The organism is Paenirhodobacter sp., assembly GCF_050177655.1.
Lineage (GTDB): Bacteria > Pseudomonadota > Alphaproteobacteria > Rhodobacterales > Rhodobacteraceae > Rhodobacter.
In genome coordinates, this window is the sequence record NZ_JBFXGV010000024.1 from 1 (window position 1) to 47122 (window position 47122).

The 47122-nt window shown below is 67.5% G+C and carries 46 protein-coding genes; 26 read left to right on the forward strand and 20 right to left on the reverse strand.

Annotated features, from left to right (window positions below; genetic code table 11):
* Window positions 1-221: 221 nt before the first annotated feature.
* From yajC to AB7U46_RS10125, 9 genes are all read left to right on the forward strand, one after another.
* Window positions 222-560 (forward strand): preprotein translocase subunit YajC, encoded by a 339-nt coding sequence (yajC, locus tag AB7U46_RS10085; RefSeq protein WP_428336840.1) that lies wholly within the window; start codon window positions 222-224, stop codon window positions 558-560.
* Between the two features lie 28 nt (window positions 561-588).
* Window positions 589-2253, forward strand: a complete 1665-nt coding sequence (gene secD / locus AB7U46_RS10090; protein WP_428336841.1) for a protein translocase subunit SecD — start codon at window positions 589-591, stop codon at window positions 2251-2253.
* Between the two features lie 12 nt (window positions 2254-2265).
* Window positions 2266-3246 carry a protein translocase subunit SecF gene (secF, locus tag AB7U46_RS10095; RefSeq protein WP_428336842.1) on the forward strand — a complete coding sequence of 327 codons (981 nt, stop codon included), beginning with the start codon at window positions 2266-2268 and terminating at the stop codon, window positions 3244-3246.
* Window positions 3236-3604, forward strand: coding sequence for an Mth938-like domain-containing protein (locus AB7U46_RS10100; RefSeq protein ID WP_428336843.1), 369 nt, complete (start codon window positions 3236-3238; stop codon window positions 3602-3604). The genes secF and AB7U46_RS10100 overlap by 11 nt, the downstream gene beginning before the upstream one ends.
* On the forward strand, window positions 3601-4233 hold the full coding sequence (gene ccmA, locus AB7U46_RS10105) for a heme ABC exporter ATP-binding protein CcmA (RefSeq protein ID WP_428336844.1): 633 nt from the start codon (window positions 3601-3603) through the stop codon (window positions 4231-4233). The genes AB7U46_RS10100 and ccmA overlap by 4 nt, the downstream gene beginning before the upstream one ends.
* A gap of 136 nt (window positions 4234-4369) precedes the next feature.
* Complete coding sequence (gene ccmB, locus AB7U46_RS10110) at window positions 4370-5026, forward strand: heme exporter protein CcmB (protein WP_428336845.1); 657 nt, start codon at window positions 4370-4372, stop codon at window positions 5024-5026.
* Between the two features lie 87 nt (window positions 5027-5113).
* Complete coding sequence (locus AB7U46_RS10115; RefSeq protein WP_428336846.1) at window positions 5114-5842, forward strand: heme ABC transporter permease; 729 nt, start codon at window positions 5114-5116, stop codon at window positions 5840-5842.
* Window positions 5839-5997: a heme exporter protein CcmD gene (gene ccmD, locus AB7U46_RS10120; RefSeq protein ID WP_428336847.1), complete on the forward strand. Its 159-nt coding sequence runs from the start codon at window positions 5839-5841 to the stop codon at window positions 5995-5997. Before AB7U46_RS10115 ends, ccmD begins: the two co-directional genes overlap by 4 nt.
* Window positions 5990-6520 (forward strand): DsbE family thiol:disulfide interchange protein, encoded by a 531-nt coding sequence (locus AB7U46_RS10125; RefSeq protein WP_428336848.1) that lies wholly within the window; start codon window positions 5990-5992, stop codon window positions 6518-6520. The genes ccmD and AB7U46_RS10125 overlap by 8 nt, the downstream gene beginning before the upstream one ends.
* Before the next feature lie 17 nt (window positions 6521-6537).
* On the opposite strand, the gene AB7U46_RS10130 is transcribed toward AB7U46_RS10125, so the two are convergent.
* Entirely contained in the window at window positions 6538-6720 is a 183-nt protein-coding gene (locus AB7U46_RS10130; protein ID WP_428336849.1) for a hypothetical protein, read from the reverse strand.
* Window positions 6717-7265: a hypoxanthine phosphoribosyltransferase gene (gene hpt / locus AB7U46_RS10135; RefSeq protein WP_428336850.1), complete on the reverse strand. Its 549-nt coding sequence runs from the start codon at window positions 7263-7265 to the stop codon at window positions 6717-6719. The genes AB7U46_RS10130 and hpt overlap by 4 nt, the downstream gene beginning before the upstream one ends.
* Window positions 7266-7363: 98 nt before the next feature.
* Between hpt and AB7U46_RS10140 the strand changes: the two genes are divergently transcribed.
* Entirely contained in the window at window positions 7364-7825 is a 462-nt protein-coding gene (locus AB7U46_RS10140) for a type II toxin-antitoxin system RatA family toxin (protein WP_428336851.1), read from the forward strand.
* Here the strand turns inward: AB7U46_RS10140 and AB7U46_RS10145 are convergent.
* The 3 genes from AB7U46_RS10145 to AB7U46_RS10155 are packed head-to-tail and all read right to left on the reverse strand — an operon-like array spanning window position 7822 to window position 9936.
* Window positions 7822-8304: a CinA family protein gene (locus tag AB7U46_RS10145; RefSeq protein ID WP_428336852.1), complete on the reverse strand. Its 483-nt coding sequence runs from the start codon at window positions 8302-8304 to the stop codon at window positions 7822-7824. The two genes, AB7U46_RS10140 and AB7U46_RS10145, sit on opposite strands and share 4 nt — an antisense overlap.
* Entirely contained in the window at window positions 8301-8795 is a 495-nt protein-coding gene (locus AB7U46_RS10150; RefSeq protein ID WP_428336853.1) for a phosphatidylglycerophosphatase A family protein, read from the reverse strand. Before AB7U46_RS10150 ends, AB7U46_RS10145 begins: the two co-directional genes overlap by 4 nt.
* A gap of 1 nt (window position 8796) precedes the next feature.
* The gene (locus tag AB7U46_RS10155; RefSeq protein WP_428336854.1) at window positions 8797-9936 is read right to left on the reverse strand and encodes a bifunctional 2-C-methyl-D-erythritol 4-phosphate cytidylyltransferase/2-C-methyl-D-erythritol 2,4-cyclodiphosphate synthase; all 1140 of its coding nucleotides are present in this window, start codon (window positions 9934-9936) and stop codon (window positions 8797-8799) included.
* Between the two features lie 259 nt (window positions 9937-10195).
* Between AB7U46_RS10155 and dusB the strand changes: the two genes are divergently transcribed.
* The 9 genes from dusB to hflX all read left to right on the forward strand — a co-directional run bounded on the left by dusB (window position 10196) and on the right by hflX (window position 22093).
* On the forward strand, window positions 10196-11143 hold the full coding sequence (gene dusB / locus AB7U46_RS10160; RefSeq protein WP_428336881.1) for a tRNA dihydrouridine synthase DusB: 948 nt from the start codon (window positions 10196-10198) through the stop codon (window positions 11141-11143).
* Window positions 11140-12207 carry a two-component system sensor histidine kinase NtrB gene (locus tag AB7U46_RS10165; protein ID WP_428336855.1) on the forward strand — a complete coding sequence of 356 codons (1068 nt, stop codon included), beginning with the start codon at window positions 11140-11142 and terminating at the stop codon, window positions 12205-12207. Before dusB ends, AB7U46_RS10165 begins: the two co-directional genes overlap by 4 nt.
* Before the next feature lie 3 nt (window positions 12208-12210).
* Window positions 12211-13584, forward strand: a complete 1374-nt coding sequence (locus AB7U46_RS10170; RefSeq protein ID WP_428336856.1) for a response regulator — start codon at window positions 12211-12213, stop codon at window positions 13582-13584.
* A gap of 82 nt (window positions 13585-13666) precedes the next feature.
* Window positions 13667-15913, forward strand: a complete 2247-nt coding sequence (locus AB7U46_RS10175; protein WP_428336857.1) for an ATP-binding protein — start codon at window positions 13667-13669, stop codon at window positions 15911-15913.
* Window positions 15910-17322 carry a sigma-54-dependent transcriptional regulator gene (locus AB7U46_RS10180; RefSeq protein WP_428336858.1) on the forward strand — a complete coding sequence of 471 codons (1413 nt, stop codon included), beginning with the start codon at window positions 15910-15912 and terminating at the stop codon, window positions 17320-17322. Before AB7U46_RS10175 ends, AB7U46_RS10180 begins: the two co-directional genes overlap by 4 nt.
* 200 nt (window positions 17323-17522) lie before the next feature.
* The gene (trkA, locus tag AB7U46_RS10185) at window positions 17523-18899 is read left to right on the forward strand and encodes a Trk system potassium transporter TrkA (RefSeq protein ID WP_428336859.1); all 1377 of its coding nucleotides are present in this window, start codon (window positions 17523-17525) and stop codon (window positions 18897-18899) included.
* A gap of 7 nt (window positions 18900-18906) precedes the next feature.
* Window positions 18907-20433 (forward strand): potassium transporter TrkG, encoded by a 1527-nt coding sequence (locus AB7U46_RS10190; RefSeq protein WP_428336860.1) that lies wholly within the window; start codon window positions 18907-18909, stop codon window positions 20431-20433.
* A gap of 146 nt (window positions 20434-20579) precedes the next feature.
* Window positions 20580-20813, forward strand: a complete 234-nt coding sequence (gene hfq / locus AB7U46_RS10195) for an RNA chaperone Hfq (RefSeq protein ID WP_107323454.1) — start codon at window positions 20580-20582, stop codon at window positions 20811-20813.
* Window positions 20810-22093, forward strand: a complete 1284-nt coding sequence (gene hflX, locus AB7U46_RS10200) for a GTPase HflX (protein WP_428336882.1) — start codon at window positions 20810-20812, stop codon at window positions 22091-22093. Before hfq ends, hflX begins: the two co-directional genes overlap by 4 nt.
* Window positions 22094-22244: 151 nt before the next feature.
* Here the strand turns inward: hflX and AB7U46_RS10205 are convergent, their stop codons facing one another.
* Window positions 22245-24713 carry a penicillin acylase family protein gene (locus AB7U46_RS10205; RefSeq protein ID WP_428336861.1) on the reverse strand — a complete coding sequence of 823 codons (2469 nt, stop codon included), beginning with the start codon at window positions 24711-24713 and terminating at the stop codon, window positions 22245-22247.
* Window positions 24714-24782: 69 nt separating this feature from the next.
* Here AB7U46_RS10205 and AB7U46_RS10210 point away from each other — a divergent pair, with 69 nt between their 5' ends.
* Window positions 24783-25700, forward strand: coding sequence for an NAD(P)-dependent oxidoreductase (locus AB7U46_RS10210; RefSeq protein ID WP_428336883.1), 918 nt, complete (start codon window positions 24783-24785; stop codon window positions 25698-25700).
* Window positions 25701-25754: 54 nt separating this feature from the next.
* Here AB7U46_RS10210 and AB7U46_RS10215 read toward each other — a convergent pair whose 3' ends face one another.
* From AB7U46_RS10215 to ssb, 3 genes are all read right to left on the reverse strand, one after another.
* Window positions 25755-26420, reverse strand: a complete 666-nt coding sequence (locus tag AB7U46_RS10215) for a 3-oxoacid CoA-transferase subunit B (RefSeq protein WP_428336862.1) — start codon at window positions 26418-26420, stop codon at window positions 25755-25757.
* A gap of 10 nt (window positions 26421-26430) precedes the next feature.
* Window positions 26431-27084 (reverse strand): CoA transferase subunit A, encoded by a 654-nt coding sequence (locus tag AB7U46_RS10220; RefSeq protein WP_428336863.1) that lies wholly within the window; start codon window positions 27082-27084, stop codon window positions 26431-26433.
* 101 nt (window positions 27085-27185) lie between these two features.
* Window positions 27186-27698: a single-stranded DNA-binding protein gene (gene ssb / locus AB7U46_RS10225; RefSeq protein WP_428336864.1), complete on the reverse strand. Its 513-nt coding sequence runs from the start codon at window positions 27696-27698 to the stop codon at window positions 27186-27188.
* A 293-nt stretch (window positions 27699-27991) separates the two neighbouring features.
* Here ssb and AB7U46_RS10230 point away from each other — a divergent pair, with 293 nt between their 5' ends.
* Window positions 27992-28609 (forward strand): lytic transglycosylase domain-containing protein, encoded by a 618-nt coding sequence (locus AB7U46_RS10230; RefSeq protein WP_428336865.1) that lies wholly within the window; start codon window positions 27992-27994, stop codon window positions 28607-28609.
* Window positions 28610-28692: 83 nt separating this feature from the next.
* Here the strand turns inward: AB7U46_RS10230 and AB7U46_RS10235 are convergent, their stop codons facing one another.
* Both AB7U46_RS10235 and hemB read right to left on the reverse strand, forming a co-directional pair.
* Complete coding sequence (locus tag AB7U46_RS10235) at window positions 28693-29250, reverse strand: YSC84-related protein (RefSeq protein ID WP_428336866.1); 558 nt, start codon at window positions 29248-29250, stop codon at window positions 28693-28695.
* A 130-nt stretch (window positions 29251-29380) separates the two neighbouring features.
* On the reverse strand, window positions 29381-30379 hold the full coding sequence (gene hemB, locus AB7U46_RS10240; protein ID WP_428336867.1) for a porphobilinogen synthase: 999 nt from the start codon (window positions 30377-30379) through the stop codon (window positions 29381-29383).
* A gap of 162 nt (window positions 30380-30541) precedes the next feature.
* Between hemB and AB7U46_RS10245 the strand changes: the two genes are divergently transcribed.
* Both AB7U46_RS10245 and mfd read left to right on the forward strand, forming a co-directional pair.
* A complete protein-coding gene (locus AB7U46_RS10245; protein WP_428336868.1) occupies window positions 30542-31075 on the forward strand; it encodes a component of SufBCD complex in 534 nt (177 codons plus the stop codon).
* A gap of 43 nt (window positions 31076-31118) precedes the next feature.
* On the forward strand, window positions 31119-34631 hold the full coding sequence (gene mfd / locus AB7U46_RS10250) for a transcription-repair coupling factor (RefSeq protein WP_428336869.1): 3513 nt from the start codon (window positions 31119-31121) through the stop codon (window positions 34629-34631).
* Here the strand turns inward: mfd and AB7U46_RS10255 are convergent, their stop codons facing one another.
* From AB7U46_RS10255 to AB7U46_RS10265, 3 genes are all read right to left on the reverse strand, one after another.
* Window positions 34632-35846 (reverse strand): multidrug effflux MFS transporter, encoded by a 1215-nt coding sequence (locus tag AB7U46_RS10255; RefSeq protein ID WP_428336870.1) that lies wholly within the window; start codon window positions 35844-35846, stop codon window positions 34632-34634.
* 90 nt (window positions 35847-35936) lie between these two features.
* Window positions 35937-36572, reverse strand: coding sequence for a DsbA family oxidoreductase (locus AB7U46_RS10260; RefSeq protein ID WP_428336871.1), 636 nt, complete (start codon window positions 36570-36572; stop codon window positions 35937-35939).
* A complete protein-coding gene (locus tag AB7U46_RS10265; RefSeq protein WP_428336872.1) occupies window positions 36569-38092 on the reverse strand; it encodes a class I adenylate-forming enzyme family protein in 1524 nt (507 codons plus the stop codon). The genes AB7U46_RS10260 and AB7U46_RS10265 overlap by 4 nt, the downstream gene beginning before the upstream one ends.
* 48 nt (window positions 38093-38140) lie before the next feature.
* On the opposite strand from AB7U46_RS10265, the gene AB7U46_RS10270 reads away from it, so the two are divergent.
* Window positions 38141-38764 (forward strand): helix-turn-helix domain-containing protein, encoded by a 624-nt coding sequence (locus AB7U46_RS10270; protein ID WP_428336873.1) that lies wholly within the window; start codon window positions 38141-38143, stop codon window positions 38762-38764.
* Between the two features lie 126 nt (window positions 38765-38890).
* Here the strand turns inward: AB7U46_RS10270 and AB7U46_RS10275 are convergent, their stop codons facing one another.
* The 5 genes from AB7U46_RS10275 to speB all read right to left on the reverse strand — a co-directional run bounded on the left by AB7U46_RS10275 (window position 38891) and on the right by speB (window position 44071).
* Complete coding sequence (locus AB7U46_RS10275) at window positions 38891-39811, reverse strand: homoserine O-succinyltransferase (RefSeq protein WP_428336874.1); 921 nt, start codon at window positions 39809-39811, stop codon at window positions 38891-38893.
* Between the two features lie 55 nt (window positions 39812-39866).
* Window positions 39867-40727 (reverse strand): ATPase, encoded by an 861-nt coding sequence (locus AB7U46_RS10280; RefSeq protein ID WP_428336875.1) that lies wholly within the window; start codon window positions 40725-40727, stop codon window positions 39867-39869.
* Between the two features lie 30 nt (window positions 40728-40757).
* Window positions 40758-41678, reverse strand: a complete 921-nt coding sequence (locus AB7U46_RS10285; RefSeq protein ID WP_428336876.1) for a DMT family transporter — start codon at window positions 41676-41678, stop codon at window positions 40758-40760.
* 150 nt (window positions 41679-41828) lie between these two features.
* A complete protein-coding gene (locus AB7U46_RS10290) occupies window positions 41829-42944 on the reverse strand; it encodes an outer membrane protein transport protein (RefSeq protein ID WP_428336877.1) in 1116 nt (371 codons plus the stop codon).
* A gap of 104 nt (window positions 42945-43048) precedes the next feature.
* Window positions 43049-44071 carry an agmatinase gene (gene speB / locus AB7U46_RS10295; RefSeq protein WP_428336878.1) on the reverse strand — a complete coding sequence of 341 codons (1023 nt, stop codon included), beginning with the start codon at window positions 44069-44071 and terminating at the stop codon, window positions 43049-43051.
* Window positions 44072-44167: 96 nt separating this feature from the next.
* On the opposite strand from speB, the gene AB7U46_RS10300 reads away from it, so the two are divergent.
* Both AB7U46_RS10300 and guaB read left to right on the forward strand, forming a co-directional pair.
* Window positions 44168-45145 (forward strand): tellurium resistance protein, encoded by a 978-nt coding sequence (locus AB7U46_RS10300; RefSeq protein ID WP_428336879.1) that lies wholly within the window; start codon window positions 44168-44170, stop codon window positions 45143-45145.
* Window positions 45146-45211: 66 nt separating this feature from the next.
* Window positions 45212-46660 carry an IMP dehydrogenase gene (gene guaB, locus AB7U46_RS10305; protein ID WP_428336880.1) on the forward strand — a complete coding sequence of 483 codons (1449 nt, stop codon included), beginning with the start codon at window positions 45212-45214 and terminating at the stop codon, window positions 46658-46660.
* Between the two features lie 289 nt (window positions 46661-46949).
* On the opposite strand, the gene AB7U46_RS10310 is transcribed toward guaB, so the two are convergent.
* On the reverse strand, window positions 46950-47117 hold the full coding sequence (locus AB7U46_RS10310) for a LuxR C-terminal-related transcriptional regulator (protein ID WP_428336884.1): 168 nt from the start codon (window positions 47115-47117) through the stop codon (window positions 46950-46952).
* Window positions 47118-47122 lie beyond the last annotated feature (5 nt).

A 47122-nucleotide genomic window follows, 5' to 3' on the forward strand; every position in this document is an offset into this window, starting at 1 on the left:
AACGCCATCCTTTCCAAAGTGCCGAAATATCCCGGGGGAATTGGCCGCAGGCCAAGGGGGCGGAGCCCCGCCTGCGCAGGGGGGCAAAAGCCGCAATTCTGACGGGAGCGTGAGCGGGGCATTTCCCGCCCCGTCGCGCCTTGCCATTGCGGGGGGGCGCGGCTAGGGTGCGCGCCGAAAACCGGGACCAGATCCCCAAGGCCCTAACGAAAGGACCAGCCATGTTCGTTACCCCCGCATTCGCGCAAGCCGCAGGTGGTGCCCCCGGCGGCATCGCCGCCTTCGGGCAGTTCCTGCCGATCGTCCTGATCTTCGCGATCATGTATTTCCTGATGATCCGCCCGCAGCAGAAGAAGGCCAAGGAGCACAAGCTCATGGTCGAGCAGCTGCGCCGCGGCGACCAGGTGATCACCCAGGGCGGCATCATCGGCAAGGTGAGCCACGTCAAGGAAGACGGCGAGCTCGAGATCGAGATCGCGCCGAACGTCAAGGTGCGGGTGGTGAAATCGACGATCGTCCAGGTTCTGTCGAAGACCGAACCCGCCGCGCAATCGAACTGAAACCTTCGCACTGACAGGGGGCGCCGCGATGCTCCAGATCCCGCTTTGGAAGCGCGTCATCATCCTCGGCCTGTGTCTGATCGGGCTGGCGATGGCGGCGCCGAACCTGTTCTACTCGCGCGTCGAGGGGCATAACGACGCCGTCGCCGCCGAGGAAAAGACCGGCGCGCTGACCGATGCGCAGGCGGTGGCGAAGGCGGGCTGGCCCGACTGGCTGCCCTCCGGCCTCGTCAACCTCGGCCTCGATCTGCGCGGCGGCGCGCATCTGCTCGCCGAGGTGCATCTGAGCGAGGTCTACAAGGCGCGGATGAACGCGCTCTGGCCCGAGGCGCGCAAGGCGCTTGCGGCCGAGCGCGCCACCATCGGCTCGATCCGCCGCGTGCCCTCGCCCGAGGACGAGCTGCGGATCCAGATCGGCGAACCCTCCCAGATCGCGAAGGCGGTCGAGATCGCGAAATCGCTCGCGAGCCCGGTCGTCACGCTCACCGGCGTCGGCCAGACCGACCTCGACGTCACCGGGCAGGGCGACACGATCACCATCAAGCTCAGCCCCGCCGAGCAGACCGCGACCGACGACCGCACGATGCAGCAATCGCTCGAGATCGTGCGCCGCCGCGTCGATGCCGCCGGCACCCGCGAGCCGACGATCGTGCGTCAGGGCGCCGACCGGATCCTGATCGAGGTGCCCGGCATCGGTTCGGCCGCCGAGCTGAAGGCGCTGATCGGCACAACCGCGAAGCTGACCTTCCATCAGGTCGTCGGCCGCGGTTCGAACCCGAACGCGCCGGCGGGCGCGGGCAACATGATCCTGCCCGACGCAAATACGCAGGGGATTTACTACACGCTCGACGACGTGCCGGTCGTGACCGGCGACGAGCTGACCGACGCGCGCCCCGACACCGATCAGAACGGCTATCCCGCGGTCGCCTTCCGCTTCAACCCGACGGGGGCGCGGCAATTCGGCGATTTCACCGCGAACCACGTCGGCGAGCCCTTCGCCATCGTGCTCGACGGCAAGGTGATCTCGGCGCCGGTGATCCAGACCCATATCGGCGGCGGCTCGGGCATCATCACCGGCCATTTCACCGTGCAGGAGGCGACCGATCTTGCGCTCCTGCTGCGCGCGGGCGCGCTGCCCGCCGGCATGACCTTCCTCGAGGAGCGCACGATCGGCCCGGAGCTCGGCCAGGACAGCATCGACGCCGGCCGCGTCGCCGCGGGCGTGGGCTTCGGCCTCGTCGTGCTTTACATGATCGCCTCCTACGGGCTTTTCGGCACTTTCGCCGCGATCGCGCTGACCGTGAACATCGGGCTCATCTTCGGCATCATGTCGATGATCGGCTCGACGCTGACGCTGCCCGGCATCGCCGGCATCGTGCTCACCATCGGCACCGCGGTCGATGCGAACGTGCTCATCTACGAGCGCATCCGCGAGGAGCTGCGCACCGCCAGGGGGCCGGCGCGGGCGATCGAGCTTGGCTATGAAAAGGCGATGTCGGCGATCATCGACGCCAATATCACCACGCTGATCACCGGTGTGATCCTCTTCGTGCTGGGCGCGGGCCCGGTGCGCGGTTTCGCTGTGACGCTGATCATCGGCATCGTCACCTCGGTCTTCACCGCGATCTACGTCACCCGTCTGATGGTCACCGCCTGGTTCGCCTGGCGCCGGCCGAAGACGATCGTGCTTTAAGGGGGACGCGACATGGCATTCCGTCTGCATCTGGTTCCGGCCCACACCACTTTCGACTTCTTCAAGCACCAGTATCTGACCTTCGGCGCCTCGGTGGTGGCGGTGATCCTCTCGATCATCCTGCCGATCGTGATGGGGCTGAACTTCGGCATCGACTTCCGCGGCGGCACCACGATCCGCACCGAATCGACGCAGGCCGTCGACATCGCCGCTTATCGCAAGGCGATCGCGCCGCTCGATCTGGGCGATGTCGCGATCACCGAGGTCTTCGATCCGAACTTCCGCGAGGATCAGCATGTCGCGATGATCCGCATCCAGGCGCAATCGGGCGCCGAGGCGATCACGCCGGAGACGATCGACAAGGTGCAGGCCGCGCTGCAGACGGTCGACCCGGCGGTGAAGTTCATCTCCACCGAAAGCGTCGGCCCGAAGGTCTCGGGCGAGCTGATCTGGACCGCGATCTGGTCGGTGCTGGCCGCGACCGCCGCGATCGTCGTCTATGTCTGGGTGCGCTTCGAATGGCAATATTCGATCGGCGCGCTCGCCGCGCTCGTGCATGACGTGGTGCTGACGGTGGGGCTCTTCGCGCTCTTCCAGATCAAGTTCGACCTGACGATCATCGCCGCGCTGCTCACGATCCTCGGCTATTCGATCAACGACACCGTCGTGGTGTTCGACCGGCTGCGCGAGAACCTGATCAAATACAAGACGATGCCGCTCAAGGACGTGATGAACCTCTCGGTGAACGAGACGTTGAGCCGCACCGTGATGACCTCGGGCACCACGCTGATCGCGCTTTTGTCGCTCGTCATCCTCGGCGGCGACGTGATCCGCGGCTTCACCATGGCGATGACCTGGGGCGTGATCACCGGCACCTATTCCTCGGTCTTCGTGGCGAAGAATATCGTGCTTTTCATCGGTCTCGACCGGAACAAGAAAAAGCAGGATCCGGCCGAGATGATCTTCGGCGAGAAGGCCGGCGATGCTGAATGAGACGAATTTCGGCGCGTCGCTGCCGGTGGACGGCTACGGCCCGGGGTTCTTCCGGGTCGGCGGCGCGGTGCATCGCGGCGCGCTGCTGATCCGCGCAGAGGAGGCCCGCGGCTGGGGCGGCTATGACGATCTCGAGCCGCTGCTGGCGCTCGAAGGCGTCGTCGACGTGCTCTTCGTCGGCACCGGTGCCGAGATCGCCTATCTGCCGAAACCTTTCGTGCGCGCGCTCGAGGCGAAGGGCGTGATGTGCGAGCCGATGGCGACGCCCTCGGCCGCGCGCACCTATAACGTGCTTCTGAGCGAGGGGCGCCGCGTCGCCGCCGCGCTTTTGCCGATGCCGGGCGAGGTGCAAGCGTGAGCCTGCTCGCCGTCGCTGACCTTACCGTCACCCGCGGCGGCCTGCCGGTGCTCGAACATCTGACATTTTCCCTCGATGCGGGGCGGGCGCTCGTGCTGCGCGGCCCGAACGGCATCGGCAAGACGACGCTGCTGCGCACGCTCGCCGGGCTGCAGCCGGCGCTCGCCGGTCGGGTCTCGATGCCGCCCGAGGCGATGGCCTATGCCGCCCATGCCGACGGGCTGAAGGGCACGCTTTCGGTCGCCGAGAACCTGCGCTTCTGGGCTGCGGTCTATGCGACGGGCGACATCGAGCCCGCGCTCGAGCGGATGAACCTGCGCGCCCTGCGCGACCGCGCCGCGATGAGCCTTTCGGCCGGGCAGAAGCGCCGCCTTGGCCTCGCGCGCCTTCTCGTCACCGGCCGCCCGATCTGGGTGCTCGACGAGCCGACCGTCTCACTCGACGTGGCCTCCGTCGCGCTTTTCGCCGAGGCGGTGCGCGCCCATCTCGCGCAGGGCGGTGCCGCGCTGATGGCCACCCATATCGAGCTTGGCCTCGCCGAGGCCGAGGTGCTCGACCTCGCCCCCTTCAAGGCGCGCCCCCCCGAGGAGGGCGGGTTCAAGGGCCAGTTCGACGAGGCTTTCCTGTGATGCGCGGCGCCTGTGATATCGGTCGGATGCCTCCGGCGGGGATATTTGACCACTTTGGAAAACGGAGTCTCGTTTCCAAAGTGCATAAATATCCCCCGCGGAGCGTCCGCACCCTCCAATCGTGGGAGGGCCGGGCATGATCGCGCTTCTGCTGCGGGATCTGCGGCTCGCGGTGCGAGCCGGGGGCGGCTTCGGCCTTGGCCTGGCCTTCTTCCTGATCGTGGTGACGCTCGTGCCCTTCGGCGTCGGGCCGGAAAGCGGCATTTTGGGGCGCATCGCCGGGGGCATCCTCTGGCTCGGCGCGCTGCTTGCCTGTCTGCTCTCGCTCGACCGGATCTTCGCGCTCGATTTCGAGGATGGCTCGCTCGATCTGCTCGCCACCGCGCCGATCCCGCTCGAGGGCGTCGTCACGATGAAGGCGCTCGCGCATTGGATCACCACCGGCCTGCCGCTGGTGCTCGCCGCGCCGGTCTTCGGCGTGCTCCTGAACATGCCGGGGCCCGCCTATGTCTGGCTCACGCTCTCGCTCGCGCTTGGCACGCCGGCGCTTTCGGTGCTGGGCACATTTGGCGCGGCGCTCACCGTCGGGCTCAAGCGCGGCGGGTTGTTGCTTTCGCTCCTCGTGCTGCCGCTTTATGTGCCGACGCTGATCTTCGGCGCCGAGCTCGTGCGCCGCGGGGCCGAGGGCTCGGCCACGCAGGTGCCGCTTTTGATGCTGGCCGGCATCACCGCCGCCACCATCGCCGCCGTGCCCTTCGCCTCGGCCGCGGCGATCCGGATCAACCTGCGCTAGCTTGACCAGCGTCAATTGGTCATGGCGCAAACCATGGCAAACACGATAGTGAATTGAGCGCGCGCAACAGGAAGGTATGAAAGACCCATGTCGATCTGGGAATATGCCAACCCCGTCAAGTTCATGAAGACCTCCTCCTACGCCCTGCCCTGGGTGGTGGGGCTGGCGGCGGTCTGCATGGTCACCGGCCTCGTCTGGGGCTTCTTCTTCACGCCGGCCGCCGATGAGTTCGGCGCGACGGTGAAGGTGATCTATGTCCATGTGCCCTCGGCGATGATGGCGATCAACATCTGGGCGATGATGCTCGTCACCTCGCTCATTTGGCTCATCCGCCGCCACCATGTCTCGGCGCTCGCCGCCAAGGCCGCCGCGCCGATCGGCATGGTGATGACGGTGATCGCGCTGATCACCGGGGCGATCTGGGGCCAGCCGATGTGGGGCACCTGGTGGGCCTGGGATCCGCGGCTGACCTCCTTCCTGATCCTCTTCCTCTTTTACCTCGGCTACATGGCGCTCTGGTCGGCGATCGACAATCCCGACACCGCGGCCGATCTCACCGGCGTGCTTTGCCTCGTCGGCTCCGTCTTCGCGCTGCTGAGCCGCTATGCGGTGCTCTTCTGGAACCAGGGGCTGCACCAGGGCGCGACGCTGAGCATGGACAGCCAGCAGCACATCGCCGATGTCTACTGGTTCCCGCTGCTCGTCTGCATCGCGGGGTTCATCCTCTTCTTCGTGGCGCTGGTGCTGTTGCGCACCCGCACCGAGATCCGGGCGCGCCGGCTCAAGGCGCTCGAACAGCGGGAGCGCATGGCATGATCCCCGACATGGGTAAATATACGGTCACGGTGCTTGGCGCCTATGGCGCGACGATCGTGCTTCTGCTCGGGCTTGTCGCGCTCACGCTCTGGCGTGGCGCCAAGGTCAAACGCGCGCTTGCCGCGCAGGAAGAACGGATGAAGAAGAATGGCTAAGCCCCTGATGTTTCTGCCGCTGATCGTGATGGCGGGCTTTGTCGGCGCGAGCTTTTGGGCGATGCAGCGACAGGACCCGAATGCGATGCCCTCGACCTTCGTCGGCCGAGCCGCGCCCGCGGTCGAGATCCAGCCGCTCGGCGAGGCGAAGGGCTTCACCGATGCCGATCTGCGCGACGGCAAGATCAAGCTCGTGAACTTCTGGGCCTCCTGGTGCGCGCCCTGCCGGGTCGAGCATCCGAACCTGAAGAAGCTCTCCGAGGACGGGGTCGAGATCTACGGCGTGAACTGGAAGGACACGCCGGAAAAGGCACTCGGCTTCCTTGCGGAAATGGGTGATCCCTTCGCCGCGATCGGGCAGGATCCCTCGAACAAGATGGGCATCGACTGGGGCGTCGCCGGCGTGCCCGAGACCTTCGTCGTCGATGGCGAGGGCACGGTGCTCGCCCGTATCGCCGGCCCGCTCACCGATGCGGTGATCGAGGCGCAGGTCGATCCGCTGCTTGCCGGCGAGGGCGAGTGATCGCACCGCCCGGCGGGTTAATGCAGCTTGCCGGGCTTTGGCATCTTCTCCATCCGCGCCCAGTCGGGCCACCAGCCCAGCGCGTCGAGCCCCCAGATCGCGAGCGCGATCGCCAACACCACGGCGCCGATGATCACCCGCTGCATCGAGGGCGGGCGGCGCGACCAGCGCGCCATCCGCATCAGCCAGGTGAGGTTCACGCCTCACCCTCGTCGAGGAATTTTACCGTGCCGATGAAGGGCAGGTTGCGGTGGTTCTGTGCGAAATCAAGCCCATAGCCCACGACGAATTCGTCGGGGATCTCAAACCCGGTCCAGCGCCCATGCACGTCGACCTCGCGCCGCGAGGGCTTGTCGAGCATCGCGCAGCATTCGATCCGGCGCGGGTGGCGTGCGCGCAGAAGCTCCATCACCTTGGAAATCGTGTGGCCGGTGTCGATGATGTCCTCGACGACGAGCACGTCGCGCCCGCCGATATTGCCGCGCAGATCCTTCAGGATGCGGACCTCGCGGGTCGAGGTCGTCTCGTTACCATAGCTCGAGGCCTCGAGGAAATCGACCTCGCAGGGCACGCCGATCTCGCGGATCAGGTCGGCGATGAAGACGAAGGAGCCGCGCAGCAGGCCGACGACGACAAGCCGGTCGGTATCGGCGAAGGCCTCGGTGATCTCGGCGCCAAGCGCCTCGACGCGGGCGGCGATCGCCTTCGCGGAAATCATCTGGTCGATCTGGTAGCGTTGCGACATCCGATCCCTCTCAATCCGCCCCGTTTCGGTCGCAGGGCCTTGCATTATCGTGCCGGTTTATCGCAACAAGGGGGGCAGGAAAAGACACGGGCGGAGCGATGCCGACACATTCCGAAACGCGGGTGATGCCTTATTCGGCACAGCAACTTTATGATCTCGTGGTCGATGTCACGCGCTACCCGGAGTTCCTGCCGTGGAATTCCGCGGCACGGGTGCGGTCGCGCAAGCCCGGCGCTGTGCCCGGCACCGAATTGCTCGAAGCGGATCTGGTGATCTCCTTCAAGGTCTTCCGCGAGAAGTTCGGCTCGCGCGTGACGCTTGATCCCGCGGCGCGGCGCGTCGAGACGGAATATCTCGACGGGCCGTTCAAATACCTGAAAAGCTGGTGGAAATTCACGGACCTGCCGGAGGGCGGCGCGAATGTCGAGTTCTTCGTCGATTTCGAGTTCCGCAACGCGATCCTGCAAAAGGTGATCGGCGTCGTCTTCGAGCAGGCGATGCACCGGATCGTCAAGGCTTTCGAGGATCGCGCCGCGGTGCTTTACGGCAAGACCGCCTAGGCGCTGCGGGTCGTCACAAGTGCCTGCGCGAGGAGCGCGAGCGCATGATCGCGCGCGGCGCTGCGCACATTCGGGCGACCCAGCGCGCCGAATTCCACCGTTTCCACCTGCGTCCTTTTGCCCGTCTGTGCGAGGCCGAAGCAGACGCGCCCCTCGGGCTTGAACTCCGACCCACCGGGCCCGGCGATGCCGGTGATCGCGACGGCGAGCGTCGCGCGGCTGTGGGCGAGGGCGCCCTCGGCCATCTCGCGGGCGACTTCCTCGGAGACCGCACCGACGGCCGCAAGGGTTTCGGCGCGCACGCCGAGCATCTCGCGTTTGGCCTCGTTCGAATAGGTGACGAAGCCGCGCTCGAAAACGTCCGACGAGCCGGGGATGTCGGTGAGCGCCGCGGCGACCATGCCGCCGGTGCAGCTTTCGGCCGTGGCGATGCGGGCGCCCTGCGTGCGGGCGGCGGCGAGGATCTCTTCCGGGCTCATCGCATCATCACCCCGTGATAGAGGCCGGCGAGGATCACGGTGATGATCCCCGCGAACAGCCCCGCCCAGAGATCGTCGAGCATCACGCCCGCCGCATCGCCGCGCCGGTCCGCGCGGCCCACAAGCCAGGGCTTCCAGATGTCGAAGAGGCGGAAGAGCAGGAAGGCCGCGACCGGGCCGGGCCAGACCATCGGCACGTCGCGCATCCAGAAGCCCATCGCGGGGAAGAGGAGCGCGAGCCATTGCCCCGCGACCTCGTCGATCACGATCTCGCCCGGGTCGTCGCCGGGGCGGTCCTTCAGCTCCTGCCCCACGGTGTAGAAGCCGAGCGCGGTGACGACGAGGGTCAGAATGGCGAGCACCGGAAAGCCCGCGTGGCCCAGGAAATGCTCGATCGCCCAGCCGACCAGCACCGCGACAAGCGAGCCCCAGGTGCCCGGCGCGGGTTTCAGATGGCCGACGTAAAAGGCGGTGTTGATCGCGTGGAACATCTCACTCTCCGATCAGGGTCGCGGTGGCGAGGGCGGCGATGCCCTCCTCCCGCCCGGTGAAGCCGAGCCGCTCCGAGGTCGTCGCCTTCACCGAAACGCGGTCGGGCGCGATGCCGATGATGCGGGCGAGCTCTGCCGCCATGGCGAGCGCATGCGGCCCGACCTTCGGGCGCTCGCAGACGAGCGTGACATCGACGTTCGAGATGCGATAGCCCTTCTGCGCGGCCAGTTTCGCGGCGTGATCGAGAAAGATCCAGCTCGCCGCGCCCTTCCATTGCGGATCGGAGGGCGGGAAGTGGCGGCCGATATCGCCCTCGGCCAGCGCGCCATAGATCGCGTCGGTGAGCGCATGCATGCCGACATCGGCGTCGGAATGGCCAAGCAGCCCCTTGGAATGGGACACTTTCACGCCGCAAAGCCAGACGTGGTCGCCCTCGCAGAAGGCATGCACGTCATAGCCGTTGCCAAGCCTCACATCCATTTCCGGTCCTTTCCGCGCCGCGATGATCGCCGCCGCGCGGGCGAAATCCTCGGCATAGGTGAGTTTCAGATTGTCTTCCGAGCCGGGGGTGATCGCAACCGCGAGCCCCGCCGCGCGCGCGACCTCGACATCGTCGGCGGCGTTGCCCGGATGGGCGCGATGCGCGGCGAGGATCTGAGGAAAGCGAAAGCCCTGCGGTGTCTGCGCGCGGAAAAGCCCCTCGCGGCTTTCGGTGCCCGCGACCATGCCCTCGCGCCCGCGCCAGAGCGCGTCGGTGACGGGCAGGGCGGGCGCCGCAGCCGGATGGGGGACGAGCGCGGCGAGAACGCCCTCGATCACCGCGCGCGGCACGAGCGGACGCGCGCCGTCGTGAATGAGCACACGGGTGACGTCGGAGCCCTCGAGCGCCTCGAGCGCCGCGCGCACCGAGGCGTCGCGCGTCGCGCCGCCCGCGATCAGCGTGACGCTGCCGCCGAACAGGTCGAGCCCGCGCAGCATGTCCTCGGGGTGGAGCACCACGAGCACGCGCGCAAACCCGGCAAAGGCCGCCACCGTGCGCGCGAGCACCGGCTGCCCGGCGAGATCGCGCCACTGCTTGGGCAGGCCGCCGCCCGCCCGCGTGCCGCGCCCCGCCGCGACGATGATGACCGCATCCGTCATGCTCTCTCCTGCCTTGCCCAAGGCTTAGGGCAGGACGGGCGGGGGTGCAATCTCCGGGGCAAACCGCGGAATCCCGAAAGAGAGACGGGCTGTGCGATTAAATTTTATGCAGGTGCTGATTTTTGCCTCCGTTTTTGGGGGCGGTGAATTGAGATTCGCGTTCGAACGGTCTAGGTGCATAGCAAAGAAGCAAACTGGACCTGCCTTGACGATCACGCTCGACTCATTCCGGCTCGATCCGCCGGTGCTGCTCGCCCCGATGGCGGGAATCACCGATCTGCCGTTCCGGCGGATGGTGGCGCGTTTCGGCGCCGGTCTCGTCGTGTCCGAAATGGTCGCGAGCGGCGAGATGCTGACCGCGAAACCCTCGGTGCGGGCGAAGGCGCGCAGCGAGCTTGGCCTTGATCTGCCCTCTTCGGTGCAGCTCGCCGGGCGCGAGGCGCGGCCGATGGCCGAGGCCGCGAAGATCGTGGCCGACATGGGTGCGCGGATCATCGACATCAACATGGGCTGCCCGGCGAAGAAGGTGACCGGCGGGCTGTCGGGCGCGGCGCTGATGCGCGACCCGGACCATGCGCTCGGCCTGATCGAGGCGGTGGTGGGCGCGGTCGATCTGCCGGTGACGCTCAAGATGCGGCTCGGCTGGGATGACGACAGCCGCAACGCCGCCGAGATCGCGCGGCGGGCGGAGGCGGCGGGGGTGCGGATGATCGTGATCCACGGCCGCACCCGGATGCAGTTCTATCAGGGCAGCGCCGACTGGGGCGCGATCGCCGCGGTGACGCAGGCGGTCTCGGTGCCGGTGGTGGCGAATGGCGACATCATCGACGCGGGATCGGCGCGCAGGGCGATGGCGGAAAGCGGCGCGCAGGGCGTGATGGTCGGGCGCGGCGCGCAGGGCGCCCCCTGGCGGCTGGCCGGGATCGGTGCCGCGCTGTTTGGCGCGCCGGCGCCGGACGTGCCGCGGGGCGCCGAACTTTGTGATTTGATTTCAGAGCATTACGAGGCGATCCTCGGGTTTTACGGCCGTGACATCGGGCTGCGCCTCGCGCGCAAGCATCTTGGCTGGTATGCCGAGGAGGCGGGCGGAGCGGCGCTGGCGCTGCGCCCGCAGATGATGGTTTCGGCGACGCCCGAGGCGACGCTTGCGCTGATCCGCGCGGGGTTTTCCGACACCGCGCCGCAGCCCGGGGAGGCCGCCGCATGAATCTTCCGCCGCCAGGCATCATCTGGAGTTCGCTGCCGGTTCCGGCGCTGCTGATCGACGGCACCGACCGGGTGATCGAGGTCAACCCGGCCGCCGAGCTTTTCCTCAACCTCTCGGCCAAGGCGCTCAAGGGCCATGTTCTGGGCGAGCGGCTGGCGATCTCGGCGCCGCTCGAGGAGATCTTCTCGCGGGTGCGCAAGAACCGCTCGGGCCTCTTCGTCAACGACATCGAGGTGACCACCGGGGAAAAGGCGCCGGTGCAATGCAACCTGCAGGCCGCGCCGCTCGGCGAGGATCCGGACACGGTGCTTTTGCTGATCTCGCCGCGCGAGCTGGCCGACCGGCTGGGCCGCGCCTCGATGGTGAAATCGGCGGCGCGTTCGGCGATCGGCATGGCCGAGATGCTCGCGCATGAGATCAAGAACCCGCTTGCCGGCATCGCCGGGGCGGCGCAACTTCTGAGCATGAACCTCAAGGGCGACGATCTCGAACTGACCGATCTGATCGTCGACGAGACGCGGCGGATCGTGAAGCTGCTCGAACAGGTCGAGCAGTTCGGCAATGTCCGCCCGCCCGAGAAGAAGGCCGTCAACCTGCATGACGTGCTCGACCGCGCGCGCAAATCGGCGGCGGTGGGCTTCGGTCTGCACATGACGATCCTCGAGGATTACGACCCCTCGCTGCCGCCGACGCTCGGCGATGCCGACCAGCTGACGCAGGTGTTTCTGAATCTTCTGAAAAATGCGGCGGAGGCCTCGAAGGGCGAGGGCACGATCCGGATCCGCACCTTCTACGACTACGCGCTGCGCCTGCGCCGGCCCGATGGCGGCGGCAAGGCGCTGCCCCTGCAGGTCGAGATCATCGACGACGGCCCGGGGATCCCGCCCGACATCGCCGCGGTGATCTTCGAGCCCTTCGTGTCGGGGCGCGAGAATGGCACCGGGCTTGGCCTCGCGCTCGTATCGAAGATCATTTCCGATCATGACGGCTGGATCTCGGTCGATTCAGTCCCGGGGAGGACGGTGTTCCGGATCTCCCTTCCGATCGCCCCCAAGGAGAGCTGACCGATGGATGGCACCGTTCTTGTCGCCGATGACGACCGCACGATCCGCACCGTGCTCACCCAGGCGCTGACGCGCGCGGGGTGCAAGGTGCACGCCACCGCCTCGCTGATGACGCTGATGCGCTGGGTCGAGGAGGGGAAGGGCGATCTGGTGATCTCCGACGTGGTGATGCCCGACGGCAACGGGCTCGAGGCGCTGCCGCGGATCGCGCGCGAGCGGCCGGGCCTGCCGGTGATCGTGATCTCGGCGCAGAACACGATCATGACCGCGATCCAGGCGGCCGAGGCGGATGCCTATGACTACCTGCCGAAGCCCTTCGACCTGCCCGATCTGATGAAACGCGCGGCCCGCGCGCTCGAGCTCAAGCGCAAGGCGCAGGTGATCTCGAAAGTGGTCGAGCCGACCCGGACCGAGGGCACCGATCTGCCGCTCGTCGGGCGCACCGCGGCGATGCAGGCGCTGTATCGCCTTGTCGCGCGGGTGATGAACGCCGATCTGCCGGTGCTGATCCTGGGCGAGTCGGGCACCGGCAAATCGCTGATCGCGCGGGCGATCCATGATTTCTCCGACCGCCGCACGCTGCCCTTCGTGGTGGCGCAAGCGGCCGATCTGACCGGCGCCGAGGGGCCCTCGACGTTGCTCGCACGCGCGAAGGGCGGCTCGCTCGTCTTCGACGAGGTGGGTGATTACGACGACGAGACCCAGGGCCGCATCGTGCGCATGCTCGACGCGCTGCCCGACCCCGCGCCGCGGATCATGGCGACGACGCAGGTCGATCTTTCGGCGCTGATGGAGGCGGGCAAGTTCCGCCAGGATCTGTTCTATCGCCTCGGCGGCGTGACCCTCGCGGTGCCCGCGCTGCGCGAGCGGGTCGAGGACATTCCGCTCCTCGCCGAGCATTTCCTCACCCGCGCCGAGCGCGACGGCCTTGGCACGCGGCGGTTTTCCCCGGAGGCGCTGGCGCTCGTGCGCGCCTATGCCTGGCCGGGCAATGTCCGCCAGCTCGAGAATACCGTGCGCCGCCTCGTCGTGACCTCCTCGGAGGAGGAGATCACCCGCGCCGAGGTCGAATTCGTGCTCGGCAATCAGCCGGCGGTGGAGCCGCTGCGTTCGGGCGGCGAGGGCGAGAAGCTTTCCGCCTCGATCGCGCGGCATCTGCGGCGCTATTTCGATCTGCATGGCGGAAACCTGCCGCCGCCCGGTCTTTACGACCGGATCCTGCATGAAATGGAGGCTCCGCTGATCGAAATCGCGCTCGATGCGACCGGCGGAAATCAGGCCAGATGTGCGGATCTGCTGGGCATCAACCGCAATACCTTGCGCAAGAAGATCACCGATCTGGATATTCAGGTGACACGGCGACGCAAACTGATGTAAACCGGCAACAGGGGCTTGTGGCAAATCCGTCCCATCGGATTCGGCCACGGGCGGTTGCCGGGGGGCTTTCGTGCAGGGCACGATGCAGAGCACAGCTTGGGATCGTCTGGCGCGGCTGCGCCGGCAAAAGCGCGTGCAGAATGCCTTCGCGCTTGGCCTTACCGTGCTGGGCCCGGTGCTGGCGGTGGGCACTTTCACCGTGCTCGGGCCGATGGGGCAGGGCGCCGATTCGACCTCGCTGCGACTGATCCTGCTCGCCGATTTCATCTATTTCCTGCTCTTGGCCGGGCTGATCGTGATGCGGCTCGTGCAGATGCTGGCGGCGCGGCGCGCCCGCGCCTCGGGCTCGCGGCTCACGCTGCGGCTTACCGCGGTCTTCGCCGGCATCGCGCTGGTGCCGACGATCCTCGTCGCGCTTTTCGCCGGGCTCACCGTGAACATCGGGCTCGAGGGCTGGTTCTCCGACCGGGTGCGCTCGGTCGTTGGCACCTCGCTTTCCGCCGCCGAAGCCTATCAGGACGAACACCGCCGCGATCTCGTTTCCGATGCCGAGGCGCTCGCGGGCTTTCTCAACCTGCGCCGGCAGGCGGCGACCTTCATGTCCGACGGCGATCTGCGCGAGCTGCTCGTCACCGGGCAGCAGGGCATCCAGCGCGGGCTGAAAGAGGCCTATGTCATCGACGGCATCGGCGAGATCGTCGCGCGCGGCGACCGGTCCTATCTCTTCGATTACGAGAAACCGGCGCCCGAAAAGATCGTCGAGGCCGGCAAGGGCGGCACCGTTCTGATCGAGGACTGGCCGAATTCCGAATTCCGCGCGCTGATCCGGCTCGACGCCTTCGTCGACCGCTACCTCTACGTGTCGCGCAAGGTCGACGGCAAGATCCTCTCGCTGCTCGATTCGACGCGCGAGACGGTGCATCTCTACCAGCAGCTCGAGGCGAGCCGCGGCCGGGTGCTGTTCGAATTCGGCCTCGTCTACATCGGCTTCGCGCTGATCCTGATCCTCGCCGCGGTCTGGATCGGGCTGTGGTTCGCCGAGCGGCTCTCGCGCCCGATCGGGCGGCTGGCGAGCGCGGCCGAGCGCGTCGGCGCCGGCGATCTCGACGCGCGGGTGATCGAGGAGCAGGGCGACGACGAGATCGCCACCCTTGGCCAGGTCTTCAACCGGATGACGCGGCAGCTCAAGACGAGCCACGAGGCGCTCGTCGCCTCCCACCAGGAGACGGAGGAGCGCCGGCGGCTCTTCGATTCGGTGCTCGGTTCGGTCACCTCGGGGGTGATCGGCCTTGACGCGGAGGGGCGGCTCGACTTCGTCAACCGCTCCGCGGTGCGGCTTCTCGAACTCGTTCCCGCGCGGGAACACAGCCGCTCCCTGGGTGAGACCGTTCCGGAATTCTCGAACCTTTTCGAGCGGTTGCGCGACGGTCTTCATCCTGTCGTGCAAGAAGAGGTGCGGGTCTCGCGCGGCGGGCGGCTGGAAAGCCTGCTGGTGCGGATGGCCGTGCGGCGCAACGAAAGCGGCGTGCCCGAGGGCTATGTCGTCGCTTTCGACGACGTGACCGAGCTGGTTTCGGCGCAGCGGATGGCGGCCTGGGGCGATGTCGCGCGGCGCATCGCGCATGAGATCAAGAACCCGCTGACCCCGATCCAGCTTTCGGCGGAGCGGATCAAGCGCAAGTTCACCCGCCTCGTCGCCCCCGAAGAGGCCGAGACGCTCGACCAGCTCACCGGCGTAATCGTGCGTCAAACCAATGACTTGCGGCGCATTGTTGATGAATTTTCGCGGTTCGCGCGAATGCCGGAACCCGACCGGCGCGACCATGACCTCGCGAAGATCATGCATGACGCGGTGCTCCTGCAGGAGGGCGCGCTGCATGGCGCGACGCTCGTCGCCGATCTGCCCCCGGGGCCGGAGATCGTCGAACTCGATGCCACGATGATCTCCCAGGCGGTCACGAACCTTATCAAGAACGCCGGAGAAGCCATTGAAAGTCTTGTGGAAAAAGGCGCGCCCGACGGCTGGGAGCCGGAGGTCCGGGTGCAGATGGAGGCGGCGCCCGACGCGGTGCTGATCCGGATTTCCGACAATGGCATCGGCCTGCCGCCGGAACGCGCGCGGCTGTTTGAGCCCTATGTGACGACGCGCGCCAAGGGCACCGGCCTCGGCCTGCCGATCGTCAAGAAGATCATCGAGGAGCATGGCGGCACGCTCACGCTCACCGATGCGCCCCCCTTCACCCCCGGCGCGCATTGCGGCGCGCTGGCGGAGATCAGACTGCCGCGCGCCCGAACCGGCCCGCGCGCCATCAAGGACAGTGAGACATGAGTGACATTCTGATCGTCGACGATGAAAAGGACATCCGCGAGCTGATCTCGGAGATCCTGCAGGACGAGGGCTATGCCACCCGGCTCGCGGCGAATTCCGACGCCTGCATGGAGGAGATCAACCGCGAGGCGCCGGCGCTGATGATTCTCGACATCTGGCTGAAGGACAGTCGGATGGACGGCATCGACATCCTGAAATCGGTGAAGCGCGACAATCCCGACATCCCGATCATCATCATCTCGGGCCATGGCAACATCGAGATCGCCGTCGCCGCGATCAAGCAGGGCGCCTATGACTTCATCGAGAAGCCGTTCAACATCGACCAGCTGATGGTGGTGATCTCGCGCGCGATGGAGACGGCGCGGCTGCGGCGCGAGAATTCGACGCTGCGCCGGCGCGACCTGCACGCGGGCGAGATGCTCGGCGCCTCGGCGGCCTTCCGCAAGCTCAAGGACCAGCTCGACAAGGTCACGCGCTCGAACGGGCGGGTGATGCTCACCGGCGAGCCGGGCTCGGGCAAAGAGACCGCGGCGCGCTTCGTGCATCAGCATTCGAGCCGCGCCTCGGCGCCCTTCGTCACCGTCAACTCCGCCTCGATCGCGGCGGAGCGGATGGAGGAGGTGCTGTTTGGCCGCGAGACCACCGAGCGCGGGGTCGAAAAGGGGCTGCTCGAACAGGCCCATGGCGGGGTGATCTATTTCGACGAGGTGGCGGAGATGCCGCCCGGCACGCAGTCGAAGATCCTGCGCGTGCTGACCGAGCAGCAGTTCACCCGGGTGGGCGGCGCCGACAAGGTGCGCGTCGATCTGCGGGTGATCTCCTCGACCACGCGCGATCTGGCGACCGAGATCGCCGCCGGCCGGTTCCGGCAGGAACTCTTCGACCGGCTCAACGTGGTGCCGATCGCGGTGCCGCCGCTGAGCGAACGGCGCGAGGATGTGCCGCTGCTCGCCGCGCATTTCATCGAGGCTTTCAACACCACCCAGGGCCTGCCCGCGCGCGAGATTTCCGAGGAGGCGGCGGCGACGCTGCAGACGATGGACTGGCCGGGCAATATCCGCCAGCTGCGCAATGTGATCGAGCGGGTGCTGATCCTCGGAGAGGGGGCGGGCCCGATCGAGCCGCGCGAACTCCCGGGCGAGGCGCCGGCGGCGGAGGAAGGGCGCATCGTGCTGGCCGGTCAGCTCGCCGCGCTGCCGCTGCGCGAGGCGCGCGAGCTTTTCGAGAGGGAATATCTGCTCACCCAGATCAACCGCTTCGGCGGCAATATCTCGCGCACCGCGAATTTCGTCGGCATGGAGCGCTCGGCGCTGCACCGCAAGCTGAAATCGCTCGGCGTCGTCACCTCGGCGAAGGCCGGCGGCCGCGTCGCCCATCTCGAGGACGAAGACGAGGACGAAGAGGTCTGAGCGGCGCGCCCGTGGCGCCTGCGGCCGCTCCGCGGGGAGTATTTTCGCCAAGAAGAAGCTGCGGGTTTTTTCTTGGCCCAAATACTCCCGCCGGAGGCGTTCTCCGCTGCGGTCTTGCGCGGTGCGGGGGGTGAGGCAGGGCGATTGACCCTCTCCCGCGGGCCAATTAGAACGGGGCTTGCGGCCAGTCGGAGGGCAGAATGAAGGTCATCATCTGTGGCGCGGGGCAGGTCGGCTGGCAGATCGCGCGCCATCTCGCGGGCGAGCGCAACGACGTCACCGTCGTCGACAGCAACCCGGAACTGGTGCGCCGCGCCTCCGATCTGCTCGACGTTCAGGGGGTGGTGGGCTTCGCCTCGCATCCCGATGTGCTCGAACGCGCCGGCGCGCGCGACTGCGACCTGATCATCGCCGCCACCCATTCCGACGAGGTCAACATGGTGACCTGTCAGGTGGCGCAATCGGTCTTTGGCGTCACCCGCAAGATTGCCCGGATCCGCGCGCAGACCTATCTCGCGCCGCAATATGCCGATCTCTACCGTCGCGATCACCTGCCGATCGACGTCGTCATCAGCCCCGAGCGCGAGGTGGCCGAGGCCGCGCTGCAGCGCCTTTCCGCCCCCGCGACCTTCGACACCGAAAGCTTCCTCGGCGGCAAGGTGCAGCTTCTGGGGATCGCGCTCGATGCCGATTGCCCGGTGCTGAACACGCCGCTGCGCCAGCTGACCGATCTGTTTTCCACGCTGCGCGCGATCGTCGTCGGCGTGCGGCGCGAGGGGCGGCTTTTCGCGCCCGAACCCGGCGATCAGCTTTTCGCCGAGGACCAGGTCTATGTCTTCGCGATCAACGAGGACGTGAACCGCACGCTCGAGATCTTCGGCAAGGCGACGAAGAAGCAGGAGCGCATCGTCATCATCGGCGGCGGCAATGTCGGGCTTGGCGTCGCCCGCGCGCTCGAGGCGCGTTCGGACCGGATGCGCGCGAAGATCATCGAAAAGAACCGCGCCGTCGCCGAACGCGCGGCCGATGCGCTCGAACGCACGATCGTGCTCAATGGCGACGGGATGAGCATCGAACTGCTCGAGGAGGCGAATATCGAGCGCGCCGATGCCGTGCTTGCCGTCACCGACGACGACAAGACGAATATCCTCGTCGCGGTGCGGGCAAAGCAGGCGGGCTGCCGGATGGCGATCAGCCTTGTCAACGATCCGACGCTGGTGCCGCTGATGGCGCCCTTGGACATCGACGCCTATATCAACCCGCGCGCGACGACGGTCAGCTCGATCCTGCGCCACATCCGCCACGGCAAGGTGCGCGGCGTCTATTCGATCGGCGACGCCGAGGCTGAGGTGATCGAGGCGGTGGTGCTTTCCACTTCGCCGATCGCCGGGCGGCTTTTGCGCGACATCGAATTCCCCGAAGGCGTGCTGATGGGCGCGCTGCTCAAGGGGGAGCGCGTGGTGAAGCCCGCGGGCGACACGAAGATCGACGACGGCGACGTGATCGTGCTTTTCGCGCTCGCCGCCGACGTGCCCGAGGTGGAGCGCCTGTTGCAGGTCTCCATCGACTTCTTCTGAGGCCGCGATGCTGCGCCGCCTCTCCGAGGTTCCGCTTTTCGTGCACCTGATGGCGATCGGGGCGGGGGCGATGTTCGTGCCCGCGCTGCACGGGTTTCTTTCGCGCGACTATGCGACGGCGCGGCCCTTCTTCTATTCGGGGCTGCTCTTCCTCGTGCTGAGCGCGCTCATCGCGCTCGCCACCGCGGCCAATCCGCCGGGGCACCGCGGGCGCAGCTACCTGCTCACCATGCTCGCGGCCTTCCTCGTGCTGCCGCTGATGCTCGCGATCCCGTTCAACGAGGCGGTGCGCGACACCGGGCTTTTCAACTCCTGGTGGGAAATGGTCTCCTCGCTCACCACCACGGGGGCCACGCTTTACGACCCGGCGCGCCTCGCGCCGAGCCTGCATCTGTGGCGCGCGCTGGTGGGCTGGATGGGGGGCTTCTTCATCCTGGTGATGGCGATCGCGGTGCTCGCGCCGATGCGGCTGGGCGGGTTCGAGATCTTCTTCGCGGGCGGCTTCGGCAATGGCGGCGGCGTCGCCCCCTCCTTCAACCGCGACGGCGCGGCCGAGCCGGGCGAGCGCATCGTGCATTTCGCGCGCGTGCTGTTCCCGCCCTATCTCGGCTTTACCGTCGCGCTCTGGATGCTGCTGATCATCGCCGGGGACGAGGCCTTTTCCGCGCTGCTCTTCGCGATGTCGACGCTTTCCACCTCGGGGATCAGCGGGCGGGTCTCGGTCGACACCGCGCCGGCGGGGCTTCTGGGGGAGGGGCTGATCTTCCTCTTCCTGATCCCCGCGCTCTCGCGCCGGCTCTGGCCCGGTGGGGGCGAGCTGCGCGCCTCCGAGCGGGTGCTCGACGATCCCGAGCTGCGCCTTGCCGCAGCGATCGTCGGGCTCGTCGCGGGCTTCCTTTTCCTGCGCCACTGGATCGCCGCGCTCGACGTGAACGCGCCGGTCACCGCCTTTCTCGCGGTGCTGCGCTCGCTCTGGGGCTCGACCTTCACCGCGCTGTCCTTCCTCACCACCACCGGGTTCGAAAGCGCGAGCTGGGACGATGCGCGGCACTGGTCGGGGCTTGGCACGCCGGGGCTGATCCTCGCCGGGCTCGCGATCACCGGCGGCGGCATCGCCACCACCGCGGGGGGGGTGCGGCTCCTGCGCGTCTATGCGCTTTTGCGCCACGGCGAGCGCGAGCTGAACAAGCTCGTGCATCCGACCTCGATCGCGGGCGGCGGGCCGGTGGCGCGCCACCTGCGCCGCGAGGGCGCCTATATCGCCTGGATCTTCTTCATGCTCTTCGCCTTCTCGATCGCGGGAGTGATGGCCGCGGTCTCGATGGCGGGGCTGAGTTTCGAGCCGGCCTCGATCCTCTCGATCGCGGCGCTCTCGAACACCGGCCCGCTCGCCGCCGTCGCCGCCGACACGCCGCTGAGCTGGGCCGCGCTGAGTGCGCCGACCAAGGTTCTGCTCGCGATGGCGATGGCGCTTGGCCGGCTCGAGACGCTGGCGATCATCGCCTTGTTCAATCCGGAATTCTGGCGCGCCTAGACGCAACATTCTGTCCCGCACGCGCTGCGCGCGCTAACGAACTGAATTTGGGGCTGGAAACTTCCCCGCCCTTGCGCATACTGAGTCGCAGGGAGCGAAAGCAGCCCGGCGCGACAGGAACATACGACTATAAAGGCATAAGAATAATGGCTGCCGACAAACAAAACCTGCAGGACGCATTCCTGAACCATGTCCGGAAGACGAAGGTTCCGGTGACGATCTTCCTGATCAACGGGGTGAAGCTGCAGGGCGTCATCACCTGGTTCGACAATTTCTGCGTGCTTCTGCGCCGCGACGGGCAATCGCAGCTCGTCTACAAGCATGCGATTTCCACGATCATGCCCGGCCAGCCGATCTCGCTTTACGAGGGCGAAGACTGAGCGATCCGGTCCTTTCCCGCGAGCGTCCGACGCGCGCCTATGTGCTGCACCCCGATCTGAAGGAGGCGCAGGCCAGACGGCTGCCCGAACACCGCCTCGCCGAGGCGGTGTCGCTGGCGGGCGCGCTGCCCGACCTCGAGGTGGTCGGGGCCGATGTCGTGCGCCTGCCGAAACCCCATGCGGGGCATCTCTTCGGAACCGGAAAACTTCAGGAAATCAAACAGAAGCTCGGCGATCTTGAAGTGGATCTGGTGCTGGTCGACGGGCCGGTGAGCCCGGTGCAGCAGCGCAACCTGGAAAAGGAATGGGGGGTGAAGCTCCTCGACCGGACCGGGCTGATCCTCGAGATCTTCGCCGATCGCGCCCGCACCCGGGAAGGTGTGCTGCAGGTGGAACTCGCCGCGCTCAGCTATCAGCGCACGCGGCTCGTGCGCGCCTGGACCCACTTGGAGCGGCAACGCGGCGGCTTCGGCTTCGTCGGTGGCCCGGGCGAGACGCAGATCGAGGCCGACCGGCGCGCGATCGACGAACAGGTGATCAAGATCCGCCGCCAGCTTGCGAAAGTGGTGAAAACGCGCGAGCTGCACCGCGCCGCGCGGCGCAAGGTGCCGTTCCCGATCGTCGCGCTCGTGGGCTATACCAACGCCGGAAAGTCCACGCTTTTCAACCGGATGACCGGGGCGGACGTGCTCGCGAAGGACATGCTCTTCGCGACGCTCGACCCGACGATGCGCGGCATCACGCTGCCCTCGGGGCGCAAGGTGATCCTCTCGGACACGGTGGGTTTCATCTCCGACCTGCCGCACGAACTCGTCGCCGCCTTCCGCGCCACGCTCGAAGAGGTGCTGGAGGCCGATCTGATCCTGCATGTGCGCGACATTTCCCACCCCGAGACCGAGGAACAGGCCGAGGACGTCGGCGAGATCCTCGAATCCCTCGGCGTCGCCGAGGATGTGCCGCTGATCGAGGTCTGGAACAAGGTCGATGCGCTCTCGCCCGAGATCCGCGCGGCGCTCGCCGTGCAGGACGCGCGGCGCGGCGACATTCAGGCGGTCTCGGCGCTCACCGGCGAGGGGCTCGACGCGCTCACCGCCGCGATCGAAAGCCGGCTCGGCGAGGAACGGCTCGACGAGGTGCTGAACCTGCTCTTTGCCGAGGGCCGCGCCCGCGCCTGGCTGCACGAACAGAACGTCGTGCGCTCGGAGCGCGAGACGAAGGACGGCTGGGAGATCGCGGTGAACTGGTCGACGAGCCAGCGGCAACGGTTCCGCGCACTCTGACGCGGCGTGCCCGTGGCAGGCCGCGTCTGAGTATTTTTGCCAAGAAAAAACGATATCAGTGCCTTGCGAGGCGAAGCTCAGAAATCACTTGAAGTGATCTCGGCCTTTTCCTGGTCCAAATACTCACCTTGCACGGGGCGCGTCCCGGGGCTCAGTTGCCGCTTTCGCCCGAGGGTTCCAGCCGCGTGATCCCCGAGGCCGCGGCACGCGCAAGCTCGGGATCGAGCGACATCGGAACATATTCGCCACGCCGCCAGAGCTCGGAAAGATCGTCGTAATGGCGACTCAGCGGATGGCCCGACTGGCCGGTCGCGATGATGAAGACCGAGCTGTCGGGATCGGCGAAATCATAGACGCCGCGATAGCCCGCGCCGCGCACATTGGCGAAGGGATTCGGCCCGCTGCCGGCGGTCAGCCCGCGGTTCAGCGTGAAATCGCCGCCCGAGGTCGATTGCCGGATGTTCATCACCCATTTCAGCAGCGGCGTGCGGCCGAGCACCTCGTGATCATGGGTCGCCTCATGCGCGTCGCCCCAGCGCCAGCTCTCGATATTCGGCCCGTATTTCGCCTTCAGCTCGAGCAGCGCCTCGTCGAGCGAGATCCGCGCGATATCGGTGCAGGTCTCGACCGGGGCCGATTGCAGCACGTCGCACCAGCGGCTCGCGCCCTGCGTATTGCGGAAGACGCGCTCGATGAAGAGCGGTTCGAGATGGGGGAAGGCGCTGGCGAGCGGGCCGAGCTCGTCGCGGATCAGCCGGTTCTGCAGCGAGCGCATCCAGGCGGCGTAGATCAGCGGCTCGGGCAGGTGTTCGTTCATGTCGCCGTCCCAGGCGGCGAGCAGTTCGAGCGCGCGCTGGCGCAGCCGTTCGGGCGTGCCGTCGGGGGCGGCCTCGCCGGTGAACCACAGATCCTTGCCGACGAGCGGCAGGAGCCCGCGGGCGGCGGGGGAAACGGTGTCGAGCTGCGCGGCGATGAAGCTTTCGCGCGAATGCACCTCGCGCTCGCCCATCAGGCGCGTCAGGCGCTGCACGCGCTGGCTGTCGCCCCAGTCGAAGCTGACATGGTTCGGGAAGGGGCGGTCGACGGTCTTGTTGTTGGTGTTGATCACGATCCCGCCCTGCGGGTCGAGGAAGCGCGGGTTCTCGGCATAGGGCATCCGGCCCTGCCAGCGGTTGACCGCCTCCCAGCCGGGCGAGGGCATCCGCCCCTGCGTCAGATGCGCGGGGTCGCGCTTCGGGATCGCGCCGGCGGTGACCATGCCGACGCCGGTCTCATCGGCGAGGATCAGGTTCTCGGCCGGGGCGATGAAACCCTCCGCCGCATCGACCGCCGCGCCCAGGCTGCCCGCCTGCATCAGCGCGAGCCCCGCGCTCATCGTGGTGTCGGCGGGGTCGAGCGCGGTCCAGTTCAGGCTCATGACATCGCCGGGCGGCGTCACCGTGGCGAGGTCGAAATGCCCGTTCGGCAGCACCGGGCCGTTTTCCGTCCAGCGCAGGGTGAGGGTGACCGGCGCGGCATCCTTCACCTCGATGATCGCGCGGCGGGTGTCGAAGCGCTTCCAGCCCGCGGGGGTGCGGTAGCGTTCGGGATCGGAGGGGTCGAGCTCCTCGATATGCAGATCCTGGTCGTCGACATAGGCGGCGGTGATGCCCCAGCCCAGCTTCGCGTTGCGCCCGGTGAGGATCAGCGGAATGCCGGGGATGGTGGCGCCGATCACGCCACCCGATTTCAGCTCGAGCCGGGCGAGATACCACCAGGAGGGGGCGGTGAAGCTCAGATGCGGGTCATTGGCGAGCAGCGAGCCGCCCGCGGCCGAACGCCCCGGCGCGGCGGCGAAGGCGTTCGAGGCGCCGGCCTCCTCGCGCGGCGAGAAGGGCGAGAGCGCGCCCTCGGCATCGGCTTCCTTGACCAGCCGCGGCAGGCCCGGGGCGATCTGCGCGTAATCGGGCAGCGCCGCGACGCCCTGGCCCGGCATGTCGGGCATCAGGTCGCGCAGCCAGTCCTGGCCCAGCATCGAGACCCGGGCGCGCAGCACCTCGTTTTGCAACTGGGAGGTCGATTCCGCCGCCATCAGCTTCAGCAGCGCGATCGAATCGGCGGGCGTCCAATAGGCGATATCGGCGTCGAAGAGGAAGAACTCCGGCGCGCCCCGGCCGAGCGCGCCCTTGTTCACCTGCTCGATCCAGGCGTTGACGCCGCGCGCATAGGCCTCGAGCGCGGCTTTCGTCTGCGCGTCCTGCGCTTCGAAGGATTTCACCGCCGCGCCGTAAAGATCGAGCCGGCGCATCAGCTCGTCGGTCTTCAGCGTGTCGGCGCCGAAGACCTCGCTCAGCCGGCCCTGCACCGTGCGGCGCAGCACCGTCATCTGCCAGAGCCGGTCCTGCGCATGGGCAAGGCCGAGCGCGAAGAAGACATCGGCGTCATTCGCGCCGAAGATATGGGGCACGTCCTCGGTCGAGCGCACGATCTCGACCGGCGCGCTTAGGCCCGAAACCCTATAGGTCGCGTTGTAATCGGGCAGCGAGCGCGCCGCGAAATACCAGGTGCCAAGCCCGGCCAGCACCAGCGCGAGGAGCGCGGCGGAGACAATACGGACCATCCAGCGGAAGAGCGTGTACATCGGCGATCTCGGCGTCTCGGGCGGGCTGAGGTTGACGGGGCAGACCGGGGCGTTACTAAGTCAGGCGAGATCAATGTTCAACGCGCGTTTCATCGCAAAAGCGGGAGGATGCCCATGGCACGGGTGGCGTTTCTGGGGCTCGGGGTGATGGGATACCCGATGGCGGGGCATCTTGTGGCGAAGGGGCATGAGGTCACGGTCTACAACCGCACCGCGGCGAAGGCCGAGGCTTGGGTTGCGCAGCATGGTGGCAGGGCGGCGGCCACGCCCGCGGCGGCGGCCGAGGGGGCCGATATCGTGATGGCCTGCGTCGGCAATGACGACGATCTGCGCGCCGTCTGCCTTGGCGGCGAGGGCGCTTTTGCCGGCATGCGCAAGGGCGCGATCTTCGTCGATCACACCACGGTTTCGGCGAAGGTCACGCGCGAGCTTGCGGGCATCGCCGCGCCGATGGGGCTTGGCTTTGTCGATGCGCCGGTCTCGGGCGGGCAGGCGGGGGCCGAGAACGGCGTGCTCACCGTGATGTGCGGCGGCTCGGAGGCCGATTACGCCGTGGCCGAGCCGGTGATCGCGGCCTTCGCCAAGGCCTGCCGCCGGATGGGCGAGAGCGGCGCCGGACAGCTGACCAAGATGTGCAACCAGATCGCGATCGCGGGCCTCGTGCAGGGGCTTTCCGAGGCGCTGCATTTCGCCGAAAAGGCCGGGCTGCCGATCTCCGACGTGGTCGAGGCGATCAGCCAGGGCGCGGCGGGCAGCTGGCAGATGTCGAACCGCTATCAGACGATGGAGGCGGGGAAATTCGACTTCGGTTTCGCCGTCGACTGGATGCGCAAGGATCTGGGTATCTGCCTTGCGACGGCGAACGAGACCGGGGCGAGCCTGCCGGTCACGGCGCTCGTCGATCAGTTCTACAAGGAGGTGCAGGCGATGGGCGGCAGCCGCTGGGACACTTCGAGCCTGATTGCGCGGCTGCGCAAGCTGAGCTGAGCTGCCCCGAAAAAAACGGGCGGGCAGGGGGTGCGGCCCCCTGCGCCCCTGGTTTCAGGCGCCGGAGGCCAGTTCCATCTCGGGCACCTCGCCCTCCGGCACGATCAGCGCCGCCTCGGTCGCGGCGAGGATCTCCTCGACGCTCACCCCCGGCGCGCGTTCGCGCAGCACGAGCCCGGCCTCGGTCGGTTCGAGCACGGCAAGATCGGTGACGACGAGATCGACGCGCCGCTCGGTCGTGAGCGGCAGGGTGCATTCGGGCACAATCTTGCTTTCGCCGCCCGCGACATGCTGCATCGCCACGATCACCTTCGCCGCGCCGGTGGCCAGATCCATCGCGCCGCCCATGCCCGGCACCATCTTGCCCGGCACCATCCAGTTCGCGAGCCGCCCGCGTTCGTCGACCTGGAGCCCGCCAAGCACCGTCAGATCGACATGGCCGCCGCGGATCAGCCCGAAGCTCATCGCCGAATCGATCGAGGCGGCGCCCGGCACGGTGGAGACATAGCCGCCGCCCGCGTCGGTCAGATGCGGATCCTCCATCCCCTCGTCGGGGCGCGCGCCAAGGCCGACGACGCCGTTCTCCGACTGGAAGAAGACGCCCATCTCGACGGGCACATAACGCGCCACGAGGCTCGGCAGGCCGATGCCGAGATTGACGAGCTGCCCCGGCCGAAATTCGAGCGCGACGCGGCGCGCGATCAGTTCCTTCGGTTTCATTCCGGCCCCCTCAGTCGTTGCGCAGCACGAGATGATCGACGAGCACGCCCGGCGTCTTCACCGCATCGGGCGGGATCACGCCGGTCGGCACGATGCTTTCCGGCTCGGCGATCACCGTGCGCGCGGCCATCGCGATGATCGGGTTGAAGTTATGCGCGGTGAGCATATAGGCGAGATTGCCGACGTAATCGGCCTGCCAGGCCGCCACCAGCGCGAAATCGGCGGTGATCGGCTTTTCGAGCAGGAAGCGCTTGCCGTCGACCTCGACGATCTGCTTGCCCTCCTCGACCGCGGTGCCGAGGCCCGTGGGCGTCAGCACCCCGCCAAGCCCCATCCCGCCCGAGCGGATGCGCTCGATCAGCGTGCCCTGCGGCACCAGCTCGACCTCGAGCTCGCCGGCGATCATCTGCTTTTGCGTTTCCGGGTTGAGGCCGATGTGGGAGGTGACCACGCGCGAGACGGCGCGCGCCACCACCAGCTTGCCGATGCCCTGATGCGGGCGGGCGGTGTCGTTCGCGATCACCGTGAGATCGCGCGCGCCGCGGGCGACCAGCGCGTCGATCAGCCTTTCGGGCGTGCCCACCCCCATGAACCCCCCGATCAGCAGGCTTGCGCCATCGGGGATCCTCTCCGCCGCTTCATGCGGCGTCATTGCGCCTTTCATCGGGCTGTCCTTTCCGGGCGCGAGGGCGGGAAATCGCCCTGCGCCGCTCCTCCGTCTTGCGGGGGCGCGGACCACGGGGGCCGCGCCGCCCGGCCGTTCGATCAGAACGGGATTTCGTCGTCGAAATCGGGCCGGCCGCCACCGCCGCCACCGCCCGAGGAGCGGCCACCGCCGCCGCCCGCGCCGCCGCCGCCGTAGGACGGGCCCTCGTCATAGCCGCCACCGCCGCCATAGGAGCCACCGCCGCCCGACCCGCCGCCGTCACGCCCGTCGAGCAGGGTGAGATTGCCGGTGAAGGGGCGCAGCACGACCTCGGTCGTGTAGCGTTCCTGGCCCTGCTGATCGGTCCATTTCCGGGTTTCGAGCTGGCCCTCGATATAGACCTTCGAACCCTTCTTCAGATATTGCTCGGCGATCTTCGCCAGCGGCTCCGAGAAGATCGCGACCGAATGCCATTCGGTGCGCTCCTTGCGCTCGCCCGAATTGCGGTCGCGCCAGCTTTCCGAGGTGGCGATGCGCAGGTTGCACACCTTGCCGCCGTTCGAGAAGCTGCGCACCTCCGGGTCGCGGCCCAGATTGCCGATGAGAATGACCTTGTTGACCGAACCTGCCATGCGTCCTCCCGCCTGAGTGACCGCGCGTCCTTGCAACTGCTTCGTGACTGCGCGTCCGTGCCGCCGCGATGGGCGACGATTCCGAAATGTTTCACCGGGTATAGAGCACCGGCGCGCGCAGGCCAATGGCCGAGCGGCCCGGCTTTCGGTTCCCTGTCGCGCAGAGGATTTCGCCGCCTCGCACCGAAATGGGCAAGGTGCCGCCGATCCTGGCCGGGCTGCGACGCCTGCTCCCTTTTCGCGGGCGGATTTTTGCGTATACTGCCGCCGGTTTAATGGTGCGGAAGGGGCAGATGCGGAAAGTCGCAGGGGTGGTGACGCTCGGGCTGGCGGTGGCGCTGGCTCCGGTCTCGGAAGGGGTTGCGCGGGCGGAAGGGCTTTCGCTTGGGCGCGGATCGTCGAAATCGCAGGTCTTGCTGCGGCGCAACCAGTTCGCGCTGCTCGACGGGCGGCTTGCGGGGCAATATTCGAATTCGTCGCGGTTGCGCCCCGACAAGGGGCTGGGCGAGGTCGAAAGCGGCGCGCTGCCGCGTTACAACGGGCGCTATCGCGGCCAGTATATGCAGACCGCACGCGCCGCGGCCAGCAAGCATGGCGTGCCGGAGGATCTGTTCCTGCGCCTCGTGCAGCAGGAGAGCGGCTGGAATCAGGGGGCGGTTTCGCCCAAGGGGGCGCGCGGGCTGGCGCAGCTGATGCCGGCGACCGCGGCGCGGCTTGGCGTCGACCCGTCGGATCCGGCGCAGAACCTCGAGGGCGGGGCGCGCTATCTGCGGATGATGTATGATCGCTTCGGCAACTGGCGCCATGCGCTTGCGGCCTATAACGCCGGGCCCGAGGCGGTAGACAAATACAAGGGCATCCCGCCCTATGCCGAGACCACGAATTACGTGAAGGTGATCTACGGCGGTTAAGGCGATACTTTAACTTCGCCCTGTAACCCATTGAAAAAGGCGCGCTTTCGGCGCGCCTTTGCTTTTGTCGGAAGGGCCTGCGCTCAGGGCAGGACGCGGGTGTATTTCGTGCCGGCGAGCGAGGCGCCGACGATCAGCCCGGCCTGGCCGAAGACCAGCGCGATCACCGGGGCGAGCGAGGTCGTGGTGTCGGCGCCGATCGCGCCGCCGCGGTCGGGCAGCGCATAGCGCATGTCCGCGCCCGCTTCCCAGCCATCGGCGCGGCGGAAATCGGCGAGCGCCTTTTCGGTCATGAAGAACAGCGCATGGGCATATTGCTGCGCGCCGATCTGGAAGCCGACCGAGGCGGAGGCGGCGGAATAGTAATCCACCGTCACGTTGTTGATCCGCAGCGCGCCGCGGCCATAGGCGCCGCCGAAACCGAAGCTCGCCTCGGTCATCAGCGGCATGTAAAGCACGCCGACCGCCTTCGTCATCAGATCCTGCGTGCCGGGGTATTTCTGCAGGAGATAATCGCGCGTGGCATCCACCCGGGCGTCGATCTTCGCACCGCCCGAGGAGCCGATACCATTGCCGCAGGCGGCAAGCCCAAGGCTGGCGCCGCCCGTCGACAGGAGGGTCCGTCTCGAAATCTTCGTCATCTGCTCGCTCCGCTCTGTTGGGGCCTTGTTCCGGTCCTTTGGGCACAATTGATAGGCGAAAAAACGCGACTTGTCACTTCCTGTTGATCCGGCGGCGCGGCTTTCGGCGCGCCGCCGCCGATCGCGACCCTCAGGCGGAGAGCAGTTTCGCCGCCGCGGGGGCAAAATAGGTCAGCACCCCGTCGCAGCCGGCCCGGCGGAAGCCGATCAGGCTTTCCATCATCACCTTGTCATGGTCGAGCCAGCCGTTCTTCACCGCCGCCATCAGCATCGCATATTCGCCCGAGACCTGATAGGCATAGGTCGGCACGCCGAAAGCGTCCTTCACCCGGCGCACGATGTCGAGATAGGGCATGCCGGGTTTCACCATCACCATGTCGGCGCCCTCGGCGAGGTCGCGCGCGACGAGCCGCAGCGCCTCGTCCGAATTGCCCGGGTTCATCTGATAGGTCTTCTTGTCGCCCTTGAGCGCGCCGGAGGCCCCCACCGCATCGCGGAACGGGCCATAGAAGGCCGAGGCATATTTCGCGGCATAGCTGAGGATCGTGACGCCCTGATGCCCGGCCCCCTCGAGCGCCTCGCGCAGCGCGGCGATGCGCCCGTCCATCATGTCCGAGGGGCCAAGGATATCGGCGCCGGCCTCGGCCTGGGCAAGGCCCATCTTCACCAGGCATTCGACGGTCTCGTCGTTCAGGATCTCGCCGTCGCGCACCAATCCGTCATGCCCGTTCGCATTGTAGGGGTCGAGCGCGATATCGGTCATCACCGCGATCTCGGGCACTTCGCGCTTGATCGCGCGGATCACCCGGTTCGAGATATTCTCCGGGTTCCAGGCCATCTCGCAGCCCTCGGTCTTTTCCGCCGGGTCGGTGAAGGGGAAAAGGCAGAGCGCCGGAATGCCAAGCTTCGCCGCCTCTTCCGCCGCCTTCACCGCGCCCTCGAGCGTATGGCGGAAGACGCCCGGCATCGAGGAAACCTCGACATCGGCGCCGGCGACATCGGTGATGAAGATCGGCCAGATCAGGTCTTTCACGCTGAGGCGATGCTCCTGCGCGAGGTCGCGCAGCGCGGGCGAGCGGCGCATCCGGCGCAGGCGGGTGGCGGGGAACGGGGGCAGGATCGGTTGCATCGGCTCAACTCCTTTTGTCCTTCCGGCGCGCCGGAGAGGCGCCGGGCGCAGCCCTCCCGGGCGGCCTGGCACCGGGGATAAGGTCTCGTAAGCCCTGACGGCCCGCCTTGCAACCGCAGGCGGTTTGCGCCAAACCGGGGGCGCAGCAATTCGGAAGGCGCCGTGAATATCTGGCAGACGATCCTCGACCTCATCGACATGCGCTCCTTTTCCAATCTCTGGTATTGGATCGCGCTGGCGGTGACCTGGTCCACGGCTTCGCATTGGGTGCTCGGCGTGCCCTATGACATGGTGCTGCGCGCGCGGCGCAAGCAGGGGGTGGCGGCGCAGGATCTCGTCACCATCACCGGGGTGAACGTGCGCCGTCTCTTGATGATCGGGCGCGAGGCGGGGATGGTGATCGTGCTCGTCGCTTCCTTCCTGCTGACCACGCTGATCGTCTGGGGCTTCGTCTACGGGATGGAATTCGCGCAGGCCGTCGCGCTGATCATGGTGCCGCTCGCGCTCGTCTTCGGGCTGAGCCTGCGCAGCGCGGCACGGCTCGAACCGCTGCTGGCCGCGGGCGCCGATGCCGAGACAGTGGCGCGCATCCTCACCCATCACCGGGTCGCGGTGCAGGCGGTGGGGCTCGTCGCGATCACCGTGACCTCGCTCTGGGGCATGTTGCAGAACTTCCAGCTCTCGCCGCTCGGCTGAGCCGGGCTTGACACCGGCGGCGAGGCGGATACCTCTCGGCGCGATGGAGCATCTTCTTCTTTCCGGCGCCCCCGAGGGCTATGACGCGAAGCTGATCGCGAAGGAACTGGCGCGTGGCCGCCCGGTGATCCATGTCGCGCGCGACGAACGGCGGATGGAGGCGACGCGCGCCGCGCTTGCCTTTTTCGCGCCCGAGGTGGCGGTGCTGCGCTTTCCGGGCTGGGATTGCCTGCCCTATGACCGGGTCTCGCCCAACCCCGAGGTCTCCGCCGCGCGGATGGCGACGCTTGCGGCGCTCGCCACCGGCATCTCCGGGCCCTTCGTGCTGCTCACCACCTTGTCGGCGGCGATGCAGCGGGTGCCGGCGCGCGACCTGATCGCCGCCTCGAGCTTTTCCGCCCGTGTCGGCCAGCGCATCAACGAGGAAGCGCTGCGCAATTTCCTCGCGCGGATGGGGTTCTCGCCGGTCTCGACGGTGGCGGAGCCGGGCGATTACGCGCTGCGCGGCGGCATCGTCGACATCTACCCGCCGGGCGCCGAGGGGCCGGTGCGGCTCGATCTGTTCGGCGACGTGCTCGACGGCGCGCGCCGCTTCGACCCGGCAAGCCAGCGCACCACCGAGAAACTGACCCAGGTCGATTTCGCGCCGGTGAGCGAGGTGATGCTCGACGAGGCCTCGATCACCCGCTTCCGGCAGAATTACCGCATCGAATTCGGCGCGGGCGGCGCGGATGATCCGCTGTACGAGGCGGTCTCGGCCGGGCGCAAATATGCCGGCATGGAGCATTGGCTCGGCTTCTTTCACGACCGGCTGGAGACGATCTTCGACTACCTGCCGGGCGCCTCGGTGATGCTCGACGATCAGCTCGAGGCGCAGCGGATCTCGCGCTGGGACGGGATCGCCGATCAATATGACACGCGGCGCGAGGCGATGACCCGGCGCGACCGCGTCGATACCGTCTACAAGCCGGCGCCGCCCGGGCTGCTTTACCTCGATCACACGGCCTGGGAGGCGGCGCTCGCCCCGCTGCGGCTGATCCGGTTGCAGGTGCTGAGCGCGCCGCCCGGGCCCGGGATCCTCAATGCCGGGGCGCGCATCGGGCGCAATTTCGCGCCCGAGCGCCAGAACGAAAACATCAGTCTTTTCGCGGCCTTGAAAGACCATGTTGAGAAACGACTTCAACTTGGCGATGTGGTGATCGCGAGCTGGTCGGAGGGCGCGCGCGAGCGGCTTTCGGGCCTTCTGATGGACGAGGGGCTCAGTGGCGCGAAGCTGATCCGCGACGGGCGCGAGATCGGCGGGCTCGGCCTCGTCGTCTGGGCGCTCGATGCCGGGTTCGAGGCCGAGGGGCTGACCGTGATCTCCGAGCAGGACGTGCTCGGCGACCGGCTGGTGACGCGGCCCAAACGTCGCCGCAAGGCCGACAATTTCCTGACCGAGGCGCAGAGCCTCTCGCCCGGCGATCTCGTCGTGCATGTCGATCACGGCGTCGGCCGCTACAAGGGGCTCGAGACCGTCACCGCGCTGGGGGCGCCGATCGACTGCGTGCTGCTGGAATATGCGGGCGGCGACCGGCTTTACCTGCCCGTCACCAATATCGAACTGCTCAGCCGCTACGGCCATGAGGAGGGGCTGCTCGACAAGCTCGGCGGGGGCGCCTGGCAGGCGAAGAAGGCCAGGCTCAAGGAGCGCATCCGCCAGATCGCCGACAAGCTGATGCGGATCGCCGCCGAACGCCATCTGCGCGCCGCGCCGATCCTCGAGGCGCCGCATCACGAATGGGAGGCGTTCTCCGCGCGCTTCCCCTATAGCGAGACCGAGGATCAGCTGAGCGCGATCGAGGATGTCGCGCATGACCTCGCCTCGGGCACGCCGATGGACCGGCTGATCGTCGGCGATGTCGGCTTCGGCAAGACCGAGGTGGCGATGCGCGCGGCCTTCGTCGCCGCGATCTCGGGCATGCAGGTGGCGGTGATCGCGCCGACGACGCTGCTCGCGCGCCAGCATTACAAGACCTTCGCCGAACGCTTCCGCGGCACTGCGCTGACGGTGAAACCGCTCTCGCGCTTCGTCACCGCAAAGGATGCCGCGAAGACGCGCGAAGGGCTGGCGGACGGCACCGTCGACATCGTGATCGGCACACATGCGGTGCTGGCGAAGGCCGTGAAATTCCGCAACCTCGGCCTGCTTGTCATTGACGAGGAACAACATTTCGGCGTGCAGCACAAGGAACGCCTGAAGGAGATGCGCTCCGAGATCCACGTTCTCACGCTCACCGCGACGCCGATCCCGCGCACGCTGCAACTCAGCCTCACCGGGGTGCGCGATCTGAGCGTGATCGGCACGCCGCCGGTCGACCGCCTCGCGATCCGCACCTATGTGAGCGAGTTCGACGCGGTCACGATCCGCGAGGCACTCCTGCGCGAGCACTACCGCGGCGGGCAGTCGTTCTACGTCGTGCCGCGGATCACCGACCTGCCCGAGATCGAGGCCTTCCTGCGCGAGCACGTCCCCGAGGTGAGCGTCATCACCGCGCATGGGCAGATGGCGGCGGGCGATCTCGACGACCGGATGAACGCCTTTTACGACGGCAAATATGACGTGCTGCTGGCGACGACGATCGTGGAAAGCGGGCTCGACATTCCGACCGCGAACACGATGGTGGTGCATCGCGCCGACATGTTCGGGCTGAGCCAGCTTTACCAGATCCGCGGCCGGGTCGGGCGCTCGAAGCAACGCGCCTATTGCTACCTGACGACGAAACCGCGGCTGCCGCTGACGCCGCAGGCCACGAAACGGCTGCGGCTGCTCGGCTCGCTCGACAATCTCGGCGCCGGGTTCAGCCTTGCCTCGCAAGACCTCGACCTGCGCGGGGCGGGAAACCTGCTTGGCGAGGAGCAATCGGGCCATATCAAGGAAGTGGGCTACGAGCTTTATCAGGCGATGCTCGAGGAGACGATCGCGCGGCTGAAATCGGGGGAACTCACCGAGACCGGCGACGATGGCGAATGGTCGCCGCAGATCAACCTCGGCGTGCCGGTGATGATCCCGGAAAGCTACATCCCCGATCTCGACGTGCGGCTTGGCCTGTATCGCCGGCTTTCGAATCTCACGACGAAGATCGAGCTCGAGGGCTTTGCCGCCGAACTGATCGACCGTTTCGGCGAGCTTCCGCGCGAGGTGAACACGCTGCTCCTCGTCGTGCGGATCAAGGCGATGGCGAAGCGCGCGATGATCGCGAAGATGGACGCCGGGCCGAAGGGGGCGACGGTGCAGTTCCACCTCGACAAGTTCCCGAACCCCGCCGGTCTCGTCGAATTCCTCACCGCGCAGAAGGGCGCGGCGAAGATCGAGGGCAACCGGGTCGTGGTGCGGCGCGACTGGGCCACGGATGCCGATCGGATCAAGGGCGCCTTTGCCATCGCGAAGGAGCTGGCCGAGAAGGTCATCGCTGTGAAGAACGGCGCGAAAACACCTGAAAAGGCGGAGAAATCCGCGGTGAAGGCGGCGCCGAAACCGGTGGCGAAACCGGGCCCGGCGCCGAAGCGGCGCTGATCACGCGGCCGGGTCGGTCCGGCCGAGCAGCCACCAGGCGAGGCCCGAGCAGATCAGTGTGGTGATCACAAGCGGCTCGGGCGAGCCGGAGAACATCTGCCCCACCGGCGCCGCGATCATCACCGCGCCCACGGTGGAAAAGGCGCTCAGCACCGAGGCGGTCATTCCGGCGAGATGCCCCATCCGCTGCATCGCCATCGCGTTGATATTGCCGAAGGTGATCCCGGCGATGAAGAAGACCGACACCACCCAGATGAAAAGCACGGGCAAGGCCTGCGGCCCGGTGACGAAGCCGGAAAGCACCAGCACCAGCATCACCGCGGAAAAGCCGATCTGCATCAGATAGCCCCCGCGCGCGAGCCGCTGCATGCCCAGCCGCATCACGAAACGCGCATTGAAAAGCGAGGCGGTGCCCGCGACGATCGCCCCGGCGCCGAACCAGTAGGGGAAGGTCGTGGTCACGCCATAGGCGGCGTAAAGCTGCTGCGCGGTCGAAAGCAGGGTGAACATCTGCCCGAAGCCGAGGCTGATGACGAGCGTGTAGATCCGCACGTCGCGATTGCCGAGCACCTCGGCCGCACCGGAGATCAGTTTCGCGGGCACGAGCGGGCGGCGGCGCTCCTTCGGCAGGGTCTCGGGCTGGCGCAGCCCCATCCAGACCACGCTGACGAGGCCGAAAAGCACGAAGGCGCCGAACACGCCGCGCCAGCCGAATTGCAGCGCGATGAGCCCGCCCACCGTCGGCGCGATCGCCGGGATCAGCATGAAGAACATCATGATGATCGAGGTGATCTTCGCCATCTGCGGGCCGGAATGCAGGTCGCGGATCAGCGCCATCGGCACGATCCGCCCGCTCGAGGCGCCAAGCCCCTGCACGAAACGCGCGATGAGCAGGAATTCGAGGCTGTTCGCCCAAAGCGCGGCGGTCGCCGCGGCGATATAGATCGCAAGCCCGCCGCCGAGCGTCACCTTGCGCCCGATCGCGTCCGAGATCGGCCCGACGAAAAAGGTGCCAAGCCCCATGCCGAGCACGAAGGAGGTCAGCACCAGCTGCGCGCGGTTCACGTTCTCGGGCGAGAGGCTCGCGGCGATCTCGGGCAGAGAGGGCAGCATCGCGTCGATGGAGAAGGCGACCATCGCCATCAGCAGCGCGAGCAGGGCGACGAATTCGGGCAACGGCAGCGCTTTGGCCGCCGGGGTGGGGGCAGGGGTCACGGATCTGGCCTTTCGAGAGTTGCGCCACATAGGCACGGCCTTTCGCAAAGCGCCAGAGCCGGGGCTGCGCAGGGGGCTGTGCGGCGGTGCTCAGTCCGCGCCCTGTTGCCCCGAAAGCTCGTCGATCACCTGCAGCCAGAGCGATGTCGGCTGCGCGCCGGTCACCAGATGGCTGTTGCCGATGACGAAGGCCGGCACCGCGTCGATGCCGCGCTCGCGCGCATGGGCCTCGCGCGCGGCGATCGTGTCGAGATCGGCGTCGGTGGCCAGCAGCCGCGCGACCATCTCGCCCTCCATCCCCATCTGCACGGCGATCTCGGTCAGCACCGCCGGATCGCCGATGTCGCGCCCCTCGCGCCAATAGGCTCGCATCAGCGCCGACATCACCGGGGTCTGGCGCCCCTCGATCCCCGCCCAATGCAGCAGCCGATGCGCGTCGCGGGTGTTCGGCATCCGGGTGATCGCGGCGAGATCCATGGTGACGCCGGCATCCTTGGCCGCCTCGAGCACCGGGATATGGTATTTCGCGGCCTCGACGCCGAATTTCGCGGTGAGATAGGCGTCGCGCGCCATGCCGCCCGCGGGCAGCGTCGGGTTCAGCTCGAACGGATGCCAGGCGATCACGAAAGGATGCCCCGGCCGCGCCTCGAGCGCACGGTCGAGCCGCGCCTTGCCGATGTAACACCAGGGGCAGACCGGGTCGGCGAAGATATCGAGCGGGATCATCGGGTCTCCTCGGGCCAGGTGTCGCGCAGCGCGCGGCGGTCGATCTTGCCGTTGCGGTTGCGCGGCAGCGCCGCGACGGGGCGGCAGATGCGGGGTTGCTTGTAGCGGGCGAGATGCGCGCCGGCATGGGCGAGCATCGCCTCGGGGCTTGCGGGTCCGGTATAGGCGAGCGCGATCACCGAGGCCTCGGCGCTCACGCGCAGCTCGATCGCCGCGACCTCGCCCGCGCCCTCGCACAGCGCCATCTCCGCCTCGACCTCGAGCGGGCTCACGCGGAAACCGCCCGCGTTCATCATGTCGTCGCCGCGCCCCTCGTAGCGGATCGCGCCGGTCGGCGTCATCGTCACCATGTCGCCGGTGAGGAACCAGTCGCCATCGGCGCTGAACCGCGCGCGCGTCTCCGCCTCCGCCCCCCAATAGCCGAGGAAGAGCCCCGGGTCGGAGCGATGCACGGCGAGCACGCCCGGCGTGCCACGTTCGACCGGGGCGCCGTCTTCGCCCAGCACCGCGATCTGGCGGCCCTCCTGCGGCCAGCCCGAGGTGCCGGGCGGCGCCGGATGGCCGGGCGCGCCGGAGATGAAGGTCGAGCATTCGGACATGCCGAGCGCCTCGTAGATCATCGCGCCGGTGGCGGCGTTCCAATGCTGGCGCGTGGCGAGCGGCAGCGCCTCGCCGGCGCTGAGCCCGTGGCGCAGACGCGGCAGCGGCAAGTTCATGTGATGCTTGAGGATCTGCCTGTAAACGCCCGGCGCTGCTGCGAAAATCGTAGCATCGAAGCGGCGCAGCAGAAGCGGCAGAGTCTGCGGCTCGACCCCCGGCGCCGGGATCAGCGCGGTGGCGCCGACCGACCAGGGATCCATCAGCCCGGTGCCGAGCGTATAGGTCCAGTTGAAGGCGCCGGCATGCAGGAGCCGGTCCTCGGGGGTGAGCCCGTACCAGCCCTGATGCATCATCTTCCGCGCCCAGATCGCGCGATGGGCGTGCATCACCGCGCGCGGATTGCCCGAGGTGCCGGAGGTGAAGATGATATAGGCAAGCCGGTCGGGATCGCCCAGATCGTAATCGCAGGGCGGCAGCTCGGCAAAGCCGCGCAGGGCGTCTTCGGAGATGACCTTTTCCACGCCCTCGGGCAGCGCCACGCCTTCGCCCGCGACCACCGCGGCGGGGCTGATCTGCGCCGCCATTTTCGTGATCTCGGGTCCGGTCAGCTGCGCCGAGGTCGGCACCGGCACGATCCCCACCGCGATCGCGCCGAGATAGGCCACCGGAAACTCGGGCGTATTGCCGAGCCGCAAGAGCAGCCGGTCGCCGGGGGCAAGCCCCGCGCGCAGGAAACCGGTGCCCGCGCCGCGCACCGCGGCCTCGAGCCGGCCATAGGACCAGCGCTCCGCCTTCGTCGCGCCGAGGATCTGCATCGCCGGCCGGTCGGCAAGGCGCCCGGCATGGGCAAGCACATGGGACGCCATGTTGAAGGCGTCGGGCGCGGGCGCGAAAGGGGATGGGGCATGGACAGAGAGCATCTTTCCCTGCTACGCCGCGGCAGGCGTCGTTGCAAGCCGGAGGCTCGGATGGGCGAGATCGAACAGGCGAAGATCATCCGCATCGCCCGCGAAAGCGGGGCGGAGGTGATGCCCGAGCCGGTCGATCTGGCGGAACGGGTGCGCGAGCTGCGCCGCGCCCGCGGCTGGACGCTCGAGGCGGCGGCAAGCCAGATCGGGCTTGCCCGCTCGACGCTCTCGAAGATCGAGAACGGCCAGATGTCGCCCACCTACGAGGCGTTGAAGAAGCTGGCCGAAGGGCTGGGGATCTCGGTGCCGCAGCTCTTCACCCCGCCCTCGAAGGGGCAGGTGACGGGGCGGATGGCGGTCACCAAGGCGGGCGAGGGCGCGCCGCATATCACCACCACCTACGAGCACGAATTGCTCGCGCAAAGCCTGCGCACGAAGCAGATGCTGCCCTATCGCACCCGGATCCGCGCGCGCAGCTTCGAGGAGTTCGACGGCTGGGTGCGCCATGACGGCGAGGAATTCCTCTATGTCCTCACCGGGATCGTGCGGCTTTACACCGAGTTCTACGAACCGGCCGAACTGCGCCGCGGCGACAGCGCCTATTACGACGCGAGCATGGGGCACAACCTCGTCTCGGTGAGCCCGGAGGATGCGACGGTGCTCTGGGTGACCTCGCTGGTCTGAGGGGCGCTGCCCCCGTCTGCTGACGCAGACTCCCCCGGGATATTTGGGCACTTTGGAAACCGGCTTCCAAAGTGTCGAAATATCCCGGGGGGAGGCGCAGCCGGGGGGGCAGCGCCCCCGCGCCGGTCACATCCCGATTTCGGCCAGATCGTAGGGCGTGTCCTGATAGATCTGGTTGATCCAGTTGCCGTAAAGCAGATGCGCATGGCTGCGCCAGCGGTTCGTCGGCACCCGGGTCGGGTCGTCCTCGGGGTAGTAGTTCTTCGGCACGTTGATCGGTTTGCCGGCCGCCACGTCGCGGTCGTATTCCTCCTTCAGCGTGCCAGAGTCATATTCGAAATGGTTGAAGACATAGAGCGCGCGATGGCCGGCGTCCTCGACCAGGCAGGGGCCGGTCTCGTCCGAGGCGATCAGCGTGCGCAGCCCGGCGGCGGCGATTTCCTCCTCGCGCATCTCGGTCCAGCGGCTCACCGGCACCAGCACGTCGTCGGAGAAGCCGCGCAGGTAGGGCGAGGCGGGGGCGAGGTTGCGGTGGCGGAAACAGCCGAAGGCCTTGTGGTCGAGCGGGTGTTTCGGGATCCGGTGGAAATGGTAGGCCATCGCCATGCCGCCCCAGCACACGCCGAAGGTGGAGAAGACATGGCTTTGCGTCCAGTCCATGATCCGCGTGAGCTCTTCCCAGTAAGTCACGTCGGCGAAAGGAATTTTCTCGATCGGGGCACCGGTGATGATGAGCCCGTCGAACTTCTCGCCGGTGGCTTCGACCTCGTCGAAGGGGCGGTAGAAGGTCTCCATATGCTCGGCCGCGGTGTTCTTCGTCTGGTGCGAGGTGATGCGGATCAGCTGAAAGTCGATCTGGATCGGCGTCGCGCCGATCAGCCGGGCGAACTGGTTCTCGGTCTGGATCTTTTTCGGCATCAGATTGAGCAGACCGATCCGCAGCGGCCGGATTTCCTGCCGCGCCGCGCGTTCGGGCGTCATCACCATCACGCCTTCCCGCGACAGGATATCAAAGGCGGGGAGGTTTTCGGGAAGGGTGATAGGCATGATATTTCCGTTGGTTACAGGGCGATCTTCACGTGATGCATGAACTCTGCGCGGCTCAGGCGGGCAGGGTCTCCGCGATCAGGGATATAAAATCCTTCTCGTCGCGGACAAGGGCGACATCGGCGGCCGTTACCTTCACCCCCCAGTTCGCCGCCATCGCCGCATAGCGCGGCTGACGGTGATCGAGCGCCTGGCGGTAGGTCCAGCGCACGAAATCGTCGGGGTCGACCTCCTCCTCGCGCAGCCCGCGCTCGACGCGGTATTGCACCCATTTCCGGTCGAGGAAATCGGGCGAATAATACATCGGTTTCGGTGCGCGGTCGAAGCGGCGCACGAGCTCCTCGGTATGCGCCTCCGAGCCCTCGATCCAGACCATCAGCAGGTTCTTCGAGAGCGCGGTGAGGATCGGGTCGGCGGGATCGGCCGGGTCCACCACCTCGCAGATCGAGCCGCCGGAATCGCAGACGAAATTCGGGATCCGGTAGATCTCCTCGGCGCGGCGGATGAAATGCGGCGTGTCGAGCAGCGCGGCCTGTTCCGCCTGCCGGTGCTGGTTCTGCCGCGTCTCGTACTCCTCGAACGGCAGGCCGCCCTTCGCCGGCGAGCCGGGCTTGCCGAGATAGGTCGAGAGCGGCGCGAGATTGTCGAAGGTGATGTTCGAGGTGATATAGACGCTGTCGCTGAGCAGGAGCTCGGCGAGGAACGGGTTCTTCATCGCCTCGCGCTTGAAATTGTCGGCGATATACTCGCCCATGTAGCGCGTGCCGATGCGGTAATCGATCGAGTAGTGGAACCAGGCGCTGGCGGAGCCGCGCAGCATCGAGGCGAGATAGGTCTTGCCCAGCCCCGACATGCCGAAAAGCAGCACCCGCTTGCGGCTTGCCGCCAGCCATTCTGCGCGATTGCGATAGATCATGCCCGTCTCCGGCCCCCGTTTTTTCAGGGTTTAGCGGCTCGGGCGGGCGGCGTCACGCGGTTTCCGGTTGAGGATCGCAAGGCCAAGCGCCAGCACCGCGAAACCGGCGAAGGCATTGGGGCCGAGCCGCTCGCCATAGACCGCCCAGCCGGCGAGGATCGCGACCGGCGGGATCAGCAGGGTGACGAGCGAGAGGTTCCCGGCGCCGGCGAGCGCGAGGATGCGGTAATAGATCAGATAGGCGAGCGCCGAGCAGCCGAGCGCGAGCCAGATCATCCCCGCCCAGACCGAGGGGGCGTAATCGAGGCTTGGCACCCCTTCGATGGTCAACATCAGCGGTGCGAGCCAGAACAGCCCGCCGGTGAGCATGCCGGCGGCGGCGACTTCGGGGGCGAGGCCGCGGATCGCGCTGCGGGCATAGGCCCCGGCGAAGCCATAGGAGAACGAGGCGCCGATCACCGCCCATTGCCCCGCCGAGGCGAGCGAGAAGCCGGTGAGCGCGGCCGGGCCGATCGCGATCACCACGCCGGCAAAGCCGATCGCCACGCCAAGGAGCCGCGGCGGCGTCAGCCGCTCGTCGGAGAAGACCGCGGCGGCGACCAGCACGCCGAAGATCGCGGTCGAGGCGTTGAGGATCGCGGCCAGACCGCTGTCGATATGTTTCTGCCCCCAGACGATGAGCGAGAAGGGGATCGCGTTGTTCAGCGCCCCCATGATCGCGAAGCGGATCAGCAGGCGCGGATCGCGCGGCAGCGGCAGGCGACGCAGCGCGACCCAGAGCCAGAGCGCCACCGCGCCCCCCGCGACGCGGAAGGTCACCACGGTCAGCACGCCGGCCCCGGCGAGCGCCGCCCGGTTCGACAGGAAGGACGAGCCCCAGACCAGCGCGAGCGCGGCGAGCAGCGCCCAGGCGAGGGGGGAGATGCGGGTGATCGGGGCGGGCTGGGTCATGGTCGCGCGACGCTAGCCGCGCTCGCGCGCCGCCGCCACCCGGATCTTGTGCCCAATACAAACCCGCCCCCGATATAAACCTGCCATGGAAAAGGCCCCGCGGTTTCCCGCGGGGCCTTTCCGTCCCTCTTCCGCCGGCTTTGCGCCCGATCAGAAGGTGATGCCGACGCGGATGCCCGCGCCCCAGCCCGAGTTGTCCTTGAACTGACCCGAGATCGGCGCATTGGTGACCGCATTGCCGATGTCGACGTAACGCAGGCCGCCCGAGATCTTGATGTTGTCGGTCGCCTGATAGGTCGCGGCGAGGCCGATCGACTTGTAGCCATCGGTCGGGCCGAGGTTGCCGACGGTGCCGCCGTCATGCTTTTCGTAGCCGATCGAGACCGCGCCCGACCATTTCTCGCTGAACTTGCGGCCGACGCCGAGCGTGTAGGTCGTGGTGTTCGACGAATAGGAAACCAGCGCGTCGTTCACCGCCGCCGGGCTCGAGTAGATCGGCGGGGAGATGTCGAACTGCGTCCAGTGGACCCAGCGCACCGAGCCGAAGACCAGCGTGTCCTTGGCGACGCCGGTCTGGAACTCGAGGTTCACCGATTCCGGGATCGTGGTGGTGAACCGGTCCGTCGCCGCGCCGAGCAGCGTCGGGTCCATGCCCCATTCGGTGGCCTTGAACTTGTGGTCGATCTTCGAGTTGTAGGTCAGCGCGACGCGGGCCGCGATCTCCGGCTTTTCCCAGGCGACGCCGACGACATAGCCGAGATCGGTCTCGGTCGAGGTGTTGAGCGTGTAGGTGCCGAGCAGCGGATGGGTGACCGCGGTGAGCCGCGCCTTGCCCGAAGCGGAATCGATGCGCAGACCGCCGATCAGCGAGAAATTCTCGGGCAGCTTGTAGCGCAGGAGCGCGGTGACGGTGTTCGAGGTGATCGAGGCGGTCGAGCCCGAGAGCGGGTAGAGCAGCCCCGCGGGGTAGTTCACCTTCGCGCCGGTCGACTGGTCGATGATGATCGCCAGGTCGATCTTGTCGTTCAGCGCCTGCTTGTAGCCGAGGCTGTAGGTGCCGTAATCGACCGCCATGTCGCCCGAGGACACGAGGCCCCCCGCGACCGTGCCCGAGACGTCGGGCTTGAACCCGCCGAAGTTCAGCTCGGCGTAATTGCCCTTCTCGAACAGGATACCGACAGACTGTGTCGAGCGCTCGACACCACCTGCGGTTGCGGCGGTGGTGCCAAGCGCAAGCGCGGCCCCCGCCATCATCAATTTCTTCATCAGATCCTCCCTAGAGCCTTTCAGAACTCTCTCCGACGCCGAGCCTAGCATGACGTTAACGTGAATCAATTCGGGCCGCGGCCTTACGTCGCGTCGTGGTGCCGTTACGTTGGGTCTTGTGGCGGCGCGATCACGTTCGCAGTCGCAGCATTTTCCGCGCCGCGCAAGCCCCGGGCATGAAAGATGAATCCGAGGAAATTCAGCAGCACCTGCGCGGCGAGAATCGCGGTCACGCCGGAGTGGTCGTAATCGGGCGCGACCTCGACGAGGTCGATGCCCGCGACCTCGTGGCGGCGCGCGATGCCCTGCAGGATCTCGAGCACCTCGTAGTAAAGGAACCCGCCATGCGAGGGGGTGCCGGTGCCCGGCGCGATCGAGGGGTCGAAACCGTCGATGTCGAGCGTGACATAGACCCGCGCCCCGGCAGGAATGCGGGCGAGCACGCCCTCGGTGCCAAGCCGGCGCGCCTGGCGCACGCTCAGGATGTCGTCGCCCATCGCGCGGGCGGCCTCGTAGCCGTCCTTCGCGGTCGAGCTGACGTTGCGGATGCCGAGCGCGGTGATGCCCGAGACATAGCTGCGCTCGGCGGCGCGGCGCATCGGGTTGCCGTGGCCGTGGCGCACGCCATGGCGGACGTCGACGAAGTCGAGATGGGCGTCGATCTGCAGGATGTGGATCGGGCCGTTCTCGGCGCAATCCTCGGCGAAGGCGCGAATGCAGGGGATGTTGATCGAATGATCGCCGCCGATCACCACCGGCAGCGCGCCCGCGCGCAGCATCGCGCGCACGCCGGCCTCGATATTGGCGTGGCTCGTCTCGGTGTCGGTGTGGACGATGTCGGCGTCGCCGATGTCGACGATCCGCACCCCTTCGAGATAGGTGACCTCGTCCTCGTGGTCATAGGCGCCGGCATGGCCGAAGGAGAACAGCGTCGAGGCCTCGCGCACCGCGCGCGGGCCAAAGCGCGCGCCGGCGCGGAACTGGGTGCCGAAGTCGAAGGGCGCGCCCATGACCGCGGCATCGGCCGAGATCTGCGACCAGTCGCCGGCATAGGGGCTTTTCGCGAAGGTCGCGATCCCCACGAAGGGCAGGTTGAGCCGTCCGCTCTCGTAGCCATGTTGCGACATAGTCTCTCCTTCGCCGCCGCGGTTCCGTCGCCAGCTTTCCCTCGCGCAAGAAATATTGCAAGCTGGCGGGAACGAAATTTCCGGAAGGCGAGACCCATGAATTTCCAGATCCCCGGTCAGATCCCCGGTCAGGCGCCGGCGGGGCTTTGGCGGCGGGTGCCGCCGGCGATCTTTCCGCCGGTGCTGGGGCTTCTCGGGCTCGGCCTCGGCTGGCGGCGCGGCATCGTCGAATTCGCGCTGCCGCAGGGGCTCGCGGATGCGGCGCTCGGCGCGATCATGCTGCTCGCGCTTTTCGCGCTGATGACCTATGTCGTGAAGATGGCGCGGCGCCCCTCGGTGGTGCTCGACGAGCTGAAGATCCTGCCCGGGCGGGCGGGGCTTTCGGCGGCGGTGCTGTGCCTTTACCTGCTCGCGGTGGTCTTCGCGCCCTATTCCGGCGGGCTGGCGCGCGGCTTTCTCGGCGCTGGGATCGTGTTTCACCTCGGCCTCACCGCGGCGCTGATCTGGACCCTGGCCACCGGCCCGAAAGAGCAGCGCCGGGTCACCCCAGTCTGGCATCTGGGCTTCACCGGCTGGATCGTCTGCGCGCTCGCGGCGCAGGCGCTTGGCCTTGCCACGCTGGCGATCGGGCTTTTCTGGCTCTCGCTGGTGATCGCGGTCGGGATCTGGACCGCCTCGCTGCAGCAATTCTCGCGCGAGACGGTGCCGGCGCCGCTGCGCCCGCTGCTTGCGATCCATCTTGCGCCCGCGGCGCTGATCGGTTCGGTCGCGACCGGCTTTCAGGCCGAGGCGATCGCGCAGGCCTTCGGGCTGCTTTCGGCGCTTTTGCTTTTCGTCTTCGTCGTGCGGGGGCGCTGGCTGCTGGCCGCGGGCTTCTCGCCGTTCTGGGGGGCGCTGACCTTCCCGCTTGCCGCGACGGCGAATTTCTGGCTGGCGATGGGCGGGGTCTGGCGGCTGCCGGGCGCCTTCGTGCTGATCGGCGCGACGCTCTTCATCCCCTTCGTCGCCTATCAGGTGATGAAGCTCTGGGCGAAGGGGCAACTCGCCGTGAAAACCAACGCGGCCACTGCCTGAGGGGTTGCATCCGGTCGTGATGCGTGAAACAGGGGCGTGCCAAACGTCCCTGTCCAGGAGATTCCGATGCAGATTCGCGAGGCGCTCACCTTCGACGATGTTCTTCTTGTTCCCGCAGCCTCTTCCGTGCTGCCCTCGGAGGCCGATGTCTCGACCTTCGTGACGAAGACGATCCGTCTCAACATTCCGCTCCTGTCCTCGGCGATGGATACGGTGACCGAGTCGACGATGGCGATCGCCATGGCCCAGGCCGGCGGCATCGGCGTGATCCACCGCAACCTCACCGTCGAACAGCAGGCCGAGGAAGTGAGCCGGGTGAAGCGGTTCGAAAGCGGCATCGTCTACAACCCGATCACGCTCACGCCCGAACAGACGCTTGCCGATGCGAAGGCGCTGGTCGCGCGCTACAACGTCTCGGGCTTCCCGGTGGTGGATGCCTCGGGCAAGGTCGTCGGCATCGTCACCAACCGCGACATGCGCTTCGCCACCGATGACCGCACCCCGGTTGCGGCGATGATGACGCGCGACAATCTCGCGATCCTGCACGAGCCGGCCGACCGCGACGAGGCGATGCAGCTGATGAAGGCGCGCCGGATCGAGAAGCTGCTGGTCACCGACGGCCACGGCAAGCTCACCGGCCTGCTGACGCTGAAGGACAGCGAGAAATCGGTGCTCCACCCGCTCGCGACGAAGGACGAGAAGGGCCGGCTGCGCGCCGCCGCCGCCTCGACCGTGGGCGATGCCGGCTATGAGCGCAGCTGCGCGCTGGTCGATGCCGGCTGCGATCTGATCGTGATCGACACCGCGCATGGCCATAGCGAGGGCGTGGCGAAGGCGGTCTCGCGGATCAAGGCCTATCGCGACGACGTGCAGGTGATCGCCGGCAACGTGGCGACCGCGGGGGCGACGAAGGCGCTGATCGACGCGGGGGCGGATGCGGTGAAGGTCGGCATCGGCCCGGGCTCGATCTGCACCACGCGCATCGTGGCGGGCGTCGGCGTGCCGCAGCTCACCGCGATCATGGACGCCTGTTCGGGCGCGGGCGACGTGCCGATCATCGCCGATGGCGGCATCAAGTTCTCGGGCGATTTCGCGAAGGCGATCGCGGCGGGGGCGAGCTGCGCGATGGTCGGCTCGGCGATCGCGGGCACCGACGAGGCGCCGGGCGAGGTGATCCTCTATCAGGGCCGCTCGTACAAATCCTATCGCGGCATGGGCAGCCTCGGCGCGATGGCGCGCGGCTCGGCCGACCGCTATTTCCAGAAGGACGCGGCTTCCGACAAGCTGGTGCCGGAAGGGATCGAGGGGCAGGTGCCCTACAAGGGGCCGGTCGGCACCGTGATCCACCAGATGGTCGGCGGGTTGCGCGCGGCGATGGGCTACACCGGCAATGCGACGGTCGCGCAGATGCGCGGCGGCTGCCAGTTCGTGCGCATCACCGGCGCCGGGCTGAAGGAAAGCCACGTGCATGACGTGCAGATCACCCGCGAAAGCCCGAATTACCGGGTGGGGTGAGCACCGTTCGGGGCGCGCCAGCGCCCCGATGAAAGGCTCCAGTGGAGCCTTTCAAGGTGCGAACGCCCGAAGCGCAAGCGCAGGGCCGGGTGCCTTTCGGGGCGCGCACAAGCGCCCCGATGAAACGCTCCAGTGGAGCGTTTCATGTCTCGAACGCCCGGAGCGCAAGCGCTGGGCCGGGTGCCTTTGGCGAGTGCCCGAAGGCCCGGGCCAATCTCAGATCTGCAATATCAAAAGCGCGCTCCCTCGGGGGCGCGCTTTTCCGTTTCCCCACGAAACCCTCCGCCGTTCAGAGCGGCAGCAGCCCCAAAAGCACCGATTTCGCCAGCGCCTGGTCTCGGGTGCGCGATTTCAGCTTCGTCTTCGCCGAGGCGATATGCTTCTCGAAGGTCTTCTCCGAAATGCCGATGCGCCAGCAGATCTCCGAGGGGCGTTGCCCGCGGGCAAGCCAGCACAGGCAGT

Excerpts from the sequence above, each read along its gene's own strand:
- yajC (WP_428336840.1), top strand. The coding sequence starts at position 222 with ATGTTCGTTACCCCCGCATTCGCGCAAGCCGCAGGTGGTGCCCCCGGC.
- secD (WP_428336841.1), top strand. The coding sequence starts at position 589 with ATGCTCCAGATCCCGCTTTGGAAGCGCGTCATCATCCTCGGCCTGTGT.
- secF (WP_428336842.1), top strand. The coding sequence starts at position 2,266 with ATGGCATTCCGTCTGCATCTGGTTCCGGCCCACACCACTTTCGACTTC.
- AB7U46_RS10100 (WP_428336843.1), top strand. The coding sequence starts at position 3,236 with ATGCTGAATGAGACGAATTTCGGCGCGTCGCTGCCGGTGGACGGCTAC.
- ccmB (WP_428336845.1), top strand. The coding sequence starts at position 4,370 with ATGATCGCGCTTCTGCTGCGGGATCTGCGGCTCGCGGTGCGAGCCGGG.
- AB7U46_RS10115 (WP_428336846.1), top strand. The coding sequence starts at position 5,114 with ATGTCGATCTGGGAATATGCCAACCCCGTCAAGTTCATGAAGACCTCC.
- ccmD (WP_428336847.1), top strand. The coding sequence starts at position 5,839 with ATGATCCCCGACATGGGTAAATATACGGTCACGGTGCTTGGCGCCTAT.
- AB7U46_RS10125 (WP_428336848.1), top strand. The coding sequence starts at position 5,990 with ATGGCTAAGCCCCTGATGTTTCTGCCGCTGATCGTGATGGCGGGCTTT.
- hpt (WP_428336850.1), bottom strand. The coding sequence starts at position 7,265 with ATGTCGCAACGCTACCAGATCGACCAGATGATTTCCGCGAAGGCGATC.
- AB7U46_RS10140 (WP_428336851.1), top strand. The coding sequence starts at position 7,364 with ATGCCGACACATTCCGAAACGCGGGTGATGCCTTATTCGGCACAGCAA.
- AB7U46_RS10145 (WP_428336852.1), bottom strand. The coding sequence starts at position 8,304 with ATGAGCCCGGAAGAGATCCTCGCCGCCGCCCGCACGCAGGGCGCCCGC.
- AB7U46_RS10150 (WP_428336853.1), bottom strand. The coding sequence starts at position 8,795 with ATGTTCCACGCGATCAACACCGCCTTTTACGTCGGCCATCTGAAACCC.
- AB7U46_RS10155 (WP_428336854.1), bottom strand. The coding sequence starts at position 9,936 with ATGACGGATGCGGTCATCATCGTCGCGGCGGGGCGCGGCACGCGGGCG.
- dusB (WP_428336881.1), top strand. The coding sequence starts at position 10,196 with ATGGCGGGAATCACCGATCTGCCGTTCCGGCGGATGGTGGCGCGTTTC.
- AB7U46_RS10165 (WP_428336855.1), top strand. The coding sequence starts at position 11,140 with ATGAATCTTCCGCCGCCAGGCATCATCTGGAGTTCGCTGCCGGTTCCG.
- AB7U46_RS10170 (WP_428336856.1), top strand. The coding sequence starts at position 12,211 with ATGGATGGCACCGTTCTTGTCGCCGATGACGACCGCACGATCCGCACC.
- AB7U46_RS10175 (WP_428336857.1), top strand. The coding sequence starts at position 13,667 with ATGCAGAGCACAGCTTGGGATCGTCTGGCGCGGCTGCGCCGGCAAAAG.
- AB7U46_RS10180 (WP_428336858.1), top strand. The coding sequence starts at position 15,910 with ATGAGTGACATTCTGATCGTCGACGATGAAAAGGACATCCGCGAGCTG.
- trkA (WP_428336859.1), top strand. The coding sequence starts at position 17,523 with ATGAAGGTCATCATCTGTGGCGCGGGGCAGGTCGGCTGGCAGATCGCG.
- AB7U46_RS10190 (WP_428336860.1), top strand. The coding sequence starts at position 18,907 with ATGCTGCGCCGCCTCTCCGAGGTTCCGCTTTTCGTGCACCTGATGGCG.
- hfq (WP_107323454.1), top strand. The coding sequence starts at position 20,580 with ATGGCTGCCGACAAACAAAACCTGCAGGACGCATTCCTGAACCATGTC.
- AB7U46_RS10205 (WP_428336861.1), bottom strand. The coding sequence starts at position 24,713 with ATGTACACGCTCTTCCGCTGGATGGTCCGTATTGTCTCCGCCGCGCTC.
- AB7U46_RS10215 (WP_428336862.1), bottom strand. The coding sequence starts at position 26,420 with ATGAAACCGAAGGAACTGATCGCGCGCCGCGTCGCGCTCGAATTTCGG.
- AB7U46_RS10220 (WP_428336863.1), bottom strand. The coding sequence starts at position 27,084 with ATGAAAGGCGCAATGACGCCGCATGAAGCGGCGGAGAGGATCCCCGAT.
- ssb (WP_428336864.1), bottom strand. The coding sequence starts at position 27,698 with ATGGCAGGTTCGGTCAACAAGGTCATTCTCATCGGCAATCTGGGCCGC.
- AB7U46_RS10230 (WP_428336865.1), top strand. The coding sequence starts at position 27,992 with ATGCGGAAAGTCGCAGGGGTGGTGACGCTCGGGCTGGCGGTGGCGCTG.
- AB7U46_RS10235 (WP_428336866.1), bottom strand. The coding sequence starts at position 29,250 with ATGACGAAGATTTCGAGACGGACCCTCCTGTCGACGGGCGGCGCCAGC.
- hemB (WP_428336867.1), bottom strand. The coding sequence starts at position 30,379 with ATGCAACCGATCCTGCCCCCGTTCCCCGCCACCCGCCTGCGCCGGATG.
- mfd (WP_428336869.1), top strand. The coding sequence starts at position 31,119 with ATGGAGCATCTTCTTCTTTCCGGCGCCCCCGAGGGCTATGACGCGAAG.
- AB7U46_RS10260 (WP_428336871.1), bottom strand. The coding sequence starts at position 36,572 with ATGATCCCGCTCGATATCTTCGCCGACCCGGTCTGCCCCTGGTGTTAC.
- AB7U46_RS10265 (WP_428336872.1), bottom strand. The coding sequence starts at position 38,092 with ATGCTCTCTGTCCATGCCCCATCCCCTTTCGCGCCCGCGCCCGACGCC.
- AB7U46_RS10270 (WP_428336873.1), top strand. The coding sequence starts at position 38,141 with ATGGGCGAGATCGAACAGGCGAAGATCATCCGCATCGCCCGCGAAAGC.
- AB7U46_RS10275 (WP_428336874.1), bottom strand. The coding sequence starts at position 39,811 with ATGCCTATCACCCTTCCCGAAAACCTCCCCGCCTTTGATATCCTGTCG.
- AB7U46_RS10280 (WP_428336875.1), bottom strand. The coding sequence starts at position 40,727 with ATGATCTATCGCAATCGCGCAGAATGGCTGGCGGCAAGCCGCAAGCGG.
- AB7U46_RS10285 (WP_428336876.1), bottom strand. The coding sequence starts at position 41,678 with ATGACCCAGCCCGCCCCGATCACCCGCATCTCCCCCCTCGCCTGGGCG.
- AB7U46_RS10290 (WP_428336877.1), bottom strand. The coding sequence starts at position 42,944 with ATGAAGAAATTGATGATGGCGGGGGCCGCGCTTGCGCTTGGCACCACC.
- speB (WP_428336878.1), bottom strand. The coding sequence starts at position 44,071 with ATGTCGCAACATGGCTACGAGAGCGGACGGCTCAACCTGCCCTTCGTG.
- AB7U46_RS10300 (WP_428336879.1), top strand. The coding sequence starts at position 44,168 with ATGAATTTCCAGATCCCCGGTCAGATCCCCGGTCAGGCGCCGGCGGGG.
- guaB (WP_428336880.1), top strand. The coding sequence starts at position 45,212 with ATGCAGATTCGCGAGGCGCTCACCTTCGACGATGTTCTTCTTGTTCCC.